Source organism: Nocardiopsis salina YIM 90010 (genome assembly GCF_000341025.1).
In the GTDB taxonomy this organism is placed as follows: domain Bacteria; phylum Actinomycetota; class Actinomycetes; order Streptosporangiales; family Streptosporangiaceae; genus Nocardiopsis; species Nocardiopsis salina.
This window is the reverse complement of record NZ_ANBF01000019.1, coordinates 1-57,671: the sequence shown is the minus strand read 5'-3', so window position 1 is coordinate 57,671 and position 57,671 is coordinate 1. Positions and strand designations below refer to the sequence as shown.

Annotated in this window: 47 protein-coding genes and 5 pseudogenes (1 of these 52 running past the window's edge); 40 read left to right on the top strand and 12 right to left on the bottom strand. The window is 70.9% G+C overall.

The features are described from left to right. Window positions 1–521, bottom strand: a pseudogene (locus D474_RS27380) (DUF3866 family protein) (it extends 301 nt beyond the left edge of the window). Between the two features lie 105 nt (window positions 522–626). Here D474_RS27380 and D474_RS0102060 point away from each other — a divergent pair. The 11 genes from D474_RS0102060 (at window position 627) to D474_RS33800 (ending at window position 12,705) form a co-directional block, all read left to right on the top strand. After that, window positions 627–2,675 carry a helix-turn-helix transcriptional regulator gene (locus D474_RS0102060; protein ID WP_017611937.1) on the top strand — a complete coding sequence of 683 codons (2,049 nt, stop codon included), beginning with the start codon at window positions 627–629 and terminating at the stop codon, window positions 2,673–2,675. A gap of 61 nt (window positions 2,676–2,736) precedes the next feature. Then, the gene (locus tag D474_RS0102055; RefSeq protein WP_017611936.1) at window positions 2,737–2,925 is read left to right on the top strand and encodes a hypothetical protein; all 189 of its coding nucleotides are present in this window, start codon (window positions 2,737–2,739) and stop codon (window positions 2,923–2,925) included. Window positions 2,926–2,991: 66 nt separating this feature from the next. Then, window positions 2,992–3,345 (top strand): Sec-independent protein translocase subunit TatA, encoded by a 354-nt coding sequence (gene tatA, locus D474_RS0102050; protein ID WP_017611935.1) that lies wholly within the window; start codon window positions 2,992–2,994, stop codon window positions 3,343–3,345. Between the two features lie 223 nt (window positions 3,346–3,568). Then, entirely contained in the window at window positions 3,569–4,423 is an 855-nt protein-coding gene (gene tatC, locus D474_RS0102045; RefSeq protein ID WP_017611934.1) for a twin-arginine translocase subunit TatC, read from the top strand. A 113-nt stretch (window positions 4,424–4,536) separates the two neighbouring features. Beyond that, window positions 4,537–4,950: a DUF397 domain-containing protein gene (locus D474_RS0102040; RefSeq protein WP_017611933.1), complete on the top strand. Its 414-nt coding sequence runs from the start codon at window positions 4,537–4,539 to the stop codon at window positions 4,948–4,950. Between the two features lie 87 nt (window positions 4,951–5,037). Then, the gene (locus D474_RS0102035) at window positions 5,038–5,940 is read left to right on the top strand and encodes a diacylglycerol/lipid kinase family protein (RefSeq protein ID WP_017611932.1); all 903 of its coding nucleotides are present in this window, start codon (window positions 5,038–5,040) and stop codon (window positions 5,938–5,940) included. A gap of 10 nt (window positions 5,941–5,950) precedes the next feature. After that, window positions 5,951–8,797 carry a DEAD/DEAH box helicase gene (locus D474_RS0102030; RefSeq protein ID WP_017611931.1) on the top strand — a complete coding sequence of 949 codons (2,847 nt, stop codon included), beginning with the start codon at window positions 5,951–5,953 and terminating at the stop codon, window positions 8,795–8,797. A 185-nt stretch (window positions 8,798–8,982) separates the two neighbouring features. Continuing rightward, complete coding sequence (panD, locus tag D474_RS0102025) at window positions 8,983–9,390, top strand: aspartate 1-decarboxylase (protein ID WP_017611930.1); 408 nt, start codon at window positions 8,983–8,985, stop codon at window positions 9,388–9,390. A gap of 105 nt (window positions 9,391–9,495) precedes the next feature. Then, the gene (locus D474_RS0102020) at window positions 9,496–9,759 is read left to right on the top strand and encodes a hypothetical protein (protein WP_026118095.1); all 264 of its coding nucleotides are present in this window, start codon (window positions 9,496–9,498) and stop codon (window positions 9,757–9,759) included. A gap of 34 nt (window positions 9,760–9,793) precedes the next feature. Continuing rightward, window positions 9,794–11,098, top strand: coding sequence for an MFS transporter (locus tag D474_RS0102015; RefSeq protein WP_040702955.1), 1,305 nt, complete (start codon window positions 9,794–9,796; stop codon window positions 11,096–11,098). 122 nt (window positions 11,099–11,220) lie between these two features. Continuing rightward, window positions 11,221–12,705 carry a DUF4352 domain-containing protein gene (locus D474_RS33800; RefSeq protein WP_275040764.1) on the top strand — a complete coding sequence of 495 codons (1,485 nt, stop codon included), beginning with the start codon at window positions 11,221–11,223 and terminating at the stop codon, window positions 12,703–12,705. A gap of 102 nt (window positions 12,706–12,807) precedes the next feature. On the opposite strand, the gene D474_RS0102005 is transcribed toward D474_RS33800, so the two are convergent. Beyond that, window positions 12,808–13,656 carry a (2Fe-2S)-binding protein gene (locus D474_RS0102005; RefSeq protein WP_017611926.1) on the bottom strand — a complete coding sequence of 283 codons (849 nt, stop codon included), beginning with the start codon at window positions 13,654–13,656 and terminating at the stop codon, window positions 12,808–12,810. Then, window positions 13,653–14,204, bottom strand: a complete 552-nt coding sequence (locus D474_RS31585) for an ABC transporter permease (RefSeq protein WP_239646982.1) — start codon at window positions 14,202–14,204, stop codon at window positions 13,653–13,655. Before D474_RS31585 ends, D474_RS0102005 begins: the two co-directional genes overlap by 4 nt. Before the next feature lie 171 nt (window positions 14,205–14,375). Between D474_RS31585 and D474_RS0101995 the strand changes: the two genes are divergently transcribed. Continuing rightward, the gene (locus D474_RS0101995; protein WP_017611924.1) at window positions 14,376–15,176 is read left to right on the top strand and encodes a TetR/AcrR family transcriptional regulator; all 801 of its coding nucleotides are present in this window, start codon (window positions 14,376–14,378) and stop codon (window positions 15,174–15,176) included. Between the two features lie 82 nt (window positions 15,177–15,258). Here the strand turns inward: D474_RS0101995 and D474_RS0101990 are convergent, their stop codons facing one another. The 3 genes from D474_RS0101990 to D474_RS0101975 all read right to left on the bottom strand — a co-directional run bounded on the left by D474_RS0101990 (window position 15,259) and on the right by D474_RS0101975 (window position 20,252). After that, complete coding sequence (locus D474_RS0101990) at window positions 15,259–16,434, bottom strand: JmjC domain-containing protein (protein WP_017611923.1); 1,176 nt, start codon at window positions 16,432–16,434, stop codon at window positions 15,259–15,261. A gap of 240 nt (window positions 16,435–16,674) precedes the next feature. Then, window positions 16,675–18,813 (bottom strand): prolyl oligopeptidase family serine peptidase, encoded by a 2,139-nt coding sequence (locus tag D474_RS0101980; RefSeq protein WP_040702965.1) that lies wholly within the window; start codon window positions 18,811–18,813, stop codon window positions 16,675–16,677. Window positions 18,814–19,037: 224 nt separating this feature from the next. Then, complete coding sequence (locus D474_RS0101975) at window positions 19,038–20,252, bottom strand: ABC transporter ATP-binding protein (RefSeq protein ID WP_017611920.1); 1,215 nt, start codon at window positions 20,250–20,252, stop codon at window positions 19,038–19,040. A gap of 616 nt (window positions 20,253–20,868) precedes the next feature. Here D474_RS0101975 and lnt point away from each other — a divergent pair. Continuing rightward, a pseudogene (gene lnt, locus D474_RS0101970) lies at window positions 20,869–22,492 on the top strand (apolipoprotein N-acyltransferase). A 90-nt stretch (window positions 22,493–22,582) separates the two neighbouring features. After that, window positions 22,583–23,170 (top strand): FxsA family protein, encoded by a 588-nt coding sequence (locus D474_RS0101965; protein ID WP_017611918.1) that lies wholly within the window; start codon window positions 22,583–22,585, stop codon window positions 23,168–23,170. A gap of 144 nt (window positions 23,171–23,314) precedes the next feature. Here the strand turns inward: D474_RS0101965 and D474_RS27375 are convergent, their stop codons facing one another. Then, the gene (locus tag D474_RS27375; RefSeq protein ID WP_394296516.1) at window positions 23,315–25,894 is read right to left on the bottom strand and encodes an HAD-IC family P-type ATPase; all 2,580 of its coding nucleotides are present in this window, start codon (window positions 25,892–25,894) and stop codon (window positions 23,315–23,317) included. Between the two features lie 364 nt (window positions 25,895–26,258). On the opposite strand from D474_RS27375, the gene D474_RS0101955 reads away from it, so the two are divergent. From D474_RS0101955 to D474_RS0101935, 5 genes and pseudogenes are all read left to right on the top strand, one after another. Further along, window positions 26,259–27,065, top strand: a complete 807-nt coding sequence (locus tag D474_RS0101955; RefSeq protein WP_017611916.1) for an NRDE family protein — start codon at window positions 26,259–26,261, stop codon at window positions 27,063–27,065. A gap of 126 nt (window positions 27,066–27,191) precedes the next feature. Then, a complete protein-coding gene (locus D474_RS0101950; RefSeq protein ID WP_040702962.1) occupies window positions 27,192–27,554 on the top strand; it encodes a hypothetical protein in 363 nt (120 codons plus the stop codon). Window positions 27,555–27,737: 183 nt separating this feature from the next. Next, window positions 27,738–27,935 (top strand): hypothetical protein, encoded by a 198-nt coding sequence (locus D474_RS0101945; protein WP_017611914.1) that lies wholly within the window; start codon window positions 27,738–27,740, stop codon window positions 27,933–27,935. A 145-nt stretch (window positions 27,936–28,080) separates the two neighbouring features. Beyond that, window positions 28,081–29,310 carry a cysteine--1-D-myo-inosityl 2-amino-2-deoxy-alpha-D-glucopyranoside ligase gene (gene mshC, locus D474_RS0101940; RefSeq protein WP_083931708.1) on the top strand — a complete coding sequence of 410 codons (1,230 nt, stop codon included), beginning with the start codon at window positions 28,081–28,083 and terminating at the stop codon, window positions 29,308–29,310. A 135-nt stretch (window positions 29,311–29,445) separates the two neighbouring features. Further along, a pseudogene (locus D474_RS0101935) lies at window positions 29,446–29,835 on the top strand (ABATE domain-containing protein); the annotation flags it as partial. 50 nt (window positions 29,836–29,885) lie between these two features. On the opposite strand, the gene D474_RS0101930 reads toward D474_RS0101935, so the two are convergent. Both D474_RS0101930 and D474_RS0101925 read right to left on the bottom strand, forming a co-directional pair. Next, window positions 29,886–31,046 carry a glycosyltransferase family 4 protein gene (locus D474_RS0101930; RefSeq protein WP_017611911.1) on the bottom strand — a complete coding sequence of 387 codons (1,161 nt, stop codon included), beginning with the start codon at window positions 31,044–31,046 and terminating at the stop codon, window positions 29,886–29,888. 253 nt (window positions 31,047–31,299) lie between these two features. After that, on the bottom strand, window positions 31,300–32,139 hold the full coding sequence (locus D474_RS0101925; protein ID WP_017611910.1) for a PAC2 family protein: 840 nt from the start codon (window positions 32,137–32,139) through the stop codon (window positions 31,300–31,302). A gap of 281 nt (window positions 32,140–32,420) precedes the next feature. Here D474_RS0101925 and metH point away from each other — a divergent pair, with 281 nt between their 5' ends. The 9 genes from metH to D474_RS0101880 all read left to right on the top strand — a co-directional run bounded on the left by metH (window position 32,421) and on the right by D474_RS0101880 (window position 41,836). Further along, a complete protein-coding gene (metH, locus tag D474_RS0101920; RefSeq protein WP_017611909.1) occupies window positions 32,421–35,897 on the top strand; it encodes a methionine synthase in 3,477 nt (1,158 codons plus the stop codon). 198 nt (window positions 35,898–36,095) lie between these two features. Beyond that, the gene (locus tag D474_RS0101915; RefSeq protein ID WP_017611908.1) at window positions 36,096–36,803 is read left to right on the top strand and encodes an HAD family hydrolase; all 708 of its coding nucleotides are present in this window, start codon (window positions 36,096–36,098) and stop codon (window positions 36,801–36,803) included. A 147-nt stretch (window positions 36,804–36,950) separates the two neighbouring features. After that, the gene (locus D474_RS0101910; RefSeq protein WP_017611907.1) at window positions 36,951–37,436 is read left to right on the top strand and encodes a hypothetical protein; all 486 of its coding nucleotides are present in this window, start codon (window positions 36,951–36,953) and stop codon (window positions 37,434–37,436) included. A 190-nt stretch (window positions 37,437–37,626) separates the two neighbouring features. Then, the gene (gene rpmG / locus D474_RS0101905; RefSeq protein ID WP_026118092.1) at window positions 37,627–37,791 is read left to right on the top strand and encodes a 50S ribosomal protein L33; all 165 of its coding nucleotides are present in this window, start codon (window positions 37,627–37,629) and stop codon (window positions 37,789–37,791) included. A gap of 3 nt (window positions 37,792–37,794) precedes the next feature. Beyond that, window positions 37,795–38,043 (top strand): type B 50S ribosomal protein L31, encoded by a 249-nt coding sequence (locus tag D474_RS0101900; protein ID WP_017611905.1) that lies wholly within the window; start codon window positions 37,795–37,797, stop codon window positions 38,041–38,043. 66 nt (window positions 38,044–38,109) lie between these two features. Then, window positions 38,110–38,280 carry a 50S ribosomal protein L32 gene (rpmF, locus tag D474_RS0101895; RefSeq protein ID WP_017611904.1) on the top strand — a complete coding sequence of 57 codons (171 nt, stop codon included), beginning with the start codon at window positions 38,110–38,112 and terminating at the stop codon, window positions 38,278–38,280. 126 nt (window positions 38,281–38,406) lie between these two features. Continuing rightward, on the top strand, window positions 38,407–40,791 hold the full coding sequence (locus D474_RS0101890; RefSeq protein WP_017611903.1) for a lysylphosphatidylglycerol synthase domain-containing protein: 2,385 nt from the start codon (window positions 38,407–38,409) through the stop codon (window positions 40,789–40,791). A 102-nt stretch (window positions 40,792–40,893) separates the two neighbouring features. Beyond that, entirely contained in the window at window positions 40,894–41,250 is a 357-nt protein-coding gene (locus D474_RS0101885) for a hypothetical protein (RefSeq protein ID WP_017611902.1), read from the top strand. 91 nt (window positions 41,251–41,341) lie between these two features. After that, on the top strand, window positions 41,342–41,836 hold the full coding sequence (locus D474_RS0101880; RefSeq protein WP_017611901.1) for a glutathione peroxidase: 495 nt from the start codon (window positions 41,342–41,344) through the stop codon (window positions 41,834–41,836). 68 nt (window positions 41,837–41,904) lie between these two features. Here D474_RS0101880 and D474_RS0101875 read toward each other — a convergent pair whose 3' ends face one another. After that, window positions 41,905–43,701, bottom strand: a complete 1,797-nt coding sequence (locus D474_RS0101875) for an acyl-CoA dehydrogenase (protein WP_017611900.1) — start codon at window positions 43,699–43,701, stop codon at window positions 41,905–41,907. A 263-nt stretch (window positions 43,702–43,964) separates the two neighbouring features. Here D474_RS0101875 and aroQ point away from each other — a divergent pair, with 263 nt between their 5' ends. After that, window positions 43,965–44,432 carry a type II 3-dehydroquinate dehydratase gene (aroQ, locus tag D474_RS0101870; RefSeq protein WP_017611899.1) on the top strand — a complete coding sequence of 156 codons (468 nt, stop codon included), beginning with the start codon at window positions 43,965–43,967 and terminating at the stop codon, window positions 44,430–44,432. 68 nt (window positions 44,433–44,500) lie between these two features. Here the strand turns inward: aroQ and D474_RS0101865 are convergent, their stop codons facing one another. After that, entirely contained in the window at window positions 44,501–45,013 is a 513-nt protein-coding gene (locus D474_RS0101865) for an aldehyde dehydrogenase family protein (protein ID WP_017611898.1), read from the bottom strand. 572 nt (window positions 45,014–45,585) lie between these two features. On the opposite strand from D474_RS0101865, the gene D474_RS0101860 reads away from it, so the two are divergent. The 5 genes from D474_RS0101860 (at window position 45,586) to D474_RS0101845 (ending at window position 50,284) form a co-directional block, all read left to right on the top strand. After that, window positions 45,586–46,812: an aspartate aminotransferase family protein gene (locus D474_RS0101860; protein ID WP_026118091.1), complete on the top strand. Its 1,227-nt coding sequence runs from the start codon at window positions 45,586–45,588 to the stop codon at window positions 46,810–46,812. Further along, on the top strand, window positions 46,809–47,858 hold the full coding sequence (locus D474_RS30760; protein WP_040702952.1) for a zinc-dependent alcohol dehydrogenase: 1,050 nt from the start codon (window positions 46,809–46,811) through the stop codon (window positions 47,856–47,858). The genes D474_RS0101860 and D474_RS30760 overlap by 4 nt, the downstream gene beginning before the upstream one ends. Further along, window positions 47,858–48,520, top strand: a complete 663-nt coding sequence (locus D474_RS27360) for an HAD family hydrolase (protein ID WP_239646981.1) — start codon at window positions 47,858–47,860, stop codon at window positions 48,518–48,520. The genes D474_RS30760 and D474_RS27360 overlap by 1 nt, the downstream gene beginning before the upstream one ends. Beyond that, window positions 48,513–49,679, top strand: a complete 1,167-nt coding sequence (locus D474_RS31580; protein ID WP_152476579.1) for an MFS transporter — start codon at window positions 48,513–48,515, stop codon at window positions 49,677–49,679. The genes D474_RS27360 and D474_RS31580 overlap by 8 nt, the downstream gene beginning before the upstream one ends. 5 nt (window positions 49,680–49,684) lie before the next feature. Further along, entirely contained in the window at window positions 49,685–50,284 is a 600-nt protein-coding gene (locus tag D474_RS0101845; RefSeq protein ID WP_017611894.1) for a DUF1349 domain-containing protein, read from the top strand. A gap of 230 nt (window positions 50,285–50,514) precedes the next feature. Here the strand turns inward: D474_RS0101845 and D474_RS27355 are convergent. After that, a pseudogene (locus D474_RS27355) lies at window positions 50,515–51,063 on the bottom strand (thioesterase II family protein); the annotation flags it as partial. 157 nt (window positions 51,064–51,220) lie between these two features. On the opposite strand from D474_RS27355, the gene D474_RS0101835 reads away from it, so the two are divergent. From D474_RS0101835 to D474_RS27345, 6 genes and pseudogenes are all read left to right on the top strand, one after another. Beyond that, entirely contained in the window at window positions 51,221–51,988 is a 768-nt protein-coding gene (locus D474_RS0101835; protein ID WP_017611892.1) for a 2,3-dihydro-2,3-dihydroxybenzoate dehydrogenase, read from the top strand. Between the two features lie 95 nt (window positions 51,989–52,083). Next, window positions 52,084–53,244 carry an isochorismate synthase gene (locus D474_RS0101830; RefSeq protein WP_017611891.1) on the top strand — a complete coding sequence of 387 codons (1,161 nt, stop codon included), beginning with the start codon at window positions 52,084–52,086 and terminating at the stop codon, window positions 53,242–53,244. A 2-nt stretch (window positions 53,245–53,246) separates the two neighbouring features. Further along, a complete protein-coding gene (locus tag D474_RS0101825; RefSeq protein ID WP_017611890.1) occupies window positions 53,247–54,950 on the top strand; it encodes a (2,3-dihydroxybenzoyl)adenylate synthase in 1,704 nt (567 codons plus the stop codon). Then, a complete protein-coding gene (locus D474_RS0101820) occupies window positions 54,950–55,609 on the top strand; it encodes an isochorismatase family protein (protein WP_017611889.1) in 660 nt (219 codons plus the stop codon). The genes D474_RS0101825 and D474_RS0101820 overlap by 1 nt, the downstream gene beginning before the upstream one ends. A 51-nt stretch (window positions 55,610–55,660) precedes the next feature. Then, window positions 55,661–56,957 (top strand): annotated as a pseudogene (locus D474_RS27350) (lysine N(6)-hydroxylase/L-ornithine N(5)-oxygenase family protein). Between the two features lie 62 nt (window positions 56,958–57,019). Beyond that, window positions 57,020–57,671, top strand: a 652-nt coding sequence (locus D474_RS27345; protein WP_204367099.1) for a condensation domain-containing protein, incomplete at its 3' end; no start/stop codon positions are given.

The following is a 57,671-nucleotide window of genomic DNA, read 5'->3' as shown; positions in this document are numbered from 1 at the left end:
GGGTCGGCCTCGCTCACCCGCAGCGACGCCACGGCCCGGCCGTCCAGGGCCGCCACCGCATTGACCGCCTCACCGCAGGAGACCCCTGAGAACCCCCAGGGTGTGCCGGTTCCCAGGTTGCCGGGACCCTGGCACAGCACCGCGAGGTCGGCATCGAGCACGTGCCGGGCCTCGTGGTGGGGTGACCCCTGCTCGTCCGCGCCCTGCACCGTGGCCTGCATCGGTGTACCGCGCCTTGACCACGTGCCCGGGCCCCTCACGGTCGGCCGGGAGGCGGTCGGGCACCGCCACCACCAGCGCGTACCCGCCGGTGCCCAGACCCAGGTCCAGCGCCCCGGTGTTGAGCAGCACCGTGTCACCCACCTCGGGGCGCCCACCAGGGCGGTGTGGGCCAGCGCCCTGGAGGTGGGGGAGGCACCGCTCCCGGGCTCCCCTCGCGTGCCGAGCGAGACCGCACACAGGGTGACACCGGGCCATGACGGGAGGATCTGACGAACTTCACCACGGCGCCACCGGATCATGGTCGGCACGGTACCGTCATTGCTGAACCGCACCCGGGCAGGCGCGCCCGCGCCCCCGGCGGTTCACGCACAGGTCGGTACACGGGCGGAAAGCGGGTGCGTCGCATGTCGCGCAGGAAGACCGAACGGCAGTTGAACCTCGTCATCTGCCTGTTGTCCACCCGGCGGTATCTGACCGCCCACGAGATCCGGGAGACCGTGCACGGCTACACCGAGGTCGAGACCGAGTCCGCCTTCAAGCGCATGTTCGAGCGCGACAAACACGAACTGCGCGAGAGCGGCATCCCCATCGAGGTCGGGGCCGGGGACGCCTTCAGCGGTGAGGACGGCTACCGGGTCCGGCGCGGCGAGTACGAACTGGCCGAGATCGCGCTGTTGCCCGACGAAGCGCTCGTGCTGGGCCTGGCAGCCCGTGCCTGGCGCCACGCCTCCCTCGGTTCGGCCGCCTCCGACGCCCTGTTCAAGCTCCGGGCCGCCGGGGTCCCTGTCGATCCCGACGCAGCGCCGGGCCTGACCCCCGCCATGCGCACCGACGAGCCCGCCTTCGGTCCGGTCTGGCAGGCCGTGCGCGACCGTCGCCCCATCGCCTTCGACTACCGCAAACCCGGCCGCTCCGGCACCGAGGCCCGGGAACTGGAACCCTGGGGCATCGTCAACCTGCGCGGTCACTGGTACGTGGTCGGCCACGACCGCCTGCGCGGGGCCCGCCGGGTCTTCCGCCTCAGCCGGGTCCGCGGACCGGTCCGGGTACTCACCACCGGTCCCGCCGTGGAGGTCCCCGAGGGTGTGGACCTGCGTTCTGTGGCCGCCGAACACCGCAGTGAACCCGAACGCACCGCCCGCCTGCGCGTGCGCACCGACACCGCTCACGGACTGCGCCGCCACGCCCAGCGCGTCGTGGCAGGAGAGCGCGAGCACGGGTCCGGCTGGGACACCCTCACCCTCGCCTACACCGACCTCAACGCCTTCGTGGGCCAGGTGGCCTCTCACGGCTCCGACGCCGCTGTGCTCGAACCCGCCGAGGCCCGTACGGCCGTGGCCCAGCACCTGGCCGCCGTCGCCGGACGCGACCCCGAGCCCGTCCCCGCCCCCGACACACCCGGACCCGCGGACACAGGATCCTCCGCCGGGCGCGGGCCCCGCTCCTCCGATCAGCTGCGCCGACTGCTCATGCTCGTGCCCTACGCCCTGGGCCGCGACGTGCGCGTTCCGGAGGTCGCCGCCCACTTCGGTCTCAGCGAGAAGCAGGTCGTGGACGACCTCCGGCTCCTGTGGATGTGCGGCCTGCCCGGATACACCCCCGGGGACCTCATCGATGTTGACCTCGACGCCGCCCGCGAGTCCGGCGAGATCATCATCGGCAACGCCGACACCCTCGCCCAGCCCCTGCGCCTGACTGCCGATGAGGCCGCCAGCCTGGTCGTGGGCCTGTCCCTGCTGGAGGAGCTCGACGGCAGCGGCGTGCCCGAGAGCGAGGCCCTGCACCGGGTCGCACGCAAGCTCCGCGAGGCCGCCGGAACCGCCGTGGCCCGCCTGGCCGACTCCGTCGACGTGCGCGTGGAGGACGACGGCGCCGAACTGGTGCGCTCGTCCTGCTCCGAGGCGCTGGAGAACGGCCAGCGCCTGCACCTGCGTTACCTGCACGGCTACTTCGACCGCGTCGACGACCGGGAGGTCGATCCCATGGGTCTGGTGGTCGAGGGCGGCCACACCTTCCTGGAGGGGTACTGCCGGCTGCGCCAGGACGTGCGGTTCTTCCGCCTCGACCGGGTCCTGGACCTGCGGGTGCTGCCCTTCGCCGCCGAGATCCCCGAGGGTGTGACCCGGCGCGACCTGTCCCGGGGCGTGCTTCAGCGTTCCGAGGCCGACGCCGTCATCACCCTCGACCTGGAACCCGGTGCCCGTTGGGTCACCGAGGAGTACGTGTGCGAATCGGTCACCGACCTGCCCCACGGGCGCGTGCGGGCGACTCTGCGCACCCCTGCCCCCGCGTGGATCGCGCGCCTGGCGTTGCTCGTGGGGCCGGAGGGATGTGTGGTGTCGCCGGGCTCACTGGCACGGGAGGTGCGTGACGAGGCCGCACGCGCGCTCGAACACTACGGCCCGGTGCAAACATCGTCGGAACAGGTCGAGACCGCTTCGTCGCCCACGTGAGCCCCAGCTGTTCATCCGGGGGTGGGGCGTACTCGACCGGGGACGGGATATGGTTGTAGGCATGATCGTCCTCGCTGTCCTATTCGGTGCGGTTCTCGTCGGAGCCGTCACCGTCGCCGCCCTGTCGGTACGGGCCGGCCGCGCTGCGCGCGAGCTGTCCGCCGAGGTGGCGCGGGTGTCGGGGGAGCGCCAGACGATCGGTGCCGAGCCGCGTGCGGGCGGGGCACCACGGGACGGTGCTCCGGCGTGACGGCTCCGAGACCGAACGCGCGTACCATCGACGGCGCTTGGCGGCGCCCCACAGAGAGGTAGAACCATGGGACCGTTCAACGGACCTACCATCGCCATTCTGGTGATCCTGGCCCTTCTGCTCTTCGGAGCCAAGAAGCTCCCCGACCTGGCCCGTTCGCTGGGACGCAGCGCCCGCATCCTCAAGGCCGAGAGCAAGGGCCTGGTCGACGACGACAACGAGGCCAAGGAGGGCGAGGCCGCCCAGCAGGACCAGCAGGCCCAGGCGCAGCCCCAGGGGCAGCAGCCCGAGCAGCCGGGGCAGCAGAACCAGCAGGCGCCCGGCGACGAATCCGTGCAGCACGACCCGCGCCAGCTGCCGCCCGGCCAGCGCATCGTCAACGAGTCCGGCGAGTCCGCCCACCGCAGCTACGGCAACTAGAAGCACCCGCCGCCGAGAACGGGCGGGTCCGCGTCGGGCGCACCCCGCCCCCAGCCACACGCGNCCCCCCCCCCCCAGCCACACGCGGTGACGACGGGCGCGGCACCCCGGGTGCCGCGCCGGACCGTTGTCGGAAGGGGTCGCGTTCCTCCCGCCCGCGCCCCGAGGAGAAGAGAGTGACGGCACGATGAGGTCCCGCCGCCGGGAGAATCCGGAAGCCCGGATGCCCCTCATGGACCACCTGCGCGAACTGCGCGGCCGCCTGACCAAGGCGGCGATCGCCCTGGCTCTGGGCACCGTGGTCGGCTTCCTGATCTACGATCCGGTCTGGGACGTCCTGACCGAGCCCTACTGCTCCCTTCCCGACTCGCAGGTCGTGGAGGGCGGGGGCTGCTCCCTCATCGTCACCGGCCCCTTCGACGCCTTCTTCGTCGCCTTCAAGATCTGGCTGTTCGTCGGCGCCCTGGTCACAGCACCCCTGTGGCTGTACCAGCTCTGGGCGTTCGTCGCCCCAGCTCTCCACGGCCGCGAGAAGAAGTACGCCTTCGTCTTCGCACCCCTGGCCGGGATCCTGTTCATCGTCGGTGCCGGCCTGGCCTACACCGTCACCGCCCTGGCGCTGCAGATGCTCTTCGGCTTCCTGCCCGAGGACGCCGACCCCTACCTGACCATCGGCGAGTACCTCAACTACATGCTCATCATGATGGGCATGTTCGGCCTCGGTTTCGTCATGCCGCTGCTGGTCATCCTGCTCAACATCGTCGGGATCCTGACACACGAGGCCATCGCCAGGTGGCGCCGCGTCATCATCTTCTGCGCGTTCCTGATCGCCGCGGTCATCACCCCGGCCGAACCGATCTCCATGCTCGCGCTCGCGATCCCGCTCGTGGTGCTCTTCGGGATCGCCGAGCTGTTCTGTTTCCTCAACGACCGCCGCCGCAAGCGCCGCGACCCCTCCGCCGGTCTCGACGACGACGAGATCTCCGAGCTCGACGAGACCCCGTCCGCCATGGATGAGAAACCTTCCCCCGTGGAGGAGCTCGAGCAGGCCGACGGAAGAGAGGACAAACGCCCCTGACCGGGAGGGGTTCGCGCTAGGGTCCCTGGTGGGGCACGGCCCCGAGCAGACCATCCCCCGGAGGGGCCCGTCGTGCACGGCGGCCCCCGGGCGACAGAGCGGAGGAGACCGACGTGACCGAGCCGACCGAGCAGGGGCGCGAGCTGCCACCCGAGGCCAAGGGCAACTCGAAGTGGCACGACACCACCCACGCGGTGTGGATGCGCTCGTCGCTGTCCGCGGAGAGCTCCGAGGCGATCGTGGAGGTCGCCGAGTTCGACGACGGTTTCCGGGCCGTGCGCGACGGCAAGTCCCCGGACAAGGGCACCCTGTTCTTCACCCCCGCCGAGTGGGAGGCCTTCGTCCTGGGTGCCCGCGACGGCGAGTTCGACATCCCCGAGGAATACCTGAGCGAGGAGGAGGCCGCCGTCCAGCGGGGCGAGGCCGGGGCCGAGGCCTCGTGGGTGCCCTCCCCGCTCAACACCCCCGAAGCCATGGCCGAGTACCATCGCCGCGAACGCGAGAAGGCGATCACCGCCTCGGAATGAGCACGGCGCACACCCGGGCGCGAGGGTGTGCCGGCCCAACCTCTTCCGACCGACCCTCCCTGCCCGGGTAGTTAAGGACCCCCGCCCATGACCCCCCACATCGCTCTGCTGGTCAACCCCGCTTCCGGCCGTCGTCGCGCCGCGGTCGCCGCGGTCCGCCTCAAGGAAGCCCTGCGCACCGCCGGGGCCCGGGTGCACGTCTACACCGGCAGCTCTGCCTCCGACAGCCGCCGCATGGCCCGCCTGGCCGCCGCAGACGGCCCCGACGCACTCGTGGCCGTGGGTGGGGACGGCCTCGTCCACCAGGCCCTGCAGGGCGTGGCCTCCACGGGGGTGCCCCTCGCCGTCGTGCCCACCGGTACGGGCAACGACATCGCCCGCGTCCTGGGCCACCCGCCGCGCACCGCGCGCGCCACTGCCGAAGCGATCCTGGCGGGCCGTACCCGCGCCACCGATGCCGTGCGTCTGCGCTTGGCAGACGGCACGCAGCGCTACTACCTCAGCGTGCTGGCCTGCGGGTTCGACGCCCGAGTCAACGAACGCGTCAACGGGTTCCGGTTCCGGATCGGCCGCGCCGGTTACGTCGCCGGGCTGCTCGCCGAGCTGCGGTCCTTCGTGCCCATCGACTACGAGATCGAGATCGACGGCCGCACCCGCATCGCCGAACCCGGCATGCTCGTGGCCGTCGGTAACACCTCCACCTACGGCGGCGGTTTGAAGGTCTGCCCCGACGCAGACCCCGCCGACGGGCTGCTCGACGTCACCTTCATGCGCGAGGGGCCCCTCCACAGGTTCCTGCGCCTGTTCCCCCTCGCCTACACCGGTGCCCACACCCACCTGCCCGAGGTCGTCGTCGAACGCGGGCGCACCGTGACCGTGCGCGGCAACGGATCGGGCCCCGCCTACGCCGACGGTGAGCGCATGAGCGCCATGCCCCTGGTCTGCGAGGCCGCTCCCAAAGCGGTCGAGATGTTGGATCTGACCTCATAGTCTGAACGTGATGAGTAGTCCAGCAGAGCGGTACGCCGCCTTCCGTCGGCGCCAGGCCGCCACCAGTGCCGGGATCGAGGCCTTCCAGGGCCTGTACGGCTTCGATTTCGACCCCTTCCAGCTCCGGGCCTGCAAGGCGCTGGAGAACGGCCACGGGGTCCTGGTGGCCGCACCAACCGGGTCCGGAAAGACCGTCGTCGGCGAGTTCGCGGTGCACCAGGCCCTGCAGGAGGGCACCAAGTGCTTCTACACCACGCCCATCAAGGCGTTGTCGAACCAGAAGTACAACGACCTCGTCAAGCGCTACGGAAGTGACCAGGTCGGGCTCCTGACCGGGGACAACAGCGTCAACGGCGAGGCGCCGGTGGTCGTGATGACCACCGAGGTGCTGCGCAACATGCTTTACGAGGGCTCATCGACGCTCTCCGGGCTGGCCTACGTGGTCATGGACGAGGTCCACTACCTCGCCGACCGGTTCCGCGGCGCCGTCTGGGAGGAGGTCATCATCCACCTCCCCGAGTCGGTGCGCATGGTCGCCCTCTCCGCCACCGTCAGCAACGCCGAGGAGTTCGGCGAGTGGCTGCAGCAGGTACGCGGCGACACCACCGTCATCGTCGACGAGAAGCGCCCCGTGCCGCTGTGGCAGCACGTCATGGTCGGAAAGCGCGTGCACGACCTGTTCGTGGAGGCCGAGCCCGAGCCGCAGTCCACCGACGCCGACGGGGAGGGTTCCGGCCGCGCACGCAAGCGCCGCCGTGAACGCCGCCGCCGGGAGGACCAGCCCCGCCAGATCGAGGTCGGCGGCCAGATCCTGCACATCAACCCCCGGCTCATCCGTATGGCCGAGGAGGACGCGCGCACCACCCAGCTCGCGCACCGGAAGCGCCACCCCCAGAACCGGGCCCGCGGACGCATGCGCCCGCGCACGCGCTACGCACCGCCCTCGCGTCCCACCCTCGTGGAGGAACTCGACGACGAGGGCCTGCTGCCCGCCATCACCTTCGTCTTCAGCCGCGCCGGCTGCGACGACGCGGTCCGCCAGTGCGTGTCCTCGGGGCTGATGCTGACCACCCCCGAGGAGGCCGCGCAGATCCGCGAGTACGCCGAGACGCGCTGCGCCGACATCCCGCCGGCCGACCTGGCCGTGCTCGGGTTCGACCAGTGGCTGCAAGCCCTGGAGGCCGGGATCTCCGCGCACCACGCGGGCATGCTGCCGACGTTCAAGGAGATCGTCGAGCACCTGTTCTCCCGCGGGCTGATCCGAGTGGTCTTCGCGACCGAGACCCTCGCTCTGGGCATCAACATGCCCGCCCGCACCGTGGTCATCGAGAAGCTCGACAAGTGGAACGGCGAGACACATGCGCCGCTGACCCCGGGCGAGTACACACAGCTCACCGGGCGGGCAGGGCGCCGCGGCATCGACGTCGAGGGCCACGCCGTGGTGGTGTGGCAGGCCGGAACCGACCCCGAGGCGGTCGCGAGCCTGGCCGGGACCCGCACCTACCCGCTCAACTCCAGTTTCCAGCCCTCCTACAACATGGCGGTCAACCTGGTGGGCCAGGTCGGCCGCAGGCGCAGCCGCACCATGTTGGAGGAGTCCTTCGCGCAGTTCCAGGCCGACCGGGCCGTGGTCGGCCTGACCCGGCAGCTGCGCAAGCAGGAGGAGGCCCTGGAAGGGTACGCGCAGGCCGCCGAGTGCCACCTGGGCGACTTCATGGAGTACGCGGCCCTGCGTCGGGCGATCAAGGACCGCGAGAGCGAGATCTCGCGCGGCCGTTCGGCCCGTCGGCGGGAGGACGCCGTGCGCAGCCTCGAAGTGCTGCGGCGCGGCGACGTCATCCGGGTGCCCGCGGGACGTTTCGCCGGGCACGCGGTGGTGCTCGACCCGGGGCTGCGCAACGACACCCCGGCGCCGCTCGTGCTGACGATGGACAAACAGATCAAGCGCCTCAACGTCGGTGACTTCACCCGCCCCGTCGAGGCGATCCAGCGTCTGCGCATCCCGAAGTCCTTCTCGCCCAAGTCCTCGCGCTCGCGCCAGGACCTGGCCTCGACGCTGCGCAACAAGCTCCGCGAGAACGGTGACGAGTCACCGGCCGAGCGCCGCGGACGCCGGGGCGCCGACGCCGAGGACCCGGAGGTCGCGCGGCTTCGTTCGGAGATGAAGGCCCACCCCTGCCACGGGTGCCACGACCGTGAGGACCACGCCCGCTGGGCCGAGCGCTACTTCCGGCTCAAGAAGGAGACCGACGGGCTGCGGGGCCGGGTCGAGGGGCGTTCCCACATCATCTCGCGCACCTTCGACCGGGTCTGCGGGGTGCTGGAGGATCTGGAGTACCTCGACGGCGACATGGTCTCCGACGACGGCAAGCGCCTGGCCAAGGTCTACTCCGAGCTCGACCTGCTCGTGGCCGAGTGCTTGCGGCGCGGGATCTGGGAGCACCTGGGCCCGGAGGAGATCGCCGCCTGCGCCGCCGCGCTGGTCTACGAGTCCCGGCGCGACGACGACCCCTACCCGCGTATCCCGCAGGGCGACGTTGAGGAGACGCTCGAGGAGATGGTGCGCCTGTGGGGCGACCTGAACGAGGTGGAGCGCCGCCACAAGGTGACGTTCCTGCGCCAGCCCGACCTGGGGTTCGTGTGGACCGCTTACCGGTGGGCGCGCGGCGACCGCCTCGACTCGGTGCTGCGCCAGTCGGACATGACCGCGGGCGACTTCGTGCGCACCACGAAGATGCTCGTGGACATGCTCGGCCAGATCGGCGGCGCCGCGGGCGACCCTGGCGTGCGCCGCAACGCCCGCAAGGCCGCCGACCTCGTGCTGCGCGGGGTGGTGGCCTACTCCTCCTTCAGCTGAGCCCTCGTGTGAGGGCGGGCCCGCCCTCAGCGGCCGGGCCCGCTTCCGGTGGGGGCGGTGGGGCGGCCGGTGGAGGGCAGCGGCCATCATGGTGAGAGGGGCGTGCGGCCGCGGCCGCACGCCCAGGGCACGGGACCCCCGCGGGGGCCTGTAATCCGTACACCACCAGAATCGAGGCCAGAGCTGTGCTGCGCACTCTCATGAACGGCAAGATCCACCGAGCCACCGTCACCCAGGCCGACCTGCACTACGTCGGATCGGTGACCATCGACGCCGACCTGATGGAGGCCGCCGACATCGTCGACGGCGAGCAGGTCCACATCGTCGACATCGACAACGGCGCCCGCCTGGTCACCTACGCCCTCGTGGGGGAGCGGGGCAGTGGCGTCATCGGCATCAACGGCGCCGCCGCGCACCTGGTCAGCCCCGGCGACCTGGTCATCATCATCGGCTACGCGCAGGTCGAGGAGGCCGAGCGCCCCGAGCACCGCCAGCACGTCGTGCACGTGGACCGCGACAACCGCATCGTCGAGATCGGCAACGACCCGGGTGAGCCGGTCCCCGGAGATGGGGCACTGGTCGCCGGACGCTGATGCGGGGGAAGCCGGTCCGGCACCGATCCTCGGGCGCAACCCCCACAAACTGGCCGGTTCCGGCCGGATCGGGGCGAAGCGACCGAGGGTAGGTCCCCGGTCGGTATGCGGACAGCTGACGAAGCACGGCTAGTCGCCGAATACGTCGAATGGCAGAAGCAGGGGGCGTGGGTGGTCCTTTGGGGCCCCTACACCCGCTGCTTCTGGGCCTTCGCCTGCTGGCCCGTCGTTCCCCGCGAGGGTGTGGTGATCCGGGCCGAGGACCCCGACACCCTGTACTCGGAGATGCGCTACGTCGAACGTATGCACGGGTACCTGTGGTGGCGTTACGGACGCGGCCGCACCCCCGTCCCGCGCCCCCGCGTGTGAGCGTGTGGAACACTACGGTTCGTCCGTTGATGGGATGTGTGTGAGGGGTGAGGGAGTGTCGGTCGAAACGACAGGGCCGGTGTGGAACGCAGCCGGGGTCCAGCGCCGTACGGTCCTGGTCCTCGGCCTGACTCAGATCGCCGGCGGTATCGGCATGGGCGCGATGCTGGCCGTGGGCGCGCTCCTGGCCCTGGAACTGTCCGGCTCCGACACCTGGTCGGGCATGGCCACCACCATGATCACGCTCGGAGCGGCGGCCTTCGCACTGCCCCTGGCCTCCCTCGCCGCGCGCCGCGGCCGCCGCCCCGGTCTGGCCGCCGGGTGGGCCCTGGGCGCGCTGGGTGGCACGGTCGTCATGGGGGCGACTCTGCTGGAGAGCTTCGCGCTGTTCCTGGCCGGCATGCTGCTGGTGGGTGCCGGCACCGCCACCAACCTCCAGGCCCGCCACGCGGCAGCCGACCTGGCCACCGAACACACCCGGGCCCGCGACCTGTCGATCGTGGTCTGGGCGACCACCGTCGGCGCCGTACTCGGCCCCAACCTGGTCGGTCCCACCGCGCCGATCGCCCGGGCGATCGGTCTGCCCGACCTCCTGGGCCCGGTCCTGGCGACCACGGCGGGCATGGCGGTCGGGGCGGTCCTGACCACCGTGCTCCTGCGTCCGGACCCGCTGCTCCTGGCCACCCGCCCGCAGACCGGGGGCGCCCCGGCTGCGGCGAAGCTCTCGGTCCCCGCCGCCCTGCGCGTGATCGCTGCGAGCCCCGGTGCGCTGCTCGCGGTGGTGGGGATCGTCGCCAGCCACACCGTGATGGTCGCCGTCATGACGATGACCCCCGTGCACATGTCCCACCACGGGTCCGCGCTGACCGTCATCGGCCTGACCATTTCCCTGCACATCGCCGGCATGTACGCACTGTCACCGGTGGTCGGCTGGCTCGCCGACCGCCTCGGCCGGGTTCCGATGCTGCTCACCGGCCAGGGGATCCTCGTGGTGGCGGCCGCCGTCTCCGGTACAGCGGGCCACAACGAGACTTGGGTGACCACGGGGCTCGTGCTCCTCGGGCTCGGCTGGTCCTTCGGACTGGTATCGGGCACTGCGCTGCTGGCGGAGTCGCTGTCGGCCGAGGTGCGCCCCCGGGTCCAGGGCATCAGCGACCTCGTGATGAACCTGGGCGGGGCCGCGGCCGGCGGGTTCTCCGGTCTCGTACTGGCCCAGGCCGGGTTCGGCGGGCTCAACCTCTTCGCCGCCCTGTTCACCCTCCCGGTGTTCGCGCTCGCCGTGCGCGCCCTGATCACCGCAGGTCGGGGCGTGCACGCGGGCGATGCGAACGCGGTCTGACCTTTACCGGAAACGCCCGCTTTCCTGCCCTGTGCCGACCTCACCCACGGTTACCGTGCGGGTTGAGGGGCGCGCGCCGCCCGCCGGGCTGACCGGCCCGGACGCGATCTGGGGGAGGAACGGTGACCGAGCGGGGACCCGAGGACGGGCGAGGCAGAGAACCGGATCGGGAACAGGATCCGGTCGACCGCCATCCGCCCGAGGAGTGGCGTCCCGGTGACGCCGGCGATCCCATGTCCGGTGGAGCGCAGCCGCCGGGCGAACCACCCCACCGCTTTCCCCACCACGACCCGCCCGTGGACCGCCGTCCGCCCGAGGAATGGCGCCCCGGTGACCCAGGCGACCCGATGCGGGGCGGACCGCAGCCTCCGGGGGAGCCCCCGCACGACCCCCCGCCGTTCGGTGGTGACACGCCGGAGGGGAGCGGGTACGGCCGCCCTCCGAAAGAAGGCTCCCATCCGGCCTTCGCCCCGCCGCCCGGACAAGGGGGCCCCTACAAGGCACAGGGCGACCCCTACCTGGGTTCCGGGTACGGCGGCGGCCCGCGACCGCCCGGCAGCCCGTCGCCGGAGAGCGGGTCGGAGAAGTTCCACGGAGACCCCCACCAGGGCGGCGGGAGCCCGTATCAGGGCCACGGCGGCCCGTCCGGGTCCGGCCACCACGGCGGACCTCCGCCCGGGCAGGGGGACAGGGCCCCCTACGGTGCCGGCCAGGGCCCGTACGGAGGTCCGCAGGGACAGGACCCCTTCGGATACCCGCCGGGGCAGGGGGCCGGTCAGCCGTCCGGGGGCCGCCCCGGGTGGTATCCGCCCGGCGGTCCCCCCACCGGATCGCCGCCCGAGCCGGTGCGCAACTCCGGGGAGCTGTCCGAAGGCCCCAGCGGCCTCGACCAGGCCGGGTACGAACACGCCGGGTACGCGCCCGGATACGGGGAGACGGACGTGCCCGGCGCGGGCGCGGGGAGCTACTATCCCGGCTCCGGCCCGCAGCCCGCGTACGGGGCCGGGGGTGCCTACCCGCCCGGCCCTCCCGGCAACTACCCGCCGGGCACCTACGCGGCCGGGGGATACGGCTACCCGCCCGGCGGTTACACGCGGCCCGAACCCGCACCCACGCCCTGGGGCAAGATCCTGGGCATCGGGTGCGGCGTGGCCTTGATGCTCATGCTCGTGGCCGGGGGATGCATGGCGCTGGCGATGTTCACCGTCACCGACACCTCGCCGACTGCCGAGGAACCCACCACCGAGGAGCCCTGGCCGACCGACGAGCCGCCCATCGACGGCACCGACATCACCGCTGAGAGCTCCGACTTCGTACCCAGCCCGCTCTACACGGGCGGGGAGTACACGAGCGTGGACGTGAGCGTGACCAACAACAGCGAGGAACAGGTCGACGTCAACCCGCTCTACTTCACGGTGGTCGACGACGACGGCCAGAACCACTCCAGCCGCACAGGGGTGGGCATGGACGAGAACGAGATCGGCGCCGAGACGCTGTCCCCTGGCCAGGCCACCAGCGGGGCGGTCACCGTGGAGGGCAGCCTGACGCCGGAGCGGGTGGTCTTCGCCCCCATCGGCCGGCAGCCCCTGGAGGTGCCGGTCGACTGAGCCGACACGGGACGAGGACCACAGCGCCGTCGCCGCCCGCGCACACGAAAGGGTCCCGGAACCTCCGAGGTGTTCCGGGACCCGAGGTGTGTTCGGGCTCGGTCAGGGAGCCAGCGCCGGGTTGCGAAGCCACTCCGAGAGGTCCTGCTGCCGCTCGGCGTCGCACTTGAGCGGGCACGTCGTGCAGTACCCGTGATCGGGGTCGCCCTTGTAGTCGAAGCAGCAGGTGCCCCGCACCGCCCAGGTGCCCCGAGGGTGCTCGGGGGCGAAGGGGAACAGGCGCGGGCGCTTGCGGGTGACGGCCCCGGCCGCGACGACGGCGTCACCCAGGCGGGTCGCGCTCTCCCAAGCCGACTCGGCGTCGCGGCCCAGGAACCGGGCCGGGTTGAGCATGTAGAAGTGCAGGGTGTCGAGCACCCAGCCCCACAGGGTGCGCTTGCCCGAGCGCGAGTGCCGGTGAACCTCCTCCACGATCGGAGCGAACGCGGAGAAGACCGCCTCACCGGCCATCGTGAACTGTTCGTCCTCGTCGCGGGCGACCACGGTGTCGGTGTCGTCGGCGGCGGGGTCGTCGGGCAGGACCGCCCAGCGCACGCCGACCACGGCGGGCCGGCCGAACTCGGAGCGGTCGGTGTGCCAGGGCAGGCGGAGCGTGTGCGGGTCCATCATGGGGGCGCGGCCGGTGAGGTAGAGCGAGGCCGCTGCGAGGAAGACCGGCTCGCGCAGGGTCACCCGCAGGAAGTTGGTGGCCGCCGGCAGGTTGTGCCCGGGGCCGTGCTCGGTGCGCAGCTTGTCGAACAGGACCGGGATCCAGCCCTCCTCGGCCATGGATGCGGCGCTGTGCCACTCCACGTCGGCCGTCGGTCGGCCCGCCTCGACCAGGTCGGGGAGCGGGGCGAACTTCAGCGGGGCGCACGCCTCGCGCAGCGTGGCGATCGGCTGTGGTGTCACCGCGGACCTGCCCTTCGTCGCATGATGCCGTCATGTCCGGGGGTGAAGCGGTCGCAGTTACCTCCGGAGCGGCGGGTACATCTGCGCCTCTTAAGTGAGGCTACCCTAACGGGATCGGCCCGGGCAATGCGTGTCCGCCCCGATCCGCTCGGATCCGATGCTGAACCGGCAGGTGGGAACGGGTAGCGCGGTCCGGTTCGCGGGGTGGTGGGCGCAGGAGAAGCCCCGAGCGTGCGCCGGCCCCCGCATGGGGCGTGTCCGGGCCGGGACTCCGTTCGGCGTCCGAGACGGCTGAACCGGCGCAGGGCCAGAGGTACCACGATCGCCATCAGAACGAGCGGAGCGACGGTGGACACGAGCACGGCGTGTTCGGCCGGCCAGGCGTCCGAGGGCAGCGACGGGTTGCCGAACAGCTCCCGCGAGGCGGTCACCACCGACGAGACCGGGTTGCACTCGGCCACCGGAGCCAGCCGGTCCGGCATGGCCTGTGCAGGGATGAAGCTGGTCGAGAGCATGGTCAGCGGGAACGCGAGCGGGTAGATGATCATGCTCGCCGCGTCCGGGTTCGGTGCAACGACCCCCAGCAGCACTCCGGCGCGCATCAACGAGAGCCGGAACCTGTGTACTCTACAAACTGTATATGTCACATACCTATTAGTGTGAGTAATACACAGAACTAGGATGGTGTCAACGCGAACCGATCCGGACCCTGGTGGAACATGACGAGCGAGCAGCCGGCCCCGACCTCCCCGACCGACGAGATCCGCCTACTGTGGGGCGACCACGGGCCCGCGCCCGTCCGCAGGGGGCCGCGGCCCAAACTCACACGGAGCGAGATCGTCGCCGCCGCGGTTCGTCTGGCCGACACCGAAGGGCTGGGCGCAGTGTCCATGCAGCGTGTGGCCGGGGCCCTCGGGTACACGACGATGTCCCTGTACCGGTACATCGAGCGCAAGGACGACCTGCTCCTGCTCATGGCCGACGCCGCCATGGAGGCCACGCCGCCCGGCCCGCGCGAGGACGGCGACTGGCGGGCCGGCGTGGAGGAGTGGTGCCAGGAGGTGGTCGCGCTCTACCGCGCCCACCCGTGGATGGTGCGCCTGCCGGTCTCCGGCCCGCCCAGCGGCCCCAACGGGATCCGGTGGACGGAGGCCGGGCTGCGCGAGATCTCCGCCCCGGGGCTGGGTCGGCTCGAGTCGCTCCAGATGCTGCTCGTGCTGAACACCGTGCTCCGCGAGACCCTGCGCATGGAGGTCGAGATGTCGCAGGCGGCCGAACGCCGTGGCACGCCCCTCGGCGAGGGCGAGAACGCCTGGGCACAGGGGCTGCTCGGCGTGCTGGACCCGGCCGAGTCTCCCACCGTCACCGGGGTCCTGGACCGGATCGGGACCGAGGGGCAAGAGCTCGACGTGCGGTACGACCCCGACCGGGCCGGCGGTCCCGCCGAGGGGCTCGGGTTCGGGATCGACCGCATCCTCGACGGCATCGAGGCCCACGCCCGCCGGCGTACCCGCACCTGATCCCGCCCCGGATCAGGAGACGTGTTCCCGCACTGCGCACCGGCACTGGCCCCGGCTCTGGTAGCAAGACCCCCCAACACATCTAGGTACCGATGAGGACCAGGTGGTGGCGGGCCAGGGCCGAGACGGCCCGGGCGGCGGTCTCGGAGCCCACACCGGCGCGTTCGCCCAGTTCAGCGACGGTGAGCGTGCGTTCCTCCGCCAGCACCTCCAGTACCGGTTCCACCACCGCGGGGAACCGGTACCGGCGCCCGGCCACCGTCAGCGCCACCTTCCCGTCCTCCTCGCGGGTGACAGGCGGCGGCAGGATCGGCACGAACTCCGCGCGGGCGTCCTCCGGCGGCAGTCCCTCCTCCACCGGCCAGGGCAGGCTGTAGGAGGCCCGGCGTGGGAACCGCCCGTCCCGCTCGGCCAGGAAGGCGTCCAGATCCCCCTCCTCGGCCAGCTCCAGCAGGCGCGAGAGCAACACGTGCCGGTGCTTGCGTCGTTGCTCGGGCGAGGCGAACCGGGGCAGGTCGCGGCGGAAGACCTCCTCCTCGTGCAAGCGCCGCACCAGCGCCTCCGCCCAGTCCACCCCTGTTGCCCGGGTGAACCCGAAGGTCAGGTGCATGCTCATCTCGCCGGTCCCGGTCACCGTGTGCCACCAACCGCGCGGCACGTGGATCGCCTGCCCGGGACGCAGCACGCCCTCCCACACCATGGAGAGCTCACCGTCGGCGCCCCGCGGCGGTCCGTGCCGGTGGTCGGTGTCGTTGCGCATCGGGAACGGCCGCGACCCCGGACCGTGCACCTGCCAGTGCTTGGTGCCCGCCACCTGCACGATGACCGTGTCGTGGTCGTCCCAGTGGGTGTCGAAGCCGCGCGACTCGCCCCAGATCAGATACAGGTTCGCCTGTNCGCCCGCCGCGATCGGCGGGTGCATGCGGTCGATGCTGTCCAGCACCAGGCTCGCCCCCTGGCGCAACTGCCCGTACAACGATTCCGGGCGGATCACCCGGCGGGAGGAGCGCGACTCCGTGGCCAGGTCGGTGTAGGAATCCAGAGGAACCGGCGCCCCGTCGCGGTGCAGGCGCAGTCGCGGCGGCTCGGGGGAGCGGGTGGCCAGCAGATGGTTGAGGTCCTCGAAGGTCAGCAGCGAGCGCACCGCATCCGCACCCAGGTCGGCCAGGAAGAACTCCTCCGACAGGCGTGTGGTCAGGGCCTCGCGGCCCACGGTCTCGCACAGGTCCCGGGTGAAGATCTGCCCCGGATCGGTCACGGTCCCTCCCGACAGGCATGGTTCAGTGGCGGCGGGCGCCCGCCCGACCCGCGCGGGGCCGGGCGGGCACACATCAGATGAAGTCGGAGCTGGAGTCGGTGCCGTCGTTGTCGCCACCGGCGGTGACGTCGCGTGAGGTCACCTCTGCCAGGTCCTCGACCTCGACCTCGATGGGGTCCATGAGCACCTCTGCCTTTCTGTTCGCCGTTTCTCCTTGCACCAGGGCGCCCTGCACACGACTCAGCGCGGCGGGAGCCCCGTCTCGTGGGCCGCGAACGCGTGTGCGTCCGCGGCGAGGGCGACCGCCCGGCTCACCGACCGCGGCCCGTGCCCCACGTCGCGCTCGTAGCGCAGCAGGGACGGGGGGCGCTCGGGGTCGTGGTCGGCGCCCAACAGGGCTGCGCACATCTTGCGCGGGTGGGCGGCATCGGTCCGGGTGTCGCCGTCGAACCCCGTCAGCAGCACGCGTGGCATTCCCGGGTCCGGCCTCCGCCGGGCCGGGTCCAGCGCACGGTGGTAGGGGGAGTACGACAGCAGCGCCGCGAAGTCCTCCGGGTCTGCGGCGGTACCGAACTCGCGGGTCCACATCCGGCCCAGTCCCAGGCGTTCGAACCGGACCATGTCGGCCAGCGGCGCGGAGGCGATCACCGACCCGCACACGTGGGGCCGCCACAGCGCCGCGGCCAGGACCAGCAGGCCCCCGGCCGAACCTCCCGAGAGGCACAGCTGCTCCCTCGTGCACAGTCCGTCGCCGACCAGCGCGTCGGCCGCGGCCACCAGATCCTCGACCGCCCGGGGTTTGTGCCGGCCCGCCCCGCGCAGGTGCCAGGAACGCCCCGCGTCGCCGCCCCCGCGCACGTGCGCCACGGCGTAGCGCCCGCCGGAGAGCAGCCACGCCAGAACCGTCGCGCTGAACCCGAACTGGCGCGGGCGGCCGAACCCGCCGTAGGCGTGCAGGATCGTGGGTCCCGGGGTCTGCGGCACGTCCGGCGGATCGAAGACCGTCACGGCGATCTCGGTTCCGTCGCCCGAACGGCACCGCACCACCGAACGCCGGATCTGCGGTGTCGGAACCCTGTCCCCGGTGTGCGGGGGCCAGGGACACAGCCGGTCGGCGCCCGGTGCCAGCGACAGCACCCGCTGTTGGGTGGCCACGTCGGCGTAGCCCAGGAACACGGTCCCGTCCGGTGCCGTCTCGGGTGCGGTGACCATGCCCTCGCCCGGGAGGCGAACCGCACGCAGGGGAGCCCCGGTGGCAGCGTCGTGCACGCGCGCCTCGCTGATGCCCAGGCGCGTGCGCACGACCAGGAGCGCGGCCCCTGAATCCGCCCCGGTGGACTCGGCGTCGGCGGGGCACACCGCGAAGCCGTCCAGGGTCGCCCCCGGATCCTCGGGCACCACCTCGCGCCAGCGTTCCACCCCGGGGTCGTCGGGGTCGGTCGCGCACACCCGGCGCAGGGGAGCGCCCAGGGTGGTGCGCAGGTACAACAGGCCGTCCTGGCCCAGGCGGGCCTCGGTCTCGGCCTCCACCCCGACCTGGACCGGACGCAGATCGGGACGGTCCGGGGGAGAGGTGTGCAGGTCGGCGATCCACAGGTCGGTGCGGTGCCCGGTGCCGTGGCTCTCGGTCACCAGCAGGCGGCGCTCGCCCAGGATCCGCACGCCCGGGACGGTGCCCGGGGCGGTGCACCGGTGCACGAGGGTCTCCGTCCCGCACGCGACCCGGCGCAGCCACACACCACGCGTCCCGTGCCGGTCGTCGCGGCGCACGTAGTAGAAGGCACCGTGCGAGAACAGGCCCTCGGGGAGCCAGGCCACGTGGGAGTAGCGAACGCCGTGTACCGGGGGTCCGACGCGAGCGCCGGTACCGGTGCACAGGACCCGCAGCTCACCGCGTTCCACCCCGCCCGACGAGGTCTGCACGGCCAGGAGCCGGCCCGAGGGGTCGGGTTCCCAGGAGTCCAGGGTGGTGCGGCCGGAAGGATCCTGTGCCGCAGGGTCGAAGACCACCCGCTCGTCACCGCTGTCGGGGTCGAGGGAGACCACTCTGGGGTGTTCGTCGCCGGCCCGGCGCACGGTGGCGAAGAGGCGTCCGGGGCGGTGGCGCGGGGCGGACCAGAGCTCGGCGCGGACCAGAGAACGGATGCGCTCGTCCAGACGTCGGCGCAGGGGCCACTGCCGGGCGTGCTGCTCGAACTCGCGTCCGCGCTCGGCCAGCCAGCGCCGGGTGGCGGAGCTGTCGGACGACTCCAGCCACCGATAGGGGTCGGCGACCGAGTGGCCGTGGAGGGTGTCGACGACGGAACCCGGTCCGTCGGGCCCCGGGGCGGGGGACAGGGCGGTCGAGAGGGCGGCTCCGTGGGCTCCTCGGTCAGTCACCTTCACATGTTTGAGGGGCCCGGGAGCGGGGGTCAATGCACAGGTTCCTCACCCCGGGCAACGCGACTGTCACCCCTGGGGAAGGTTTGGTACGCGAAGCCGCTGGTTGCGCCGAGGGTTCTGCTGACGGAGCCGAGGCATCCGCGACCGACATCCGCATGCCGGGCCCGGCAGACAGCGGAGCGGCCCCCGGCCGACGGGCCGGGGGCCGCTCCGCGCCGGGCTCAGCTCTTGCTGTTGCCGATGGCCAGACCGCTGTCCTGGTCGAAGAAGTGCAGCTGCGTCACGTCGACCGACAGGCTGATGGTGCCGCCGGGGGTGACGTTGCTGCGCGGGCTCACCCGTGCGGTGAACTGCGAGCCCTCCGAGCCCAGTGGGAGCGCGGCATCCCCGTTGCCCTCGTCGCCGGCCGCGTCCTTGGCCAGTGCGGCGGCGTCCTCATGGCGCACCGGGGGAGCGTCCACACCGAAGATCACGTTGATCTCTGTGCCCAGCTCCTCGGTCACCCGGGCGGTCACCTCGATCCGGGGATCGCTGTCGCCGGAGAACTCGGCGTCGTTGAAGTCCGAGGGCCGGATGCCCAGGATCACCGAGCTGCCGATGTAGTCGCGCAGCCCCGGACGGGCGTCGACGAGCTCGGCCGAGACCGGGAGCGTGTGGTCGGCGAACTTCAGGGCCGCACCGTCGCCGTCGCTCTCCAAGCGCGCGTCAACGAAGTTCATCGCCGGGGAACCGATGAACCCGGCCACGAACAGGTTCACCGGGGCGTCGAACAGGCGCTTGGGGGTGTCGACCTGCTGCAGGCGCCCGTCGCGCAGCACCGCGACCCGGTCACCCAGCGTCATCGCCTCGACCTGGTCGTGCGTGACGTAGACGGTGGTCACACCCAGGCGCTCGTGCAGCTGGTTGAGCGAGGCGCGCATCTGCACACGCAGCTTCGCGTCCAGGTTCGACAGCGGCTCGTCCATGAGGAACGCGCGGGGCTCGCGCACGATCGCGCGGCCCATGGCCACACGCTGGCGCTGACCACCCGAGAGCGCACCGGGCTTGCGCTTGAGGTAGGGCTCCAGGCCCAGCATCCCGGCGGCCTCCTTGACCCGGCGCGCGATCTCCGCCTTGGAGACCTTGCGCAGCTTCAGACCGAAGGCCAGGTTCTGCTCCACGGTCATGTGGGGGTAGAGCGCGTAGTTCTGGAAGACCATCGCGATGTCGCGGTCCTTGGGGGGACGGTCGTTGACGACCTCGTCCCCGATCGCCAACGTTCCGCCGGTGATCTCCTCCAGCCCCGCGATCATGCGCAGCGCGGTGGACTTCCCGCAGCCCGAGGGGCCGACGAGCACCATGAACTCGCCGTCCTCGATGTGCAGGTTGAGGTCGTCGACGGCTTTGACGTCGCCCCCGTAGACCTTGTCGACGCCGTCAAGAACGATGTCGGCCATGGATCGTGCTCCGTTTCCGCGTGGGGGGTGGCGGAGCACGCCCTCGTGGCTGACTCGGGGTCTCCAGCCACCGCTTTTGAAGTTGATCGAAAAAGCGGCTATCGCTGATCACATCAGACACGATCCTGATCAAAATGTCCATAGGGGTGTCGGTTCCGATCCGGTCCTGGCAGGCCGCGACCCCAGGTCACCCAACTGGCGTGCGTCCGGCAGGTGCGTTAGCCTGTCCGACGGTTCACCACGTTCTCCCCATCCTCCACTCTGCTGCGTGGCCACGACACGGCTTCGTAAGTTGAGCCACCGGGTCGGGGAGTCTGGGTAACCTGACGACCAGTCCAGCACTGGACGGACCGGTTCTGCGGCCCCCGCTCGTCCGATTGGATGCTGTACCACGTGCCAGGTGCAGTTGGGATCGGGTGAGGGGCGGAGTACCGCGACCGGGCGGGGGGTTGGACCCGGAAAAGGCCCGAACATCCAGTAGACAACGGTTTTCCGAGCTCGCCGCCGACGGGACGGAGCCGGTCCGAAGGGTGGCTCGGGCCTTTTCCGCGTCCCCCCATACCCCCCATATGCTGGTCGGCGCACCCCGTCCGCCAGCCGAAAGCGAGCGCGCCACGTGGCCGCCGAGTACACCGGGTCCGACAGCGTCCGCAAGACCCACCGCCCCCCGGTCGAACGCGCCGAAGAGCCCGCAAGACCCTCCTTGGGAACCCTCTTCCTCCCCGGACACCACTGGGGCCGCTACGACCTCCTGTGGCGCGTGCTCGCCGCCCTGGGGTCNGGCCCCCCCGCCGTACGGACAGTGGTGGCTCGGTCCCCTCAGCGCCACCCTTCTCTTCTTCGCCGTCGCCGGATCCCGGCCCCGCCGCGCCGCCTGGCTCGGCGCCCTCGCCGGCGCCACCCTCATGGTCCCGCTGGTCAGCTGGCAGGACATCTTCGGCGTCGACGTGTGGCTGGCCATCGCCGCAGCCGAGACCGTCTACTTCCTTCCCATGGCGATCGGCCTGGCCCTGGTCGGCCGACTGCCCGGCTGGCCGGTGTGGACCGCTGCCCTGTGGGTGGCACAGGAGGCCGTGCGCGCCCGTTGGCCCCTGGGCGGCTTCCCCTGGGGCAAGCTCGCCTTCGCTCAGCCCGACACCGCCTTCTCCGGATACGCCGCCCTGGGCTCCTCCGCGCTGGTCTCCTTCGCCGTCGCTCTCACCGGCGCCCTGCTGCTGTGGACCCTCCTGCGCACCATCGCCGNGGCGGCCACCGCCGCGATCGTCGCCGGCGGTGTCCTGGCCCCCGTGATCGGCCGACCCGCCGTGGACGAGCAGGTCACCGTCGGCATGGTGCAGGGCAACGTGCCCAACGTCGGGGAGATGTCGGTCCTCGGCGAACGCATGCAGGTGCTGGAGAACCACGCCGACGGGGTGCACGAGCTCGCCGGCTCCGTCCGCGAGGGCTCGGTGCCCGAACCCGACATGGTGCTGCTGCCCGAGAACGCCAGCGACATCGACCCGTTCCGGGACCCCGTCGCCCGCGAGACCATCGACGCGGCCGGGGACGACATCGGGGTCCCGGTGCTGTGGGGCATCAGCCGGTTCAACGACGACGGGACCCGTCACGTGCAGAGTGTGGTCTGGGACCCGGAAGAGGGACCCGGCGACCACTACGACAAGCGCTACCTCGTGCCCTTCGGCGAGTACATCCCCTACCGCGAGTTCTTCACGCAGTTCGTCGAGCGCCTCGAACAGGTCAGCTCCGACGCCCTGCCCGGGACCGAGCCCGGCGACCTCGACGTCGCCGGCACCACCCTGGCCGTGGGCATCTGCTTCGACGTGGCCTTCGACCGCCCCGTGCGCGAGGCCGTCGACGCCGGCGGGCAGATCATCGTGGTCCCCACCAACAACGCCAACTACAACTACACCGGCCAGTCCGACCAGCAGCTCGCCATCACCCAGCTGCGGGCGGTCGAACACGGCCGCCCCGCCGTTGTGACCAGCACCAGCGGCGTCAGCGCAGTCGTCGCCCCCGACGGCACCGTCGAGTACCGTTCACCCGAAGCCGAACCCGACGTCCACGTCGCCGACGTCCCCGCCATGGACGGGCCCACCGTCGCCACCCGCCTGGGCGCGGGCCCCGAAGCGGTCCTGGCGGGGCTGGGACTGGCCGCGGTGGCCGGTGCAGTGGTCGCCACCCGGCGGCGTGCGGCCCGCGACACAGGCACCGGCGCCGTAACCGGCGGGTCGAACGGGTAGGACGGCCCACGTGGGAACCATGTGCGGTCCGGGAGCGTTCTCCCAGCAGGTAGGTCGTCCCGGCCCCGCCGATGATTGGATGGATTCACGATGCCGCTGCTGACAGTGCTGGCACTCATGGCACTGCCCTTCGTCGAGGTGTGGCTGATGATCGTGGTCGGCGGCTCGATCGGAGTGCCGTGGACCCTCGCCGCGCTCGTGTCCCTGATGATCCTGGGCGTGGCCGTGCTGCGCAGAGCCGGGACCAAGGCGTTCCGTGACGCCGACGAGGCCATGCGCACCGGACAACAGCCCCGCGGCGGGCTGCTCGCCCCTCTCATGCTCATGGCCGGCGGCGTCCTGTTGGCGATCCCCGGCTTCCTCACAGCCGTCCTCGGGCTTCTGCTCGTGCTGCCCTTCACTCGCCCGCTCCTGAGCTGGGTGTTCGTGCGCTGGGCCGAGCGACGCATGCGGCGGATGCAGGACCGCATGGAAGAACGCATGGCCGACCAGGGGATGCGAGTGCCCAGCCAGGGGCCCGGGAGCCCGTTCGGGGGCCGGCCCGGTGCAGACCCCTTCGGCGCGCGCCCCGGAGGCACCGCCCAAGGGCAGGAGCAGAGCGAGGAGCCCCGCAGCCCCCAGGAGGGCCGTGTCATCAAGGGCCGGTTCGAACCGGTCGAGGACGAAGACAAGAACTGACACCGGCCGGTCCCCACAGCCCCCGGGGAGGCGCGCCCCCGGGACCACGACGGGCCCGCCGCGGAAGAGCATCCGCGGCGGGCCCGTTCTTCGCCCACGGCGGCTTCCCGCCACCGCGGCCTGCTGCACGGCAGGCCAGGTGCCTCAGACCTTCTCGTGACCGGGCTGCTCCTCCGCGTGCCGTTCGGTCTCGCGCCGGGCGTGCGCCCGCGCCGTCATCCGGTCGTCGACCACCCGCACCACCGTGATCGCCACGATCGCCACACCGGCCACGACCAGGGCGGTCACCACCTTGGCCGGCTCGCTCACGTCCAGCGCGAAGAACCACTGTCCGGCCGGGGTGACCATCGCCAGAGTCAGCAGCCCGGCCATCGACGCCACCAGCAGCACCTTCCACCACACGTACGGTTTGGCCACCAGCAGCAGCACCCACAGCGTCGTCGCGCACAGCGTGATGACCACGGCCGTGCGGTCGGCTTCGGTGGGCACACTCTGCCCACCCAGCACCAGCAGGTACGTCGTCACCGCGGCCAGGCCCGCGATCGCACCCGACGGGATCGCCAACCGCAGCGTGCGTGTGACGAACCCCGGCTGCGCCAGGTCGGTGTTGGGTGCCAGCGCCAGGAAGAACGACGGGATCCCGAACGTGACCGCGTTGATGAGCGTGGCGTGGCGGGGGAAGAAGGGATAGGAGACCGCGAGCAGACCCACCACCGCCGCCAGCACCATCGTGTAGACGGTCTTGGTGAGGAACAGGCTCGCCACCCGCTCGATGTTGCCGATGACCCGGCGTCCCTCGGCCACCACCCGCGGCAGCACCGCGAACCGGTTGTCCAACAGCACCAGCTGCGCCACCGACCGCGACGCCGGGCTGCCCGAACCCATCGCCACACCGATGTCGGCCTCCTTCAGCGCCAGCACGTCGTTGACGCCGTCACCGGTCATCGCAACTGTGCGCCCGCGGTCGCGCAGCCCGCGCACCAGTTCGCGCTTGCGTTCGGGCGTGACCCGGCCGAACGCGGAGGCCTCCTCCGCGCGCCGGGCGAGCTTGTCGTGGTCCTCGGGCAGCTCGCGCGCGTCCACCGGGTCCTCGGCCCCGGGCAGGTCGACCTCGCGCCCGACCGCGCCGACCGAGGCCGCATGGTCGCCCGAGACGATCTTGACGTCCACGCCCTGGTCGGAGAAGTAGTCCAGTGTCGGGCCCGCGTCCTGGCGCACCTTCTGGTCCAGCACCACCAGTGCCACGGGCTCCACGGTTCCGGGCGCCTCGTCCGAGTCCACCCGGACCGATGCCCGCGCCAGCAGCAGTACCCGCAGACCCTGGGACGCCAGGCGGGCCGCCTCCTGCGCGGCCGGGGTGTGCGGCTCGGCGAGCACGTCCGTGGCGCCCAGCACCCAGTGCCGGTCGCCCTCGGGGGTGGCCACGCTCGCACCGCTCCACTTGCGCGCGGAGGAGAACGGGGCCACCGCGGTGACCTTCCAGTTCGGGTCGTGCTGTCCGGAGGCCTCGCAGCCCTGCGCGATCGCGGCCATGCTCGCGTTGTGGTCGGGGTCGGCCGCAGCCAGCGCGGTCAGTACCGACGAGGGGTCGTCGGCCGCACCGCCCCGGTGCCCGCCCAGGTCGCGGACCTCGGCGAGCTTCATGCCCACCTCGGTCAGCGTTCCGGTCTTGTCGGCGCACACCACGTCGACGCGGGCCAGGCCCTCGATCGCCGGCAGCTCCTGCACCAGGCACTTCTGCCGCCCCAGCCGCACCACACCGACCGCGAAGGCGATGCTCGTCAGCAGGATCAGGCCCTCGGGGATCATCGACACCAGTGCGGCCACCATTCCGCGCAGGGCGTCGGCCAACGGTCCGCTCATCTGTCCGTTCGCCGCGGGGGCGTCCATGGCCACGTGCCCGCCCATGAACAGCTGGCTGTAGATCAGCAGCGCACCGATCGGGAACATCGCATAGGTGATCCAGGTCAGCATCCGGTCGATGCCCGAACGCAGCTCCGACCGCACCAGCGAGAACCGGCTCGCCTCCTCGGCCAGGCGGGCGGCGTAGGCGTGCCGGCCCACCTTGGTCGCGCGGAACCGCCCCGTCCCGGCCACTACGAAACTGCCCGACATCACCGTCTCGCCGGGCTGCTTGACGACCGGGTCGGCCTCGCCGGTCAGCAGCGACTCGTCGACCTCCAGGCCGCCCGACCAGGTCACCACGCCGTCCACGACGATCTGGTCGCCGACGCCCACCTCGAGGACCTCGTCGAGCACGATGTCCTGGGTGGCCACTTCCACGGTCGCGCCGTCGCGCACCACCCGCGGCCTGGCTGCGTTGACGATCGCGAGCTCGTCCAGGGTGCGCTTGGCCCGCAGCTCCTGGACGATGCCGATGAGGGTGTTGACCAGGATCACCAGCGCGAACAGCCCGTCCTGGACGGGCCCGATCACCGCGATGATGGCGAACAGCACCGCGATCATCGCGTTGATACGAGTGAAGACGTTGCCGCGCACGATCTGGACCACCGAACGGCTGGCGCGTACCGGCACGTCGTTGGTGCGACCGGCGGCGACCCTGTCGGCCACCTCGGCGGCGCTCAGTCCGTTCTCGTGGGGCGGCCCCGCCAGTTGCGGGGATGCAGCCCCACGGACCGCACCGTCCATGGCACGCAACGACCCGGGCGTCCCAGTCCGCCCGGTGCTCGGAGCACCGTCGTCGCGATCGGGATGTTCGGGCACGCACACTCCCCGGTGAATAAGAGATGAGGATGTCCGAGAGCGGTCCGCTCCGGTGGGCACCGGCCGGTCTCCGCCCCATGACGCCTTGGTCACAAGGTGGAACACAAGGGTAGAGGACCTCACGAGTGCACCGGTGCCTCCGAACGCTCCTCCGGCACACGTCGCGACGAGCAGACCCGCCGCCCCCGGGCGCGCCCGGCGGGCACCGCCCACGCCGTCGCCCGCCACCACCCTCAACGGACGCCTGGCGGCGCAGTCCTTGCCCACGCCGTCGCCCGCCACCACCCTCAACGGACGCCTGGCGGCGCAGCACCCGTCGAAGCGACGGAAGGCGCCCGCCGAACAGGCCCTATAGAGTGTGCCCATGTGCACCGTCGTCGTCGGTTTCGATCCCCAGGCGCACACACCTCTGGTGATGGCCGCACTGAGGGACGAGATCCGCTCCCGCCCCTGGGACCGGCCCGCCCACCACTGGCCCGACCGGCCCGGCCTCGTCGGCGGACGCGACCGTCTGGCCGGTGGCACCTGGCTCGCCGTGGACCCCGCGCGCTCGCGCGCCGCCGCCCTGCTCAACGGGTGGCCCTGGGACGGCAGCATGCCTTGGGAGGGCTCCTACCCGGCCAGCCGCGGCGACCTGCCCCTGCTCGTCCTGTCCGGTCAGGTGCGCGATCCCCTCCAGGGCCTGGACCTGACCCGCTACGCACCCTTCCACCTGCTCGACGCCGACCCTTACCGCGCCACCCTGCACAGCTGGGACGGGCGCTGCTTGGACACCCGCCCCCTGCCCGTGGGCGTGGCCACTGTCGTCAACACCGGCCTCGCTCCCGCCGATCCGCGCTCGGTTCGCCACACACCCGAGTTCGCGGCCACCCGACCCGACCCCGACGGCCTGGCCGGGCTCGGCGAACTGGAGAGCATCTGGGGAGCCTGGCCCGCCCTCATCACCCGGGCCGCACACGAGCCCACCCGCTCGGCCGGAACCGACGAGAGCGGCGACCCCTCCGGCCTCATCGCCCACGCCGACCTGGGAGACGGCCAGGTCTGGGCCACCGGGTCGGTCACCCTCGTGGCGGCCGACCGCGACACCGTCCGCTACACCTTCACCTCGGACCCCGCCGATCCGGCTGCCTGGGAGGCGGTCGACGTGCAACGCCCCGCACACCACCGCTGAAAGCCGGCCGAAGGTCCCTTGTAGGCGCGCTGGGACAGGGTGGGGTGAACGCGGAGGCCGAGGCGTGCGTCTGACCGCATGACCCGCTTCGGCGGTGACCGACCCCCGATTCGTGAGGAGACCCCCGTGAGCGCCGAACCCGTCCGTGACCTTCAGGCCGCCATGGCCACTGCCGACCCCGCCGAGCTCACAGGACGGTGGGTCTACCTGCGTGACACCGGGGCCGGTGTGCTCACCGGTGCAGGACGCTCCCGCGAAGGCCGCTGGCACTGGAGCCTGCGCACCCCCGAGGGCGAAGCCGCAGGGGCCGGGTACCCCCACGCTGCACCGCTGAGCCGCCATGCCCTGCCGCGCACCCGCCGTGCCCGCCACCACCTGCGCGGACTGTGCGCGGATCTGGCCGAGTACGCTCCCGAGGCCACCGCCGAACGCGGCCTCGCCGAGCACGACCTCGACCTGCTCGAGCTCGAACTGGCCGCCCAGCCCTGAGGGCCCTCCACGGGGGCGGTCCGGCGCCCCGCCCCCGGTGGCGCGCCTCTGCGGCCCCTGTGAGCGGCCACGTACGAGGACCGCGTAAACCCTCTGCGTGAATGCCGCGTCTCCAAGGGCGACGGAACGGCCGTCGACGGCGCGGGCACGCGCATCACGTGTCACACCTGCAGGGGGGACACCATGGACGGCAGACGCGGTGCACTCGTGGAGAAGCTGGGATACGGGGCCTACTGGCTCTTCTACGTGGTCTCCGTGTGCGGTGCGCTCCTGCACTGGCGCTCGGGCAACGAACTCCTGGCCGCGCTGTGCGGCTTCGCCGCCGTCACCGGTGCCCTGCTCATCGCCCGAACCCACCCGCGCCCGCTCGCCCACGGCTGACCCCCGGCACCGCCGACCGTCCCCGGCCGCCGCAGAACCCCGTTGCAGGAGCGCTTATTCCCAGGCCCTCTGGGGGGAACATCACCGACCCCGGGCCCCGCACCGAGGGGGTTCGTCAGGGCGTCGTCCGGATAGGCTTTCGGGCATGCGTTCATGGTCTGCGCCTGACATCGTCCCCCTGCCGGGTACCGGCGGCCCCCTCCGACTCCACGACACCGCGAGCGACCGCGTCGTGACGACGGAGCCCGGACCCACGGCCGGGATGTACGCCTGCGGCATCACCCCCTACGACGCCGCACACCTGGGCCACGCCTTCACCTACCTGGCCTTCGACCTGGTCAACCGGGTCTGGCGCGACGCCGGACACGAGGTCGACTACGTCCAGAACACCACCGACATCGACGACCCCCTCCTGGAGCGCGCCGCCGCCACCGGGGAGGACTGGCGCGACCTGGCCCACCGGGAGATCGACGTCTTCCGCGCCGACATGGCCGCCCTGCGCATCCTGCCGCCCTCCTCCTTCGTGGGCGTGGTCGAATCGGTCGACCTCATCAGCGATCTGGCCGTCCGTCTGCGCGAGACCGGGTCCACCTACGAACTCGACGGCGACCTGTACTTCTCGGCCGCCGACGCCCCGCGCCTGGGCGAACTCGGGCACATGGGCCGCAGCGAGATGCTCGAGCTCTTCGGCGAACGCGGCGGCGACCCCGACCGCCCGGGCAAGAAGGACCCGCTGGACTGGTTGCTCTGGCGCGCCGAACGCCCCGGTGAACCCGCCTGGGACAGCCCCCTGGGCCGCGGGCGCCCCGGCTGGCACATCGAGTGCAGCGCCATCGCTCTGGACCGCCTCGGCCCCGCTTTCGACCTCAACGGCGGCGGCAGCGACCTCATCTTCCCGCACCACGAGATGGGCGGTGCCGAGACCCGATGTGCCACGGGCGGACCCAACGCCCACACCCACATGCACGTCGGCATGGTCGGCCTCGACGGCGAGAAGATGTCCAAGTCCAAGGGCAACCTCGTCTTCGTCTCCGAGCTCCGCGAACGGGGAGTGGACCCGGCCGTGGTCCGCCTGGCCATGCTCGACCACCACTACCGCACCCCCTGGGACTGGACCGAGGCCGAGATCCCCGGTGCCACCGCCCGCGCCGACCGCTGGCGCGCAGCCCTGGACCTGGGCTCCGGGCCATCCGCCGAGCCGGTCCTCACCGCCGTGCGCGCCGCCCTGGCCGAGGACCTCGACTCTCCGGCGGCCCTGCGCGCCATCGACTCCTGGGCCGAGGCCGCGCTGACGGAGGGCGGCACCGACGCCGGTGCCCCCGCCCTGGTGCGCTCCACCGTCGACACTCTTCTGGGCGTGGACCTGGGGTACTGAGTCTCCCGCAGCGATCGCGTGAACGGGCCCGCCCCGGCGGTCCGGTTGCGGGGCGGGCCGTTTCGTGTGGCCGAGTGTGGCCACGACTTCACACGTTGTCCTGAAGGAGGCGCACGGACGTGGTGGGATGAGGGCATGAGTACCCCCACACAGCACAGCACAGCCGCCGCACTCGTCTCGGACTTCGTCACCTCGGAGCAGGCTCTCGGCGACCGGGCCGATCTCGCGCGCTTCATGCGCGAACACCGCCTGGTCACCGAAGGTGCCATCCCGATCACCCTCGCTGACCTGGACGAGGCCGTCACGCTCAGGGAGGGCCTGCGTGAGGCCCTGCGCGGGCCCGACGGCGATCCCGAGGCGGTCGCGCGCGGGCAGAAGGTCCTGGACGGGCTGCGCGTGACCGTGCGCATCACGCCCGATCCCGAGGCCGCCGGCGTGCTCGCACCGGCCGTGGTCGACGAGGTCCGGCGCGGCCTGGCCCGGGTGGCCGGGGCCTGGGCCACCGTCCTGGCCACGGGGGAGTGGNGCCCCCCCGCAGCGCCGTGCTGCGGGCGGCCCCGTTCGGGTTCGTGTCCTCAGCGCAGGGTCCGGAGGAACCCTTCCCAGCGCCGGGTGATGTCATCGAGGCCGTAACGCTGCGCGGAGGCCAGGGCGTTGTCACCCATCCGCTCGCGCTCGGCGGGGTCCTCCACCAGGCTCAGCATGGCCTTGCCCAGCGCGTCCACGTCCTGTGAGGGCACCAGGAGCCCGTCGTGGCCGTGCTCGATGATCTCCCGGGGCCCGTGGGGGCAGTCGAAGCTGACCACCGGAACACCCACGGAGAACCCCTCCACGATGGTCATGCCGAAGCCCTCCACCCGGGAGCTGATCGCCAGGACCGAGGCCTGCGACAGGGGGCCGAGCACGTCCTTGGTCTGGCCCATGAGCTCGACGTGGTCCGCCAATCCCAGCCGTTCGATCGTTTCCCGGATCTTCTTCTCCTGGTCACCCGAGCCGTAGATGCGCAGCCGCCACTCGGGGTGCTTCTCGGCCACGTGGGTGAAGGCCTGGAGGAGCTTGGGGTACTGCTTGACGGGGGAGAGGCGCCCGGCCGCGGCGATCACCGGCTCGGACAGCGCCGAACGCGGCCGCTGCTCGGCGTCCAGGGGGTTGGGCATGACCACGAGGCGGTGCTGGGGGACGTGTGTCCGCTCGGCGTAGGCCTTGCGGTCGGTGTCGGTGAGCACGCTCACGCCGTTCAGCCGCGGGTACAGGCGGGAGATCGCCTGGGCCACCTCGGGCGTGTGCTCGTTGAGGTTCAGGTGCTCCTGGCCGATGGTGCGTACCCGTTTGGGGGCCCAGGAGGCGATGAGGAGGTTGATGCCGGGGCGGGTGCCCATGACCACGTCGGCGTCGGTGGTGCGCAGGTACCGGTGCAGGGCCGCCACGGCCTCGGGGGTGTAGTTGCGGTTGCGTGCACGTTCGGCGTGGGGAACGATCTGTTCCGCCCGTAGCGACCACCAATAGCGCGCCAGGTCGCCCGGTTTGTGCTCGGGTGCGGGCGCTCCCGGCCGACTGTCGCTCAGAGGGACGATCCGTACACCCTCGGGCAGCCGGAAGAACGTGTCCTCGCGCTTGCGTGCCAGGCTGACGATCTCCACCTCGTGGTTGCGAGACAGCCCCTCGGCAAGGTTGTAGACGGTGCGAACGGTGCCACCCATGGTGTATCCGTTCGCGATGACGAAGGCGATCTTCACGCCGGCCCCCCGGCCACGCCCCTCGCGGTTGGGCGGGTCTGCCGTCCTGTTTCCCGGGCACGGTCCATACGGAGCAGGAGCGCGGCCGACGTGATCCCCGTCCACACGCCGGTGCCGTCGCTGATGGAACCGCAGCCTCGGTCCGCGAGCTGGGCCCGAGAATACCCAGTCGGGCGTATGGCGCGCGTAATACTTTCATCCGGGTGCATCTCATACCCGGGGCCGGAACCGGGCTCCGCTCCTGCCCCCGGGGTCAGCTCTCGTCGCGTCGTCGCAGGTAGCGCTCGAACTCCTGCGCGATCGCGTCCCCGGACGCCTCCGGGAGGTCAGCGGTGTCCTTGGCCTCCTCCAGGCCCCGGACGTAGGCCGAGATCTCCTCGTCCTCCGCCGTGAGCTCGTCCACGTTGCTCTCCCAGGACACCGCCTCCTCGGGCAGGTCCCCCAGGGGAATTCTGACCCCGGAGAAGTCCTCGACCCACGCCAGCAGCGCCAGCGCCGCCTTCGGGCACGGCGGCTGCGCCACGTAGTGAGGCACCGCCGCCCACAGTGACACCGTCTCCAGGTCCGCCTGTGCGAAGGCCTGGTGCACCACGCCCAGGATCCCCGTGGGTCCCGAGTAGGTGGTCGCGTCAAGACCGTGGCCGGTGCCCAGTTCGACCGGGGAGGCCATCCCCGTGACCGGTACCGGCCGCGTGTGAGGTGCGTCAGCCAGCAGCGAACCCAGCATGACGACTCGCGTCACACCGAGCTCGCGGGCGATCGCCAGAAGGTCGGCGGCGTAGGAGCGCCACCGCATGTTCGGCTCGGGGCCGTCGACCAGGACCACGTCCCGTCCCTGGTCCGGCAGGGAGGCCAACCGCACCCGTGTGGTGGGCCACTCGATCTCCTCCACAGCCCCGTCCACGACCGACATCCGCGGTCGTGCCACCTGGAAGTCGTAGTAGTCGTCCGGCGTGAGCGCACACAACTGGCGCGCGCCCCACTGGTTCGACAAGTGGTCCACTGCGAGGCTCGCGGCCTCGCCGGCGTCGTTCCATCCCTCGAACGCCACCACCATGACAGGCTCGACAAGCTCCCGGACGAGCTTGATCATCGTGGCCCCTTCCTGCACGCGGACCCGTCCACCTTATGGGCTGGTGCCCTCAGCGGGAAACCGTTCCACGCACACGGTACGAACGCCGCATCCCGCACCGGGTGGGACAGGCGTCCCACGTGCTGAAACGCACAATGCGGTACCCTCGCCGCTGCGAACGGGAACGGACACCGCCGTCCCTTCGCACGACCCGCCCACAGCCCCGCCGGTCGACCCCGGTGCCGCGGATCACGGGGGCCACCTCGGGTCGCCGCGGAGCCGGAGAGCTAGAGTGGCCGAATATGAGAGATCGCCCCACCTTCCGTGAAGTACTGACCGAACGTGTCGTCGTCGCGGACGGAGCGATGGGCACGATGCTCCAGGCCCACGACCTCCCCCTCGACGAGTTCGAGGGTCACGAGGGCTGCAACGACATCCTCAACATCACTCGCCCCGACATCGTCCGCGACACCCACGCCGCCTTTCTTGCCGTGGGTTCGGACTGCATCGGGACCAACACGTTCTCCGCGAACTACGGAGGACTCGTCGAGTACGGCATCGAGGACCGCAGCCACGAGATCGCCGAGGCCGGAGCACGGCTGGCCCGAGAGGCCGCCGACGCCCACGCCACCCCCGACCACCCCCGCTACGTCCTGGGATCGATGGGCCCGGGAACCCGACTGCCCACCTTGGGCCACGCCCCCTACAGTCACCTGCGCGATTACTACGAGCAGTCCGCCCTCGGCCTCGTCAGCGGTGGCTCCGACGCCATCCTGATCGAGACCAGCCAGGACCTCCTCCAGGTCAAGGCCGCCGTCGTCGGAGCCAAGCGTGCACGCAAGGCCCTGGGCCAGGACGTGCCGATCATCGCCCAGGTCGCCATCGAGACCAATGGTGCGATGCTCATGGGTTCGGAGATCGGCGCCGCGCTGACCTCCCTCGAGCCGCTGGGCATCGACGTCATCGGTATCAACTGCTCCACAGGCCCCGCCGAGATGAGCGAGCACCTGCGCTATCTGTCGCACCACGCGCGCGTGCCGATCTCCTGCATGCCGAACGCCGGCCTGCCCAAGCTGGGGGCCAACGGCGCCTACTACGACCTCTCCCCGGAGGAGCTGGCCGAGGCCCACGACACCTTCACCGGTGAGTACGGGCTGAGCCTGGTCGGCGGCTGCTGCGGTACCACCCCCGAGCATCTGCGCGTGGTCGTCGAGCAGGTGCAGGGCCGCGGGGTCAAGAACCGCAAGCCCCTGGCCGAGCCCTCGCTCTCGTCGCTGTACCAGAGCGTGCCCTTCCGCCAGGACGCCAGCTACCTGGCCGTGGGCGAGCGCACCAACGCCAACGGGTCCAAGAAGTTCCGCGAGGCGATGCTCGACGAGGACTGGGACACCTGCGTGGACATCGCCCGCGACCAGATCAGCGACGGCGCCCACCTGCTCGACCTCAACGTCGACTACGTGGGCCGGGACGGCGCGGCGGACATGCGCGAGCTGGCCTCCCGCTTCTCCACCAACTCGACCCTGCCGATCATGCTCGACTCCACCGAGCCCGCGGTCATGGAGGCAGGCCTGGAGGCCCTCGGCGGCCGGGCGATCATCAACTCGGTCAACTACGAGGACGGCGACGGCCCGGACTCGCGCTTCAACCGCATCATGAGCCTGGTCGCCGAGCACGGTGCCGCCGTGGTCGGCCTGTGCATCGATGAGGAGGGCCAGGCTCGTACAGCCGACTGGAAGCTGGACGTGGCCAGCCGGCTGGTCGAACAGCTCACCGGCGAATGGGGGATGCGCACCGGTGACATCGTCATCGACTGCCTCACCTTCCCCATCACCACCGGGCAGGAGGAGACCCGCAAGGACGGTATCGAGACCCTCGAGGCCATCCGGCGGCTCAAGGAGCGCTACCCCGAGGTGCAGACCACCCTGGGGTTGTCCAACCTCTCGTTCGGCGTCAACCCGGCGGCCCGCATCGTGCTGAACTCGGTGTTCCTGCACGAAGCGGTGCAGGTCGGGCTGGACTCGGCCATCGTGCACGCCTCCAAGATCGTGCCGATGAACCAGATCCCCGACGACCAGCGCGAGACCGCGCTCGACCTCATCTACGACCGGCGCACCGAGGACTACGACCCTCTGAGCAAGTTCATCGACATGTTCGAGGGCGTGGACGCGGCCGCGATGAAGGAGTCCCGTGCCGAGCGTCTGGCCGCGCTGCCCCTGTGGGAGCGCCTGGAGCAGCGCATCGTCGACGGCGACGCCAACGGTATGGAGGACGACCTCCACGAGGCCCTGGTCGACAAGCCCGCCCTGGACATCGTCAACGACCACCTGCTCGCCGGGATGAAGGTCGTGGGTGACCTGTTCGGCTCCGGTGAGATGCAGCTGCCCTTCGTCCTGAAGTCGGCCGAGGTCATGAAGGGCGCCGTCGCCATCCTCGAGCCGCACATGGAGAAGAACGAGGACGACGAGGGCAAGGGGCGTATCCTCCTGGCCACCGTCAAGGGCGACGTCCACGACATCGGCAAGAACCTCGTGGACATCATCCTGTCCAACAACGGCTACGACGTGGTCAACATCGGCATCAAGCAGCCGGTGAACACCATCCTGGAGAGCGCCGAGGCCGAACGTGCCGACGTCATCGGCATGTCCGGGCTCCTGGTCAAGTCCACGGTCATCATGAAGGAGAACCTCGAGGAGATGAACGCTCGGGGCATCTCCGAGCAGTACCCCGTTCTGCTGGGAGGGGCGGCCCTGACCCGCTCCTACGTCGAGCAGGACCTGGCCGATGTCTTCGACGGCGACGTCCGCTACGCCAAGGACGCGTTCGAGGGCCTGAGCCTGATGGACGCCATGATGGCCGTCAAGCGCGGTGAGGAAGGGGCCAAGCTTCCCGAACTGCGTGGACGCAAGACCAAGCGCGGCGCCACTCTGCAGGTGACCGCACCCGAGGACATGCCCGCGCGCAGTGACGTGGCGACCGACAACGCCGTGCCCGAGCCGCCGTTCTGGGGCTCGCGCATCAGCAAGGGCATCCCGCTGGCCGACTACACCTCGTTCCTCGACGAGCGTGCGGTCTTCATGGGCCAGTGGGGCCTCAAGGGCGCCCGCGGCGGCAACGGACCCTCCTACCAGGAACTGGTAGAGACCGAGGGCCGTCCCCGTATGCGGAGCTGGCTGGACCGCATCCGCACCGACGGGCTCCTGGAGGCCGCGGTGGTGCACGGGTACTTCCCCTGCTACAGCGAGGGCGACGACCTGGTGGTCCTGGACGAGGACGGCAGCGCCGAGATCGAGCGCTTCAGCTTCCCGCGCCAGCGCCGCGACCGCCACCTCTGCCTCTCGGACTTCTACCGGCCCAAGGAGTCCGGTGAGCTCGACGTGGCCGCCTTCCAGGTCGTGACCGTCGGGTCGGCGATCAGCCAGGCCACCGCCGAGCTTTTCGAGAAGAACGCCTACCGCGACTACCTGGAGCTGCACGGGCTCTCGGTCCAGCTCACCGAGGCGCTGGCCGAGTACTGGCACACCCGGGTGCGCGCCGAGCTGGGCTTCGCGGGCGAGGACCCGGCCGAGCTGGCGGCCTTCTTCAAGCTCGGTTACCGGGGCGCGCGCTTCTCCCTGGGTTACGGGGCCTGCCCCAGCCTGGAGGACCGTGCCAAGATCATGCGGCTGCTGGAGCCCGAGCGGGTCGGCGTCACGCTCTCGGAGGAGTTCCAGCTCGTCCCCGAGCAGGCCACCGACGCGATCGTGATCCACCACCCGGAGGCGACCTACTTCAACGTCTGACCGGCCCACGCCTCCACCACGGGGTCCCCGGGCGAGCCCGGGGACCCCGTTCGTGCGTCCGGCCCCAGCCCCGGAGACCCCGGGCTGTGGGGCAGGTCGCAGAGCCCGTGTCCGTACCGTGGAATGACCGTTCCCACACACGAGGGGAGACAGCGGCGCCCCCTTCCCGACCGGGAGGCCGGGCGGCCCGCAGCACCTATGAGCGAACAGAGCACCCTGAGCGCGAACGCCGCCGAGCCCGCGCCCGCACGCCGCCTGCAGGCCGTCCTGCTCGACATGGACGGCACCCTCATCGAGAGCGAAGGGCTCTGGAACGAGGCCGAGGCCGACCTGGTCGCCGAGCTGGGCGGCCGCTGGACCCACCAGGACCACGAGCGCAACGTCGGCAACGCCGCTGTGCCCGTGGGCCGCTACATCATCGAGCTCACCGGGGCCCACCACCTCACCCCCCGCGAGGTGGCCACCGAGCTCTACGCCCGCTTCCGCGGCAAGCTCGCCGGCGGGGCCGAGGTGCGCCCGGGCGCGGCCGAGCTCGTGCGGATGCTCGCCGACTCCGAGGTCCCGGTGGTGCTGGTGACCTCCACCGAGCGCGAGCTCATCGAGACGGCGCTGGGCCGTATCGGGCTGGACCTGTTCGACGACTCCGTGGCCGGCGACGAGGTCGGCGCGAACAAACCCCACCCGGACCCGTACCTGACCGCCGCCCACCGCCTCGGTGTGGACCCGGCGCGGTGTGTGGCGGTGGAGGACTCAGCGGTGGGTGTGGCCTCGGCCGCCGACGCCGGGTGTGTGACCGTGGCCGTGCCCAACCACGTGGAGATCCCCCCGCGCGAGGGTGTGGTCGTGCGCGAGAGCCTGGTCGGCGTCGGCCTGGACTGGCTGGAGTCCCTCGTCGCGGAGGACTGACACCTCGATCGGGTGTGGCGGCGGTGTGTAGCGTGGGAGGAGTCCCGGGCCCCGGCGCCGGTCCGGGCGGCGACCCGGGGAAGCCTCAGGGGTCGGCCGGATGTGCGCACGGGCGCCGGATGGGAGACTGGTGCCATGAACTCGGATATGGCGGCGACAATCGGTCTGGCCCTGGGAGCCGCACTCGCGTTGGTGGGCTTGGTCATCGCGTTCTTCCTCTGGCGCAGGAGGGGGGCGGCGCACGGCCTCAGGGCCCTGTCCTGGGCCCTGGTCCCCCTCGCGGCGGGGCTGCTGGGGCTGATGTATTCGGTGGTCATCTTCATCAACAGCCTTTTCATGATCGTGGCGACGATGATCTTCAGCCCGATCATCTGGGCCGGCACCGCCCTGGCCGGTCTGGCCGTGCTCCTGTACTTCGTCTCCGGCTTCATGAAGGCGCGGGGTGTGGGCGTGAAGGCACGTGCGGCCAAGGCGTCCGGAGGCGGTGACGGTGCCGGCGAGGCCGGCGGGACCACGGCCCCCACCCAGGTGTCCGGGGGACAGGGCGCATCCGGCGCGGGCTCCTCCGGCGGGGGAGACGACATGGACTTCGGCGACATCGAGGCCCTGCTCAAGAAGCGCGGTATCGAATGACCCGGGCCTGANAGGAGCGGGGGCCGCCGCTTCTCGTGTGCCGGGGACCTGCTCGGAACGGGGTGCGTCGTGGACCGTTGGGTCACGGTGTGTGTCCGTGGTCTCGCAGAACAAAGTCGACGACTGGATTGGGAATGAAAACGGTTATCGTATCCTTGTGGTCATCGGACACCGAGACCAGGAGGCACACATGGCACGCAGCGAGACCCGTCCCGTCGTCAAGCTCAGGTCCACCGCCGGGACCGGCCACACCTACGTCACTCGCAAGAGCCGCCGGAACACACCCGACCGCCTGCGTCTGAAGAAGTACGACCCCGTCGTGCGCCGCCACGTCGAGTTCCGAGAGGAGCGCTGAACCATGCAGCAGGGGATCCACCCCGAATACCGCCCCGTCGTCTTCCGCGACCGGGTCGGCGACTTCGCCGTCCTGACCCGCTCCACCGTCACCAGCGACCGCACCGTCGAATGGACCGACGGGCAGACCTACCCGGTCATCGATGTCGAGATCTCCAGCGCCAGCCACCCCTTCTACACGGGTGCCGCGCGGGTCGTCGACACCGCAGGACGCGTGGAGCGCTTCAACCGCCGCTACCAGAAACAGCGGTGATCCATCCGCCGGGGCGCGGCACCACCGCGCCCCACCCACCCCGAACGACCCCCGAGAGGAACCGCCGTGGCCGTCCCCAAGCGCAAGATGTCGCGCGCCAACACCCGCACCCGCCGCTCCCAGTGGAAGGCCCAGTGCCCCGAGCTGGTCACCGTCCACCTGCAGGGACACGAGTACCGAGTGCCGCGTAACCTCGTCCCCGCCTACCGGCGCGGCCTCATCGACCCGCCGGCCTGAACCGAACCGCACGCCATACCGTCGCCGGGGTCACCCTGGCGGCGGTGCTGTGTCTGGGCAACGGCCCGCACGAAACACCCCAGCCCCATGTGCCCGAAACCCCACCGATCGGGCAGGCTTGGACCCGTGACAACCCGAACCGACACCGAACCCGGGGCCCCGGACACCCCACCGGTCGCACACGTGCCACGCAGACCCGTCGACCTCCTCGCGGGCGCCGCCGGCCTCCTGCTCCTGGCCGCCGTCCTGGCCACCGTGCGCCTGGCCACCGACCCCGGACAGGCCGCCGACCCCGACGGCCTGCGCGCCCTCGTCCCCTCCGGCCTGCTCTTCCTCGTGGCCCTGGGCGCCAACCTCGTCATCATCGTCCTCTTCTGCGTCAGCGCCCTGCGCGCCCTCTTCCTGCGCCGCATGCGCGACCTAACCCGCTCGGCCACCGCGGGGACCGCCGCCTACGGGCTCGCCTCCCTGATCAACGCTGCCCTGGCCACCCTCGTCGGCCCCGGCGAACCCACCCTCACCGGAGCACCCGGAGACGTCTTCACCAGCGCCAGCCTCGGTTACGTCGCAGCCGCCATCGCCGTGGCCCGCACCCTGCCGACCGGGCTGCCCCGCGTGCGCGCCTGGCTCTGGGGTGCCGCGGCCACCGCCACGGCCTGCGCCATCCTCGCCGGGGTCACCAGCTTCCTCGCGCTCCTGGTCACCGTCCTGGTCGGCTTCGCCTGCGGGGCCCTGGCCCTGTACGCCATCGGCACCAGCGGCGCACCCACCGACCTGATCGGTCGCGCCCACGGCGAACTCGACCGCTTCGGGATGCCGGCCGAGCTCATCACCCCTGCCGGGCACGACCACGACGGCAACCCCCGGTTCCTCGCCGATCTGTTGGACGGTGCCCGCGTGGAACTGTCCGCCCTCAGCTCCGAGAACACCTCAGGGTTCTGGCGCCGCCTGCGCGACCTGCTGTTCCTGCGCGGCCCCGTCGCCCCCCGCATGCTCTACGGGGTCCGCCGCCGCGCCGAACACGCCGCCCTCATGGGCCACACCGTGCGCCGCGCCGGGGTACGCACCCCCAGGGTCCTGGGCGTGGGCGAACTCGGCCCCGGAACCGTGCTGCTGATCCGCGAGGTCGTGGCCGCACGCCCCCTGGACACCCTCCCCGACGCCGAGTTCACCGACCGCCTCGCCGACCGCTGCTGGAACCTCCTGGAGACCCTGCAGCGCCACCGCATCGCCCACGGCGACCTCAGCGGCGCCACCCTCGGCCTCACCGACGACGGCGACCTCGTCCTGACCGGCGTGGACCGCGGTACCGTCGCCGCACCCCAGCTACGCCTGTCCCTCGACGCCGCCGCCATGGTCAGCCTGCTCGCCCTGCGGATGGGCGCCGACCGTGCCGCCGACGCCGCCGTCCGTGCCCTAGGGGTCACCGACACCGCCGCCCTGCTGCCCTTCCTCCAACCCGCCGGGATGCCCTACGCCCTGCGGTCCCGCCTGCGCTCCGACCGCGGCCTGCTCGCCCGGCTGCGCGACCACATCGTGGTCATGGCCCCCGGGGCGCCCGCCGCACCCGCCCGTCTCGAACGCATGCGCCCGCGCACCGTCGTCAGCGTCGTCGTGGCCACCGCCGTCGGGATCGTCCTGCTCTATCAACTCACGGGCGTCGACCTCGCCACCATCGGCGGGGCGGATCCGGGATGGGCCGCGGCCGCCCTGGTGATGGCGACCGTGTGCATGGCCGCCGCCGCCATGGTCCTCATCGGCTTCGTGCCCGTGCGCCTGCCCTGGTGGCGGACCGTGGCCGTGCAGTACGCCGCCTCCTTCGTACGTATCGCTGCCCCGGCCGGGCTGGGATCCATCGCGATCAACACCCGCTTCGTCATCAAGGCAGGGGCGTCCACGTCGCTGGCACTGTCCGCCGTCGGACTGAGCCAGGCCGTGGGGTTCTTCGTGCACGTGCCCCTGCTCCTGGTGTGCGCATACCTGACCGGGACCTCCTACTGGACCGGGTTCACCCCCTCGCCCACCGTCGTGGTGCTGTGCCTGGCCGCCACCGCCGCGATCGGCGCCGTCCTGCTGCGGCCGCGCATGCGCCGGGCCGTCGGCGAACGGGTGCGGCCCTACCTCAGCGGGGTCCTGCCGAGGCTGCTCGACACCCTGCAGAGCCCGGGCGGGCTGATCCTGGGGCTGGGCGGAACCCTGCTGCTGACCGTCGGGTTCGTGCTGTGCCTGCACTTCTCCGTGTTGGCCTTCGCCCACCCGGGTGAGGAGTTCAGTCTGGTCGCCGTCGCAGTGGTCTTCCTCGCCGGCAACGCCGTCGGCTCGGCCGCGCCCACCCCCGGCGGTCTCGGCGCAGTGGAAGCCGCACTCATCGGCGGGCTCACCGCCGTGGCCGGTGTGCCCGCGGCGGTGGCCCTGCCCGCGGTGCTGCTGTTCCGGCTGCTCACGTTCTGGCTCCCCGTGCTGCCCGGATGGGCCGCCTTCTCCCACCTGCAGCGCAGGGAGGCCATCTGAGGTGGGCCGGGCAGCGGGCGGGGGAGGGGGCCGGAAAACCCTTTGCCTCCCGCCGCGCGGCGCTGCTGCACTGGTGCCCACCCGAGACGAAGGAGAGTGGCCATGATCCCCGGTCACTGGAGGGGCCACCACCGCGACGAGGACGGCGAGGTACTCGGCTACCTGCGCCCCGAGGGGGAGGGCCACGTGCCCGTCACCCCGTTCGGCCACGCCCTGGAGGGTCCCCTGAGCGAGGACGAGGCCCGGGCCGCGCTCGACAGCCGGGGCCTGACATACCTCGCCGACCCGTGGATGCTCACCCTGCCCGGCCGCGAGGACCCCGTCCAGGTGCGCATCCTCGAGGTCTCGCCCCCCTGCCGCATGCGGGTGGCCAACGCCGACTACGGCTACGACGGGGTCGACATCGGCCACGTCTTCGAGGTCGACGTGCCCGTCGGGGGCCGCATCCGCCCTGCCTGACCCGGCGCACCCCGTAAGGCCCCGGTCCGGGGCCGTCTGCGGCGGTCGGTACGGTGGCCACCACTGCACCGACCGCCGCAGGAGGACAACCGTGCCGACACTGGACCCGATCCCCGTGACCCTCATCGACGGGCGGGAGACCACCTTCGGGGAGTGGGCCGGCCAGGTCCGCCTCGTGGTCAACGTCGCCTCACGGTGCGGGTACACCCCGCAGTACGAGCAGCTCGAGGAGCTCCAGCGGCGCTACGCCGACCGCGGTTTCACCGTCGTGGGCTTTCCCAGCAACCAGTTCCTGCAGGAGTTCGGCGGGGACGACAAGATCGCCGCCTACTGCTCGGCGACCTGGGGCGTGACCTTCCCGATGGCGAGCAAGACCAAGGTCAACGGCCGCGGCCGGCACCCCCTGTACGCCGAGCTGACCCAGGCCACCGACGCCAAGGGCAAGGCCGGCAACGTCAAGTGGAACTTCGAGAAGTTCCTCGTGCTGCCCGACGGCGCCGTGCACCGGTTCCGGACCAGTATCCGCCCCGACGACCCCGAGGTGGTCGCACTCATCGAGAAGTCCCTGCCGGGGTCGGCAGACTGAGACGGAGGGGCCCGGACGAGGGCCCGCCCGGCGGCCGGACCGGGAACAGGACGGCCGCCGGGGTCGGGTCACAGCAGGTCGGCCGAGGTGTCCAGCACCGTGCTCTCACCCGAGGCGACCAGGTCGAACTGCGGACCGGTGCGCGGCAGCTCGTGTCGGAAGAAGTACCGCGCCGCCGCACGCTTGCCGTCGTAGAACGCGCCCTCCTGCCCGTGCGCGGCCACCGACTGCTCCAACCACATCCACGCCAGCACCACGTGCCCCACCGCTTCCAAGTAGGCGGTGGCGTTGGCCAGCGCGGACTCGGGAACGCCCTGCGACCAGGCCGCTGCGGCCGTCCGAGCCACGCGCTCCAGCGCCGCGTCCAGCAACTCGGCGTGCTCGGCCTCGGCGCCGCCCAGGGCCCGGGCGCGCTCGACCGTCCCGCGGGCCTCCTCCACCAGCAGTGACAGGCGCTTTCCGCCGTCCTGCACCGCCTTGCGGCCCAGCAGGTCCAGCGCCTGGATGCCGTGCGTGCCCTCGTGGATCGCGTTGAGCCGGTTGTCCCGGTAGTGCTGCTCCACGTCGTACTCGCGCGTGTAGCCGTACCCGCCGTGTACCTGGATCGCCAGGTCGTTGGCGGTCACACACCACTGCGAGGGCCAGCTCTTGACGATCGGCGTCAGCACGTCCAGCAGCAGCTCCGCGCGCTCGCGCACCTGCGCGTCCGCGTGGCTGAGGGTGTCGTCGACCAGCCGGGCGCTGTACAGCACCAGCGCCATCGCACCCTCGACGTAGCTCTTCTGGGCCAGCAGCATGCGGCGCACGTCGGTGTGCTCGATGATGGGCACCTGCGGCCGGGCCGGGTCCTTGGCGGTGACCGGGCGGCCCTGCACCCGCTCGCGCGCGTACTCCAGCGACTTCAGGTACCCGGTGTAGCCCACCGCGGTGGCGCCCGCACCGACCCCGATCCGGGCCCCGTTCATCATGTGGAACATGTACTTCAGGCCCTGGTGGGCCTCGCCGACCAGGTACCCGACCGCGCCGGTCCGGCCCTGCGGGGTGTGGGCCCCCTCGCCGAAGTTGAGCAGCGCGTTGACGGTGCCGCGGTACCCCATCTTGTGGTTGAGCCCGGCCGGGACCACGTCGTTGCGCTCGCCGGGGGCGCCGTCGGGGCCGGGGAGGTACTTGGGCACGATGAACAGCGAGATGCCCTTGACCCCGGGCGGGCCGCCGGGGAGCTTGGCCAGCACCAGGTGGACGATGTTCTCGGTCAGCTCGTGGTCGCCGGCCGAGATCCACATCTTGTTGCCGAAGAGGCGGAACGCACCGTCCTCGGCCGGTTCGGCGCGGGTGGTGATGTCCGCCAGCGAGCTGCCCGCCTGCGGTTCCGACAGGCACATGGTTCCGGTCCACCGGCCCTCGACCATGGGGCGCACGTAGGTGTCGATCTGCTCCCGGGTGCCGTGGGCCAGCAGCAACCGGGCGTTGCCGGTGGTCAGGAACGGGTAGGCGGAGGTGCCCAGGTTCGCTGCCTGGAACCAGGCGCTGCAGGCGCTGGAGACCACGTGCGGAACCTGCGCGCCGCCCACCGACTCGGGCATGCCCAACGAGCTCAGCCCCGTCTCGGCGTAGACCTTGAGCGCCTCGCCGACCTCGGGGTTGACGTGCACCTGTGCGCCGTCGAAGTGGGGTTCGTCGGTGTCGTTGGTCTTGTTGTGCGGGGCGAAGTGGTCGGTGGCCACACGTTCGGCCAGTTCCAGGGCCCCGTCGAAGGTTTCGCGGGAGTGCTCGGCGTACCGGGGGCGCTCGGTCAGCTCCTCGGTGCCGAGCCATTCGTAGAGCAGGAAGCTCAGGTCGCGTGCGGACAACAGGGTGGACGCCACGGGGTCCCTCCAAACCATCGTGAACCGACTGGTCGGTATGCTATCGGACTCCGTGTCCCGGGTCACCCCGGAGGTGCCGTGGTGGACGTTCCCGCTGTTGGGAGGAGAGCCGCCGCTCTGCTCGCGGTGGACGGCGTGCGGCCCGGCCCGCCCCGGCCGGTCCACGGTTGGTTATGCTCGGGGACGCCGCGCCCGCGGCGGGGGAGCACCGGCGACCCGGCCGGGGTGCACCGACCCAGCCACCGACGACCGAGGCGCACCGCATGAGCCACACCCCCGAGCCCGCCCGCAAGGTCCTGCTGCTGAACGGGCCCAACCTCAACCTCCTGGGCACCCGCGACCCCGCCCAGTACGGCACCACCACCCTCGCCGAGATCGAGGCCCGCGTGGTCGCCCTGGGCGAGGAGCTGGGGGTCGAGGTCGTCTGCGCCCAGCGCAACGGCGAGGGCGACCTCGTCGACCTGATCCACGGCGCGCGCGGCTGGGCCGGCGTCGTGATGAACCCCGGCGCCTACGCCCACTACAGCATCGCCCTGCGCGACGCCGTCGACGCGGTCGAGGCCCCCGTCGTCGAAATCCATATCTCCAACATCTACGCACGCGAGGCCTTCCGGCACACCTCCGTCACCGCGCCCGTGGCCGCCGGCTACATCGCCGGCTGCGGCACGTTCGGCTACGAGCTCGGGTTGCGCGCCGTGCTCCAGCGCGACCAGGAGCGCCGCGGCGGCTGACCCGGTGCGTGCCGGGATCCACGCGCGCGGCGGCCCCACCCCCGGACCTACACCTGGGACGGGGCGGCTCAGTCGGTCGGCACCACGTTGATGAGCTTCTTGTTGACGAACTCCTGGATCCCGGCGGCGGAGAGTTCCTGTCCGTAGCCGGACCTCTTGGTGCCGCCGAACGGCAGGTCCGGCCTCGTCCAGGCCGGGTGGTTCACGAAGACCATCCCGGTCTCGATGCGTCGGGCCACCTCCGCGCCGTGCGCCGGATCCCCGGTGAACACCGACCCGCCCAGGCCGAACGTGGAGTCGTTGGCGATCCGTACCGCGTCGTCCTCGTCCGTGGCCACGTGGAACAGGGCCACGGGTCCGAAGAACTCCTTGTCGTGGACCGGGTTGTCCCGCGTGATGCCGGTGAGGATCCTGGGCTGCGCGAACGCGCCCTCCTCGGGCACCGGATCACCCGGTGTGATGAGAGACGCCCCGTTGTCGACGGCTTCGGCGACGAGCTCGTCGAGGTCGTCGGCCGCGCTCTGCGAGGACAGGGGCGGCAGTGTCGTCGCTGTCTTGTTGACGGTCGTTGTGATCCGCATAGACGACTGAGTCCGGACTGTCGGCTGCACAGGGAGTGCACACCGGAGCACGTCCGGCAGTGGGGGCGGACCCATGCTGCGACCACCGGCCTCGCCCCCGGCTGCCGGTCCGTGACTCCGTGCTGTCCTGAGCCGTGCCGGCGATGACGCAGCCAGGGGCGACCGGCCTGCAGGCGTGTTCGAAGGCCGGGACGTGGCGACCGTGATACCCGATCCCGGCCACACCTGAGCGGCCATCCACTGTGCGCCTGCAAGATAATTGCAGTTCTTGCGTCTTCTTTCAGTGCTCGTAGGTCGGTCTGTTCCACAAGGGTCGCGGTCTGGTTACCCTTCCATATTGCCTGGTCATTAGCTTGTTCCTGCCCTCCTTGGTCGCGCGCACGGGGCAGGGTGAAGTGTCGGCGTGGCCGGATGGGGCCACAAAAAGCGGTTGCAGCAACCTAAGTACTTTCGTAAGGTCTTGCACGTACTTGCGGTCTAGTTTGCGTGGCAGACGGGGCACCTAACGGGAAGGAAGTGCATGGCAACCTCCGAGCTGATGACCGACCCGAACGGCCGCCCACCCCTCGTCGCTGCTCGAGCCGCGAGGCCGGGGGCTCACCGTCGAACTCGCGGACGGAACAGTCCTCTTGGACGCCGTCTCCGGTACTTTCAACCTCCCCCTCGGATACAGCCATCCCGATGTGGTCATGGCTGTCCAAAGGCAGATGGGGGAGGCGGCGCACCTCTCATCGGAGTTCACCAAGGAACGCGCACGCGATGTCCTCATTCCGCTACTCGAGCATGCCCCTGAGGGGATTTCCAGCGCCTGGGTGCGCGACCTGACAGGCTCAACTGCGAACGAATGCGCCATCCGGATCGCGCAGAAATTCACCGGAAAGTCAGAGGTGGCCAGCCTGTTCCTCTCTCATCACGGCCAGACCCTGGCCACCACCGGTGTATCGGGCAACGCCTTCCGCCGCTCTTTCTTTCCTGCGTCGCACACGGCCGGGATGAAGTTCCCTGCTCCCTACTGCCATCGTTGCTTCTACGGGCAGTCGCCGAAGAACTGCGGCTTGCTCTGCGCCGAACGTCTGGATGACTTCATCACTTTTGCCAGCACAGGATCGGTCGCCGCCGTGATCGTCGAACCCGTGCTCGGTAACGGAGGGAACATCGTTCCTCCTCCCGGGTATTTCGAGCGTCTGCGCGAGATCTGCGGCGACCACGGGATCCTTATCATCGCGGATGAGGTACAGACCGGCCTCGGCCGGTTGGGGGACGTATTCGGGTCGCCGGTCGTCGGCCTCCGCCCGGACATCATCACGTTGGCAAAAGGCTTGGGTGGCACCGGTGTCCCGATGGGTGCTGTTCTTATGCGTGAAGAGCTGGACGTGCTGGAACCGTATGATCATTCCTTCACCTCGGGAGCGAGCCCACTCGGCCTGGCCGCTGCCGAAGCGACCATCGGCGTTGTCACAGAGGAAGAATTCCTGGTGGACGTCAGGAGGAAGGGCGAGCTGCTCGGTGGCCAGCTCCGGGAACTCGCCGCCGGCTGCGAGATCGTCAGCGATGTTCGCGGGCTGGGGATGATGTGGGGCCTGGAGATCTCGGACCGGCAGGGGAATCCAGATGTAGAGGCCACTCGTGCCGTAATCTCCACCGCGAGGGAAGAGGAGTCACTCATACTGCGGCCGTCCAGGTACGGGTTCGGCAACACTGTCAAGGTTCGCCCTGCTTTGATCGCCTCTGAAAACGAGATCGGAGAGATCGTAGACAGGCTGGGCAGCGCTCTTCGGAAGGTGGGGGCGGCGCGATGAGCGAGTTGGTGTACAAGGCCCCCTGGGAAGTCGAGTTGCGGGGTTCTGCAGAGCCGGAGCCCCACGGCCCTCTAGACGTAGTGGTTTCGATCGAGGCGGTCGGCATATGCGGCACCGACCTGGGAATCGTGTCCGGGACGTATCCTGCGGCGCGCCCGCCGGTGGTCCTCGGCCATGAAGCGAGCGGAACGGTGCGCGGGGTCGGCTCGGCAGTCACGGACCTCCGCCCCGGAGACCGAGTAGTGATCGACCCGACCTATTCGTGCGGGCATTGTCGGATGTGCACAACCGGCCGTCCCAACCACTGCCTGCGCAAGGAGGGCACAGAGCGCGGGGTCAGCGCGGATGGGGCTTTTCGTCCGTTCTACCTGGCCGAGCGTAGGTTCATACACCGTTTCTCTGAGCAACTGGACTTCGCCGCTGCAGCACTGACCGAACCACTGAGCTGCGCTCTCACCGGTGTTGCCCAGGTGAACCCGCGTACTGATGCCTCAGCGGCGGTCATCGGGGCGGGACCGATGGGGCTGCTCTACAGCCACGCTCTTGCCACACGGGGCGTGGTCGGCTCGCTGGTGGAGCCCTCCCGGGCAAGGCGGGAACTCGCTGAAGAGGCGATTCCAGCGCGGTGGCGCATAGTCGAAAACCTGGACCGCGTCGTGGAACAGACACCCCATGGTCATGTTGCTGAACTCGGCATCGATTTGATCGTGGACACCTCCGGCCGCGCCGTAGAACCCGCTCTGCAACGCCTCGCCCGAGGAGGCCAGGTGTTAGCAGTAGGTCTGGGGGGAGGTGCGATCGCCGTGGACCCCGGTGTTTTCGCCGATGAGAGCAAGCGGATCGTGGGGTCCATCGACTCCCTCGACGGCAGCTTCGCGGCGGCGCTCGACCTGATCGAGTCCGGCCGCCTACCGGCGAACGCGATCGTCTCTCATACCTTCGCCCTCTCCGATTACCGCCAGGCGTTCGGCGAACTGGGAGTCGATCTGAGGAGGAGAAGGAGGATGGCGCCGGGCGCGGCGCTCAAGGTGGTGCTGAAGCCGTGATGGGCCCTTCAACGCACGCCGTCGTCTTCGACTGCGATGGGCTTCTTCTGGACACTGAACCTTGCTGGGAGAGAGCGGAGCGTGGACTGCTGGATCACCTCGGCGGCACATGGGACGGTCGCATCCGTACGCAGACGCGCGGTACCTCGGTCGAGGCGACAGCGGTATTGCTGACACGGATCGCGGGGGCAGATCTCCCCGTCGACGACGGTGTCCGGATGCTGGAAGCGCGCTTTGAGGCGGAGTTCGTGCGCGACTACTCGAACCTCCTGATGCCGGGGGCAACCGATTTGATGGACGTGCTCACCGGCACCTCTTTGGCCGTGGCATCGAATACCCCACTGCCCATTCTGGAACGGCTGCTCCGGGCGTCGGGGCTGCGAGAGCGCTTCACCGCTGTCGTCGGCGCCGGCGGCGCCATCGCCCCAAAGCCTGCCCCGGACGTCTACACGGCCGCGTGCCGAGCCCTGGGTGCGCCGCCCGACACTGCTCACGCTTTGGAGGATTCGCAGCCGGGCGTGGACGCGGCCCGAGGCGCTGGTCTCAAGGTGACGGGGGTCAATTCCGACCCCGGAACCGAACTGACCGGCTGCCGCCGCGTGTTGACCCTGCATGCGTTGATGCCCGGGGCGGCGGGAAAGGCGGGGCTCGCGCATGGCTGAACCGACGGACACGGAAGCCGCGCCCGCGCGGGCTTCCGCCAAGGTTCGCAAGGCGCACCTTGCCATCGGCGTCGCGTTCACTGTGAACGGGATGCTATTGGGCTCGTGGGCGCCGCGAATACCGGAAGTGCAGCAGTATCTCGGTATAGGACACGGCCACCTGGGCCTGACACTTTTCGCTCTCGCCGTCGGCAGCCTCATCGCCATGCCGGCGGCCGGTTGGGCGATGGTACGCACCGGGAGCGCGAGGGTGCTGGCAACCGCTGCTATCGCCGCGTGCCTGCTGCCGGGGACGGTGGGCCTGGCAACGTCGGCTGCCGCGCTGTGGCCGATCCTGTTCGTCTGGGGGGCCGCGCTCGGCGCCATGGACGTCGCCATGAACGCGCAGGCGGTCACGGTGCAGCGACACCATCCCCGCAGCGTCATAAACGGAATCCACGCGTGCTTCAGCCTGGGAGGACTTATCGGTGCCGGCGTCGGCACGGCAGCCGCGATCCTCTCCGTTCCCCTCGGATGGCATCTCGCGCTGGTCGGTATCGCATGTTTGCTCGGTTACACCATGTCGATGCGTCATGCACTTACCGATTCGCCAGCGTCAGATCGGCCGGATCCCCCACCTGAACGGGTGTCCAGGAGCGGTGCCGTCGGCGGCGAAAGCCGCCTGCCCCTACTCGGTGCCATGGCGGTCCTGTGCGCGGCGTCGTTCGCGGCGATGCTCGCAGAGGGAGCGGCGACCGACTGGTCGGCCGTCCGGCTGACAGAGGCGGGCGCTGCCACGGAAACGGCGGGGCTTGGGTACACGGCTTTTGCGCTGACCATGTTCCTGGGACGAGCTCTAGGGGACTACGTTGCGCAACGCATCGGGAACGAGCGCATGGTTGCTTTTGCTGCCCTGTGCGGTTGTGCGGGGACCGTTCTGGGATTTTCCCTGGACGGCCCCTTCCCGGTAATGGTGGCATTCGCCTCCTTGGGCATANGTGTCGGCTGCCGCCGTCACGGCTATCAGTACAAGTGGATATGTGGGAATGCTCGTGGGGCCCGCGTTGATCGGACTTCTGGCGGAATTCTCGGATGTCGCTGCTGCCCTGTGGTTGCTGCCGGCACTCCTGTTCCTCGGGTGCCTTCCCGCACTCAAGGGTCTGGCGAAGGCCAAGATTGAGAAGGATGGAGGACATTATTATGTACCGTGACGACGTCGGTGCCTGTTTCGGTCTGTCGAAGTGGTCCTGGTTCAACCCTCCGAAGCTGTGGGAGCCCGAAGGCGACGGCCTGGTCGTCGAGGCCGCTTCGGATTCTGATTTCTGGGTGACCACATACTACGGCTTCGTGCGCGATACCGGACACGCGTTGCTGCGCAGGGTGCCTGCAGATTTTTCTATGAGTACGACCTTCCGAGGGGATTACCGGGAGCAGTATGACCAGGCAGGTCTCCTGCTGCGTCTGGATGGGCAGAACTGGATCAAGACGGGGATCGAATACGTCGACGGCCGCCAATATATCAGCGCGGTCGTAACACGGGATGTGTCGGACTGGTCGGTCGTGCCGTTGGAAAAAAGCAGGGCCGCAGACGAGGTCTCCGTAAAGATGCGTCGGGCTGGGGACACCGTCACTATCTCATACGGATTCGGTGAAGATGAGCCTGAAATGCTTCTGCGGCTCGCATACTTCCCTCAGGGTGTCGATGCCGACGCCGGGATCATGTGCGCTGCTCCCCAAGGGAAAGGATTCAAAACGCGATTCACTTCTTTGAAACTGCACCAATAACAGATCCCGGGCACATCGGCAGAGATCCTGTCGGGGGCGATGCAATTCGCAACTCCTGATGATCCTGCGGAGTTGAATTTGCAGGTCAGTGAGGTGTGGTAGGCAGGTAGGTCCAGAACCTCCAAGAGATGGATTTTCTTGATCCACCCTCGCTGGCCTGTACAGGGATCGTATTTCTTGGTGGGCATGCTGGGCCAGGGCTCATTGAAGTGATCCGAGCGAGTTTTATGTCAGGCGCCCGTGCTCGAATCCTCCAGGACCTGCGGCAGCTGGTCCTCGAAGTAAAAATGTCCGCCGGGCAGCACCCTCATGCGGAAATCGGAATCGGTCTCTTCTTCCCACGGGCGGACGGAATCGACCGGAACGCGCGGATCACGGTCGCCGGCGAGCGCGATGACCGGGCATGCGAGTTCTTCCCCCGGTGTGTATTCGTACCCCTCGAGCATGAGGAAGTCCGCGCGCAGGGCCGGACGGGCGAGTTCCAGTAGCGCGGGGTGCTGCAGTACCGGCGATGCTCCCTCGGACAGCAGGCGCAGGTCCTCCGTCAGCGCCGCGTCGTCGGCCTCCCTCGCAGACGGTGTTCCCGGCGGCGGCCAGGGCAGCGAGGGGGCCTGGGAGGCCGATACGAACAGGGCCGCCGGCTGCCTGCCCTCCTTCTCCAGGCGCCGTGCGCTCTCGAAAGCCAGAACGGCGCCCATGCTGTGCCCGAAGAGCGCGAACGGGGTTCCTTCGGCGAGCTCCGGCGAGATCTTCTCCACCACCGTGTCCACTCGGTCATCGACTACCTCCTGCGGCCCTGCGCCGGTGTGTGTTCCACGTCACCCGGGCGCCCGGATTGACATCGGGTCCCACATTGCTCCTAAGGTAAACTTTGCCTAAGTAAGGCAAGGCTTGCTTCATCAGAGCAGTCATGGTGTCACACAGGAGGCGTTGCGCGTGGATGGGACCGGTGGTTCGGTAGGGCTCGTCATCGGAGCGGCGAGCGGTGTCGGCCGGGCCGTCGCCCGGACCCTGGCCGCACAGGGGATCCGGGTCGCCGTCGCCGACGCCGACCGGGACGGCCTCGCCCACACCGTGCGGCTGCTGGAGGAGCAGGGGCACAAAGCCTCCGCCCACGAGGTCGACGTCACCGACACGGCGCGGGTCGAGGCCCTCTTCGACGAGGTCGAGGACGGCACCGGACCCGTCACCGCCGTGGTCAACGCGGCGGGGGTCCTGGCCACGGGGCCCGCCGCCGAGTGCACTGACCACGACTGGGACCGGATGATCGCGGTCAACGCCACGGGTGTCTTCGCCGTCGGCCGCGCCGCCGCACGCCGCATGGGTCCCCGTGGCGAAGGTGCCCTGGTCACGGTCGCCTCCAACGCCGCCGGGGTTCCCAGGTCCGGGATGGCCGCCTACGCGGCCTCCAAGGCGGCCGCCGTCGCGTTCACCAAATCCCTCGGCCTGGAGCTGGCCCCCTCCGGCGTGCGCTGCAACGTGGTCTCGCCCGGCTCCACCGACACCCCGATGCTGCGGGCCATGACCGCCGAACCCGAAGCCCTCGTCCAGGGCGACGCCGACAGCTTCAAGGTCGGCATCCCCCTGGGCCGCCTCGGCCAGGTCGAGGACGTCGCCGAAGCCGTGCGCTTCCTGCTCTCCGGCTCCGCCCGCCACATCACCATGCACGAGCTCTACGTGGACGGCGGCGCCACCCTGCGCTGAGCCACCGCTGCGCCGGCCCGGAAATCCCCCCACGCGGACCCCGCTCCACCCGCCGCACCGCTCCCGCGTGCCCGAACACAGAAAGGCCCCCACGCATGCCCCAGCGCACCGTCGCGCCCGCAGCCACTGCGGATGAACTCCTGAAGGCCTACCGCCCAGATGACTCGTTCTTCTCCACCCCGACCGGGGCCCTCCACGGAACCGGTGCGCTCGCCACCGCCGACCGGCTCGACGACATCCCCGCCGTTCTCGCCGACGCCGGGGAGAACGCCGTCGCCGTGGGCGCGGTCCCCTTCGACGCCACCCGGCCCGCCCACGTGGTCGTCCCCGAGACCGTCCAGTGGTCGCCGTCCCCGTCCCGGGAGAGCGCCGCCAACACCCGCTGGGACGCCCTCGCCGGCACGTGGAGCCTGACCTGTCACCCCGAACCCGAGGCGCACGTGGCCGCCGTCGAGCGTGCCGTCAAGGCCATGGCCGAGGACCCCGGGCTGCGCAAGGTCGTGCTCGCGCGGTGCCTGCGCGCCGAGAGTACCGAGGAGGTCGATGTGGCCACCGCGTTGGCCAACCTCCTGCGGCGCGACCCGACCGCCTTCGTCTTCGCCGCCAACCTGCCCGAACGCGGTGACGGGGTGCGCACCCTCCTGGGCGCCAGCCCCGAACTCCTCGTCTCCAAGCGCGGCGGGCGGGTGGAGTCCAACCCGCTGGCCGGATCGGCGCCGCGCAGCGCCGATGCCACCAAGGACCAGCGGCGCGCGGTCGGCCTGCTCACCTCGTCCAAGGACCGCCACGAACACGCCGTCGTGGTCGACGCGGTCGCCGACGCGCTGTCCCCCCACTGCCGCAACCTCACGGTGCCCACCGAACCCGAGCTGGTCAGGACCGCCACCATGTGGCACCTGTCCACCCGGATCAGCGGGGAACTCACCGACCCCGACGTGCCCGCGCATCGGCTCGCCGCCGACCTGCACCCCACCCCCGCCGTCTGCGGCAGCCCCACCGGCCGGGCGTTCGAGACCATCACCGGGCTGGAGCCCTTCGACCGCGGCTTCTACACCGGTGCGGTCGGCTACACCGACGCCGCCGGCGACGGGGAGTGGGTCGTGACGATCCGCTGCGCCGACGTGGCCGGGCGTTCCCTGGACCTCTACGCGGGCGGCGGTGTGATGCCCGAGTCCGAACCGGAGGCCGAACTGGCCGAGACCTCGGACAAGCTGCGCACCCTGCTGCTGGCCCTCGGAGTGGACGGAACCGCCTGAACATGAGCACCACCGACCCCCGCACCCCCGCGCCCGGAACCACCGCCGGCACCCGCCGCCCCGGACCGGTCGCCGCCGGCGACTGGACCCCCTGGCCCGAAGAACTGGCCGAGACCTACCGGCGGGCCGGGTACTGGACCGGCGAGACCTTCCCCGCCTTCCTGCGCGACCGGGCCACCCGGTTCTCCGAGGCGACCGCCGTCGTCGACGGGGACACCCGCTGGACCTACGCCGAGCTGGACCGCCGGGCCGACTCCCTGGCCGCGGGCCTGGCCCGCCTCGGCGTGGCCGAGGGCGACCGCGTCGTGGTCCACCTGCCCAACACCGCGGCGCTGCTCGAGATGGTTTTCGCCCTGTTCCGCCGCGGCGCACTGCCGGTGTACTCGCTGCCGGCCCACCGCAGGAGCGAACTGGTCCACCTGGCCTCCACCGCCGAGGCGGTCGCCCTGGTCACCACCGACACCCACGCCGGCTTCGACTGCCGCCCCATGGCCGCCGAGGTGCGCGAGGAGGTTCCGAGCCTGGAACACGTCGTCGTGGCGGGCGACCCTGGCACACCGGCACGCGGCACCGTCGCCCTCGAGGAGCTGCGCGCCGAGCCCGACCCGCTCGCCCTGGCCGACCCCGACCCGGGCGAGGTCGCCTTCTTCCAGCTCTCCGGCGGCACCACCGGGCTGCCCAAGCTCATCCCCAGGACCCACGACGACTACCTCTACTCGGTCCGCGCCAGCGCCGACATCTGCGCACTCGGCACCGACACCGTCTACCTGGGCGCCCTGCCGATCACGCACAACTTCCCTATGAGTTCGCCCGGGTTCCTCGGGGTCCTGCACGCAGGCGGCACCGTCGTGCTCTCACCCGACCCCAGCCCGGCCACGGCCCTGGCCCTGATCGAGAAGGAACGCGCCACCCTGACCTCGGTCGTCCCGCCGGTGGCCATGCTCTGGATGGACGCGGTCGAGCGCGGCTCCCAGGCAGAGCGCGACCTGTCGTCGCTGCGTGTGCTCCAGGTCGGCGGCGCCACCTTCCCCGAAGAAGCCGCCCGCCGGGTCACCCCGGTCCTGGGATGTGCGCTGCAGCAGGTCTTCGGCATGGCCGAGGGCCTGGTCAACTACACCCGCGACGGCGACCCCGACGAGGTGGTCACCGCCACCCAGGGCCGCCCGATCAGCGCCCACGACGAGGTCCTGATCGTGGACGAGCACGACGTCCCCGTTCCCGACGGCGAACCCGGACACCTGCTCACCCGCGGCCCCTACACCATCCGCGGCTACTACCGGGCCCCCGAACACAACGCCGCCGCCTTCACCGCGGACGGTTTCTACCGCACCGGCGACATCGTGTGTCGGTACCCCTCCGGCAACCTCGCCGTCGCGGGCCGCGCCAAGGACCAGATCAACCGCGGCGGGGAGAAGATCGGCGCCGAGGAGGTCGAGAACCACATCCTCGCCCACCCGGCCGTGCACGACACTTCCGTGGTCGCTCTGCCCGACCCCTACCTGGGTGAACGCACCTGCGCCTACATCATCCCGCGCGGACCCGCGCCCACCCGGAGCGAGATCCTCGCGTTCCTGCGCGAACGCGGGCTCGCCGCCTACAAGATCCCCGACCGCGTCAGCTTCGTCGACACCTTCCCGGCCACCGCGGTCGGCAAGATCTCCAAGCGCGACCTGCGCGGCACCACCGACCAGTCCGGAGCACAGTGATGGCCCTGCCCACCATCGACCCCTACCCGCTGCCCACCGCCGACGAGCTCCCCGGCAACCGCGCCCCCTGGACCGTGGACCCGGACCGCGCGGTCCTGCTGGTGCACGACATGCAGCGCTACTTCCTGCGCGCCTACCCCGAGGGCGCCCAGCCTGTGGCCGGTGCCACCGCCAACATCGCCGCCCTGCTCACCGCCTGCCGCGCCGCCGGGGTCCCGGTCGTCTACACCGCCGAGCCCGGGGACATGACCTCCGAACAGCGCGGCCTCGAGGCCGACTTCTGGGGCGGGGGCATGCGGGCCGTCGACGAGCACACCGAGATCGTGCCCGACCTCGCCCCCGAACAGGACGACCTGCTGCTCACCAAGTGGCGCTACAGCGCGTTCGCCCAGACCGACCTGGCCGAACGCATGGCCGCCCAGGGGCGCGACCAGATCGTCGTCACCGGCGTCTACGCCCACATCGGCTGCCAGCTCACCGCCGCGGACGCCTTCATGCGCGACATCCAGGCGTTCATGATCGCCGACGCGCTGGCCGATTTCGGGCCGGACCAGCACCGTTCGGCCCTGCACTACGCCGCGGGGCGGTGCGGAGCCGTCTTCACCACCGAACAGGCCCTGAGCGCGCTGCGGGCCGCCCCGGTGCCCGCCGGCAACTGACCCGTCCGTCCCCGGCCCGGCAGGGCCGTCCCCCACCCCGAAGGAACCACCGTGTCCCGCAACGACCAAGACCCCACCGTCCACGACCTCGTCGGGGTGGGGTTCGGCCCCTCCAACCTCGGCCTCGCCATCGCCCTCGAGGAGCGCCGGACCCAGGGCGCCACCCCGGAACTGTCCGCCGTCTTCCTCGAGAAGCAGGACACCTTCGGCTGGCACCAGGGCATGCTCATCGAGGACGCCACGATGCAGGTGTCCTTCCTCAAGGACCTGGTCACCACCCGCAACCCCTCCAGCGATTTCAGTTTCCTGTCGTACCTGCACCACGTGGACCGCCTGCACGACTTCATCAACCACAAGACGCTGTTCCCGCTGCGCCAGGAGTTCCACGACTACATGGCCTGGTGCGCCGGGCGCGTGCAGGACCAGGTCCGCTACGGCCAGGAGGTCGTGGAGGTCCTGCCCGTGCACTCGGGTGAGCGCATCACCCACCTGGACGTGGTCTCCCGGGACGCTGCGGGGGAGCGCACGGTCCTGCGCGCGCGCAACGTCGTCTTCGGCCCGGGCCTGCGGCCCCGCATGCCGGAGGGTGTGGAGCAGTCCGCGCGGATCTGGCACAACGAGTACCTGCTCACGCGCCTGGACGAACTGCCGTCCAAGGCCGACCCGCGCTCCTTCGTGGTCGTGGGCGCCGGGCAGAGCGCCGCCGAGGCCGCCGACCACCTCCACCAGCGGTTCCCCCGGGCACAGGTCCACGCCGTCCTGTCCCGGNTACAGCCCCTCCGACGACAGCCCCTTCGCCAACCGCATCTTCGACCCCGAAGCCGTGGACGCCTTCCACTCGGCGCCCGAGGACGTCAAACAGCAGCTCCTGGGCTACCACGCCAACACCAACTATTCCGTGGTCGACCCCGACCTCATCGGCGAGCTCTATCGCCGCCACTACATGGAGAAGGTCCACGGCACGCAGCGCCTGCAGCTGCACAACACCTCGCGGGTGACCGGGCTCACCGAGAGCACGGAGGGCGTGGCCGTGGCCGTCGAGGACCTGATCACCAGAAAGCAGACCCCGGTCCCCGCCCACTACGTCGTCTTCGCGACCGGGTACCACCCGGCCGACGCCAGACCGATCCTCGGGGGTCTGGCCGACCTCCTGGCCACCGCACCCGACGGGCGTCCCGCCGTGGACCGCGACTACCGGGTGGTCACCGACGACACCCTCACCTGCGGCCTCTACCTGCAGGGAGGCACCGAACACACCCACGGGGTCTCCGCCTCCCTGCTGTCCAACATCGCCACCCGGGTCGCCGAGATCGTCGACTCCGTCGCGACCCGTACCGCGGACCGCTGAAGCGGGCGCCGCAGCCGCCGATCGACGAACGAAGAGGAACCAGCCACACCATGGCCGATCCGGTGACCACACGAACAGCTCTGACCGGCGCGCAGACCGGGGTCTGGTACGCCCAACAGGTCTTGCACGGCAGCGCCGACTACAACGTCGGCCAGTACGTCGACCTGCCCGGTGACATCGATCCCGTGTTGTTCGAGGCCGCCTTGCGCAGGGCGGTCCGGGAGACCGAGACACTGCGGGCCCGCATCGTGGCCGAAGACGGACCGCACGGAGCCGAGGACGCGGGCACCCCCGTCCAGGAGATCCACCCGGACCCCTCCTGGGACCTGGCGGTGCTCGACCTGCGCTCGGCCGACGACCCTCGCGGAGCTGCCCTGGAGTGGATGCACGAGCAGATGTCCACCCCGATCTGGGGTACCGGCCGCCTGCTCTTCACGTTCGCGCTGCTGCGCGTGGCCGACCACCACTGGATGTGGTTCCAGCGCTACCACCACATCCTCGTCGACGCCTACGCGATCAACATGGTCAACCGGCGCGTCGCCCAGATCTACACACACGGGAACGGCCAGAGCACACCCGCGCCCCGCAGCCGGACCCTGGCCGAGGTCGTCGCCGAGGAGCAGGCCTACGCCGCCTCAGAACGCAAGGACCAGGACCGGCAGTACTGGACCCGCACGCTGGAAGGGCGCCCCGAACCCGCTGTGCTCGGCACCG

Bases quoted from the DNA above. Each gene is read 5' to 3' on its own strand.
- rpmG (WP_026118092.1), top strand. From the start codon at position 37,627: ATGGCACGCAGCGAGACCCGTCCCGTCGTCAAGCTCAGGTCCACCGCC.
- D474_RS0101900 (WP_017611905.1), top strand. From the start codon at position 37,795: ATGCAGCAGGGGATCCACCCCGAATACCGCCCCGTCGTCTTCCGCGAC.
- D474_RS0101945 (WP_017611914.1), top strand. From the start codon at position 27,738: ATGGACGGCAGACGCGGTGCACTCGTGGAGAAGCTGGGATACGGGGCC.
- D474_RS0101965 (WP_017611918.1), top strand. From the start codon at position 22,583: ATGCCGCTGCTGACAGTGCTGGCACTCATGGCACTGCCCTTCGTCGAG.
- D474_RS0101820 (WP_017611889.1), top strand. From the start codon at position 54,950: ATGGCCCTGCCCACCATCGACCCCTACCCGCTGCCCACCGCCGACGAG.
- D474_RS0102060 (WP_017611937.1), top strand. From the start codon at position 627: ATGTCGCGCAGGAAGACCGAACGGCAGTTGAACCTCGTCATCTGCCTG.
- D474_RS0101885 (WP_017611902.1), top strand. From the start codon at position 40,894: ATGATCCCCGGTCACTGGAGGGGCCACCACCGCGACGAGGACGGCGAG.
- tatC (WP_017611934.1), top strand. From the start codon at position 3,569: ATGCCCCTCATGGACCACCTGCGCGAACTGCGCGGCCGCCTGACCAAG.
- mshC (WP_083931708.1), top strand. From the start codon at position 28,081: ATGCGTTCATGGTCTGCGCCTGACATCGTCCCCCTGCCGGGTACCGGC.
- D474_RS0101915 (WP_017611908.1), top strand. From the start codon at position 36,096: ATGAGCGAACAGAGCACCCTGAGCGCGAACGCCGCCGAGCCCGCGCCC.
- D474_RS0101830 (WP_017611891.1), top strand. From the start codon at position 52,084: ATGCCCCAGCGCACCGTCGCGCCCGCAGCCACTGCGGATGAACTCCTG.
- D474_RS0102055 (WP_017611936.1), top strand. From the start codon at position 2,737: ATGATCGTCCTCGCTGTCCTATTCGGTGCGGTTCTCGTCGGAGCCGTC.
- D474_RS0101955 (WP_017611916.1), top strand. From the start codon at position 26,259: ATGTGCACCGTCGTCGTCGGTTTCGATCCCCAGGCGCACACACCTCTG.
- D474_RS0102030 (WP_017611931.1), top strand. From the start codon at position 5,951: ATGAGTAGTCCAGCAGAGCGGTACGCCGCCTTCCGTCGGCGCCAGGCC.
- tatA (WP_017611935.1), top strand. From the start codon at position 2,992: ATGGGACCGTTCAACGGACCTACCATCGCCATTCTGGTGATCCTGGCC.
- metH (WP_017611909.1), top strand. From the start codon at position 32,421: ATGAGAGATCGCCCCACCTTCCGTGAAGTACTGACCGAACGTGTCGTC.
- D474_RS0101910 (WP_017611907.1), top strand. From the start codon at position 36,951: ATGGCGGCGACAATCGGTCTGGCCCTGGGAGCCGCACTCGCGTTGGTG.
- aroQ (WP_017611899.1), top strand. From the start codon at position 43,965: ATGAGCCACACCCCCGAGCCCGCCCGCAAGGTCCTGCTGCTGAACGGG.
- D474_RS0101865 (WP_017611898.1), bottom strand. From the start codon at position 45,013: ATGCGGATCACAACGACCGTCAACAAGACAGCGACGACACTGCCGCCC.
- D474_RS0101995 (WP_017611924.1), top strand. From the start codon at position 14,376: ATGACGAGCGAGCAGCCGGCCCCGACCTCCCCGACCGACGAGATCCGC.
- D474_RS0102015 (WP_040702955.1), top strand. From the start codon at position 9,794: ATGTGTGTGAGGGGTGAGGGAGTGTCGGTCGAAACGACAGGGCCGGTG.
- D474_RS30760 (WP_040702952.1), top strand. From the start codon at position 46,809: ATGAGCGAGTTGGTGTACAAGGCCCCCTGGGAAGTCGAGTTGCGGGGT.
- D474_RS31585 (WP_239646982.1), bottom strand. From the start codon at position 14,204: ATGATCATCTACCCGCTCGCGTTCCCGCTGACCATGCTCTCGACCAGC.
- D474_RS27360 (WP_239646981.1), top strand. From the start codon at position 47,858: ATGGGCCCTTCAACGCACGCCGTCGTCTTCGACTGCGATGGGCTTCTT.
- D474_RS0102020 (WP_026118095.1), top strand. From the start codon at position 9,496: ATGCGGACAGCTGACGAAGCACGGCTAGTCGCCGAATACGTCGAATGG.
- D474_RS0101825 (WP_017611890.1), top strand. From the start codon at position 53,247: ATGAGCACCACCGACCCCCGCACCCCCGCGCCCGGAACCACCGCCGGC.
- D474_RS0101845 (WP_017611894.1), top strand. From the start codon at position 49,685: ATGGAGGACATTATTATGTACCGTGACGACGTCGGTGCCTGTTTCGGT.
- D474_RS0101925 (WP_017611910.1), bottom strand. From the start codon at position 32,139: ATGATCAAGCTCGTCCGGGAGCTTGTCGAGCCTGTCATGGTGGTGGCG.
- D474_RS0102035 (WP_017611932.1), top strand. From the start codon at position 5,038: ATGACCCCCCACATCGCTCTGCTGGTCAACCCCGCTTCCGGCCGTCGT.
- D474_RS0101975 (WP_017611920.1), bottom strand. From the start codon at position 20,252: ATGGCCGACATCGTTCTTGACGGCGTCGACAAGGTCTACGGGGGCGAC.